A 57,671-nucleotide genomic window follows, 5' to 3' on the forward strand; every position below is an offset into this window, starting at 1 on the left:
AAAACTTCCCATGACAGAAGCTACCTTTATTGAAAATGCCATCATGTTGGTTATGGCATTTTGGATGCTGTTGGCTTAAATTAAGTAAAGGCCTCCTTTCGGCATAGCAAAACTATCTGATCAAGAGGCCTTTTTTCAACCTATTTGAGTTTAATGACAAATGCTTTGGTGTCTAAAAGTTTTGGTTTCAGACTTTTAGGAATCGAAATCACCAAGCTATTTTCCACTTTTTTGGTTTTTAATGAAGTGTTTGTTTCAAGCAATTTTGCCCTTAGTCTTTTTTGAACCTTACCTAGAGGAAAACTGATTTCGGAAATTAAATCCGTTTGTCCTTCCTCAACCAAATAAATCAAATATATGGTGCCATCTGGCTTAGAGGTTACACAGACTTGACCAAATTTGTATGGATCTAGGGCACGAGTTCCATAAATGGCTTCGCTATTCACATCCATCCAAGCTCCCATTTCTTTAAGCATGGTATAGGCACCTTCATCCCAAGTGCCTGATGGGCTTGGGGCAATGTTCAACAGTAGATTGCCACCTTTGGCCACAATATCTACTAAGAGGTGTACAGCTTCCCTGCCAGACATATATTTGGCGTTGAAGCTATAGGACCAACTTCCACCGGCAATGATACAGGATTCCCAAGGATAGGGTAGCGGTTTGTGTGGAACTCTGTTTTCAGGGGTCAAATAATTCTGATTTTTTCCATGTACGGCTCGGTCAACCACAATCAACCCGGGTTGTTTTTCCCTGGCTTTGACCACTAATTCGTCCATTTTTATGTCTTGGTTCACAATGCGGTGTTTCAGATAACCATTGTCGTTATTGGTCAGCTGTTGGTCATACCAAGTTGTGATGGCCGATTTGGGGGTTTTGGCTACCCAACCGCCATCCAGCCAAAGGATATCTACCTTGCCATAATCGGTTAATAGCTCCATAATCTGATTGTGTGTGAAATCAACATATTCCTGCCATTTTTCGGGGTTGGCTTCAGGTTCATAGTTCACGTTCCGATCTCTTGGTGGATAATAGGGGTCCCAATAGGACGGAACATTCCAGTCCGGCTTTGAAAAATAAGCCCCTGTCCACAATCCTTGTTCCCTAAATGAATCAAAGATTTCTTTGGTAATATTCGCTTTGGGGTTTTTGGAAAATGGCACATCGGGTGCCGTTATCTTATAATCGGTGTATTTGGAATCGAACATGGAAAAGCCGTCGTGGTGTTTGGTAGTGAAAACCACGTATTTCATTCCTGCTTGCTTGGCTGCTCTAGCCCATTTATTGGGGTCAAAGTCCACCGGATTGAAGGTCTTTCGTAAGTCTTCATATTCTTTTTTATAGGTGAAATAATCTTGTGGGTTTGATCCTTTTGTTCGTTCGCACCAACCATATTCTTCAGGACAAAGTGACCAAGATTCCACAATCCCCCATTGGCTATAGGTGCCCCAGTGCATGAGCAAACCAAATTTTAAATCTTGCCAAGCTTCCAATTTATCCAGGACCAAGGGGTCTGTTTCGGGAACGTACCGTTCATCTTCATAAACAGCTTGGGCTTGTAGCTGGGTTCCAATGGAAACGTATGCCATCAGCAGCAATACTGGGATGGCAAAGGTTTTTCTTGTCATGATATGGTTTTAGTCAATTATAATCTCATCTGCAAATACCCAAGAGGGTAATCCAGCAGCATGGTGCCAGTACGGAGTTGGGGTATTTGGGGCAATTACTTTAATGTATCTCAGGTTTGAGGGGTCAAAATCAAGATCAAAGTATTGAATGTCGTTGACCTTACTTTTCTTGTTTAACGGCTTTGGGTTTGTGAGAGTTCCAAGAGGGATGAAGTTTTCGTTATCCATAGATCCCAAATAACGAACTTCAGATGGAAAAAACACCACGTGATTGGTCACTTGCAGAAAAGCCATTGAAATGCTGCTAACGGATTGAATTTTTCCCAAGTCCACTACCACTTCCATGTTATTCCCCTCGTAGCCCAGCCAATTGGCATAAAAACTACTACCGCCCAAGGCACCATCTGTGAGCACCATGGGATCTTCTCCTGCATATTTCTTGGGTTGGGTAAGCGTCGCCACCTTTTTTCCTTTGGCCTTGTTGGGTTTCTTGGCCATTTCCAAGGCTGATAAGTAGTTGGCACCATACTCATTTACCGTAAAACCCATTTCGTTCATCAGAGTGATGTCGTTTGCCTTGGCAGTTTTACTAAAGTTGTCCAACAGTAGTGCAACAGTTGGATTTATGGATTCCACTCCATTGGCATCTGCAACGGTGAGGCTCAGATCCGTGGTCAGGTTTTTTCTGCTCGCTTCCAACACCGCATAGTCAATCCCCATACGTGCCAGCTTAACCCGATTTACAACTTCTGGTTTTTGGGATACTGCCTCTTCAGCCGCATCGAAAAGGGCCACGTATTCTTTTAAGAGTTCAGGATTTAGATAAGAGCCAAATGCTTCAGAGGGATCTCCGTAAAGAAAGAGGAAAAAATCCGGAACCTCTTGCAATTGGTCATGAATCTTATTGACATATTCTCGTACGAATGGCGCTGCTTCTTCATAATATCCATCGGTAAACTCCTCGAGCAAGGCCTGGAAATCAAGATTTGGATTCCAGAGTAATTTTGCGGTCATATATGAGCGAAGCTCGAACAACTCACTGGGGTTATTGCTGTGTTGCTCAAATACCCACTGGGCATTGTTGTCCCGAAACAATTGAATGTTGGGTTGTAAGGTTCTGATGTTCGGGAAGGGTGCCAAAAAGTTGGTGAATTGAGTGGTATAATCCCAAATACGGATGTTGTCGGTCAATTTCCCCCAACCGATAAGGTCATTTGCAAAATCCTGACATTTGTCCGCAATGGGGCCACTGCGATCGCACTCAATGGAGCACAAGGTGATCAACACATTTCCTTCTGGTTTTGATTTTGGGGGTTTACGGGTATGTTGATAGGCCAGGGTGGATATGGTCTTTTCTGGAAAGGCCTTGGCCACCTCGTTTACAAACCGAATCATGGTACCGGCAGGGCTCCCCTCAGCTTCATCCACTTTACTGCAAACTGGACATTGGCAATACTGCTGATTGTCATCCTGACTCACAGATAAAACAGCAGCATTGGGATGTCTTTCAAAAAGAGCCGACACTGAATCTTTGACAATCTCCAAAACGGTCTCATTGGTCAGACAGAGTTGGGTAGGCAATCTTTTATCCCCCCTTAGGGCATAATATTCTGGGTGCTCCTCGTAAAAAACCTCCTCGGGCATAAACTTATGAAACGTATGTACCCGTGCAGAAGGTACATAGGTTGGAAAGGCCTCATAGGTCACCTTTTGCTGGTCAGCGAATTCATGGTTTTGGTAAAACAACCTTGAATGGACGGTTCGAGTGGTAATTTCCGGAGTATAGGAATAATCAATGGGATCTAATGAAATAGTCTTCATTTCCGGAATTTTTGCCACTCCAGGCGCATACCATTTGCAGTCCAGGTATCTTTCCAAAAATTCATAAACTGCATATTGCGTGGCAGCATCGGAACCGCCACTGATAAAAAGATTCCCGTTTTCGGATTGTATTTTGATTTGATGCGGATTCAGTGATTCTTCTTTGATATTGCCCACATAGATTTTTTTCTTTGTGGATTGGGAACTTTCTCCAACAACACTAAAGCTTGCACCACTTATCGTTTCGAGATACTCACCTAGTTTTTCGCTAGCTAGATAAACTTGTTTGGAGGCATTGTCCATAAAGACAATTTCATAGTCTGTTTGGCCTCCCTTGGATAAAGTAGTTTTATTATTGGAACAGGCCGATAACAGAACAACCAGGCTAAGAATGATGAAAGGTAATTTTTTTGGCATTGGATTAATTGTGAGGTTACTTTATGGATGCTTCGTACATGGCTTTCAGTAGGCTGTTGGAATCTTTGGTATCGTTGCCCAATTGCCAAAACATAATGCCTCCCAATTGCTTTTGTAGTGCATATTCCGTCTTTAAGCGAACGGAAACGGTATCGTCATAGCTAATAAATATGCTATCCGTGGCATTGTAGAGGTAAGGTGCCTTGGCTATGGGATCCCAATATCTTTTGTACTGGGTATCTGGTTCAAATTCACTTCTGATCTGCCTATAGGCACTCCATCCAATATGGGCTCCTGTGTTGGACTGGTACAAACCATTGTTTGTTGGCGGAACACCTTTCCAAGCCCGGCCATAGAATGCAGAGCCGATGACCATTTGTTCTACTTTAACGCCTTGCTGTAAACAATAGTCAACAATACGCTCCGCAGACCTGGGGTCAAGACTGGTGATGCCTCTTTCCTTTAATTGCTCTCTTCGCTCATTCATATACTCCCATGCAAAGGTTTCTTTAACATCCGCTTCAGTAATGAGACCCAAGGGGGTATGATGTCCGGTAAAGGGGGAACTTCCTCCGACTTGATCATAGGTCATGATATTCATATAGTCCACATGCTTCATTACTTCCAGTAACTCCACATTGTTGTAGTATCGTTGCCAACCCGCAGAGGCAAACGTTAAGGTTTGTTTGCGCTCAAGGGTATTCAATCCCTCCCTTAGTTCTTTCATCAGCAGGGTGAAATTTTGCTTGTCTTCAGGCCGTGCTCCTGTACCAGCAGCAGGAATGGCGGGATATTCCCAATCCATATCCAGTCCGTCCAGTTCGTAAGTCTTATTAAAAGCAACCGCACTTTCCACAAACTTTTTCCGATTTTCAGGAGTATGCGCCATATCCGAAAAACCATCGGCTCCCCATCCGCCACAGGCGATCATTACTTTTATGTGGGGGTGTTTTTCACGTTGGGCTACCAAGGCTTTGAGTTTTTCGCCGGATTCAGCATTTCTAAACTTCATTTCACCATCGATCACATTGGTAAAGGAGAATATGATGTGGGTGAGTTGATCCAATGGAAGTTGGTCAGGTTGGTAGTCCGCTTCTGGGACATAGTAGCCCATGACCACAATGGAATTGGTTTCTTCCGGAGGTTCGGAACAACCCACTAAACCAACCGCTAATACGACGGCCAGCACAGAGTTTAATAACTGGGAGAATTTCATTTTTAAGTATAGGTTTAGAAACTAAAAATTAGTCATTTATCGGTACCAAACAGAAAGTATTAGACCGAGAGCGTTGGTACATATATCAACAACAATTTTGGGGCTATTGTGATACTTGAATTAATGGGGAATTTAAGGGTTACGGATACCTTAGACTGATGTCAGATTCTAAAATTTAACATACTGAATTGTAAGGATTTGCATTTTTATTACACTTCTCAAAAGGTGCTATGAAAATTTTTGGTTCCCTTCTTTTGTTCATGGTGATGTGTGCCGTGAACATGTGCTATGCCCAGACCTGTTGTTCGGGAGGTGTTCCGCTGTCCAATAATCTGGGTTTGCCCAATGAAGGCAAAGGGGCGTTTACCTTGGGTGTTAGCTATGACTACAATAATCTTAACACCTTAAATGCTGGTTCAGATAGGCTGGATGATGATTCCCGGCTACGTATTACCAATTCTGTCTTGGTCAGTGCAGGATATGCTTTTACGGATAGATTATCAGTAGAATCGCTTTTGACATGGGTCAATCAGTTGCGGACGATATCCCAATTTGGAAACGAAACGGACACCGAAACCAGGGGTATAGGCGATGGGGTTTTTTTGGTAAAATATGCATTTCCTGATTTGGTGGGGGAGAAGTCAAACATAAGCATTGGGGGCGGGATTAAGATTCCGTTTGGACGATCTGATTTTACTACCCCAGAAGGGATTCAACTTACAGCGGACTTACAGCCGGGAAGTGGCGCATGGGACTTTGTGGGTCTGGTATCTTTTTCAAAGAATCCAGCTTTTCGGGAATCGGCTACCCTATCTGCCAATTTTACCATGAGATTTACTGGGGTAAACAAGGATTATTTGAATGGCACTTCCACCTACGAATTTGGCAATGAGATTCAGGGCAATATGGGTTATTCAGACCAATTTTTATGGCTCAACACCATTTTTGAACCTTCATTGGTTATCAAATACCGGAAGGCCTTTGTGGATAAAATCAATGCTTCCGACTTACCCAATACGGGAGGGGAATGGATTTTTATCCGACCTGAAATTTCCGCTGCCCTATCACCGTCAATGGCCTTGGTGTCCAAAGTTGAAATACCGGTCCACAGTTTTGTGGAGGGCACACAACTGACGCCTACCCTGAGAGTTACTGCGGGGATTTTTGTCACATTAAAACGAAAGAAAAACACAATACTCAACAACTAAAAAATACTTGCTATGAAACGAATATTGATTTTTTTAGGGTTGTTTGCCATGTATGGTTGCAGCTCGGCGGAGCAGACAAACTCGGGTGGTACGGATGACACTCCTACAAATAATTCCTCTCCATGGAGTATTCCTGTACAGGAAGTTTTGGATGGAGGTCCGGGAAAGGACGGAATTCCAGCCCTGGAGAATCCTAATCTGATCACAGCGGATCAAACCGAGATACTCCAAAACAATGATTTGGTTTTGGCCTTTAAAAATGGAGATGAGGTAAGGGCGTATCCGCATATAGTATTGGATTGGCACGAGATTATCAACGATAATATCGGAGATGTGTCCATGGCGGTTACCTTTTGCCCTTTAACCGGCACAGGAATAGGTTGGGGAAGAATGTTGGAAGGCACCGAAACTACTTTTGGGGTATCAGGGTTGCTGTACAACACCAACCTTATTCCCTACGATCGTTTGTCCGACAGCAATTGGTCCCAAATATTGAACGAATCCGTAAATGGAACCTTAATTGGCAGTAAACCGAAATTGTATCAACTTTTGGAAACCGATTGGGGAACTTTAAAACAACTGTTTCCTGAAGTGAGGGTGGTGAGCACAAACACTGGTTTTTCCAGAACTTATGGGGTATCACCCTATGGGAACTACAACACGGATCACGATTTTTTCCTGTTTCCCGTTGACAAAGACCCACGATTACCTTCCAAGGAAAAGGTCTTGGCAATTTTAAATGGAAATCGGGCCAAGGCGTATCAGTTTTCTGATTTCCAGTCCGAAAATGTTTTAAGGGACTTGTATGGTGGCAATGAACTGTTATTGGTTGGCAATCAAAATTTTATAACCGTGTTTGCTTTGGATGAGGATACGGTCAACCTGGAATTTGAGTATGCGTTTGCTGCTGGAAATGGCGCTATTGTACTTACGGACAATGAGGGGAATGAATGGAATGTTTTCGGCGAAGCCGTTTCAGGACCAAGGCAGGGTGAGCGTTTAGGACAGGTTGATGCCTTGATGGCACAGTGGTTTTCCATCCCTGCATTTTATCAGACCCAATTATATAGCGAATAAAAAAAGCCCCAAAATTTGGGGCTTTTCTTTTTATGGTTTCGGAATTTTTACATCATTCCTGGCATTCCGCCGCCACCTCCCATTGGAGGCATAGCTGGGACATCTTCCTTGATGTCGGTCAATGAACATTCCGTGGTCAAGATCATTCCTGAAACAGATGCCGCATTTTCCAATGCAATACGGGTTACTTTTTTAGGATCGATGATACCTGCTTTCATCATCTCCACATATTGGTCAGACTTGGCATCGTAACCAAAGTCACCCTTACCATCCATTACTTTGGCAACAACAACTGAACCTTCGCCACCTGCGTTTTCAACTATGGTACGCAAAGGGGATTCAATGGCACGTGCTACAATTTGCAATCCAGTTTCCTCGTCGGCATTTACCGAATCAACTTTGGCAAGTACAGACTTGGCTCTAACCAAGGCAACACCTCCACCGGCAACGATTCCTTCTTCAACGGCAGCTCTTGTGGCGTGCAAAGCATCATCCACACGATCTTTTTTCTCCTTCATTTCAACCTCAGAAGCAGCACCTACATAAAGTACAGCAACCCCACCGGCCAATTTGGCCAATCGCTCTTGAAGTTTTTCCTTGTCGTAATCGGAAGTGGTAGTTTCTATTTGTGATTTAATCTGATTCACACGGGTTTTGATATTGTCCGTGTCTCCAGAACCGTTCACAATAGTAGTGTTGTCTTTGTCAATGGTGATTCGCTCACAAGAACCTAGCATCTCCAAAGAGGCATTTTCCAAGGAGAATCCTCTTTCCTCAGAAATAACGGTACCATTGGTTAGGATGGCGATGTCTTCCAACATGGCCTTTCTTCGGTCACCAAATCCAGGTGCTTTTACAGCAGCGATTTTCAAGGAACCTCTCAATTTGTTCACAACCAAAGTAGCCAATGCTTCTCCGTCAACGTCCTCAGCTATAATCAATAGGGGCTTTCCAGATTGGGCAACAGGCTCCAATACAGGAAGTAGATCCTTCATGGAAGAGATTTTCTTGTCGAACAACAAGATGTATGGGTTCTCCAAATCGGCAATCATCTTTTCAGAGTCGGTAACGAAGTAAGGAGAAAGGTATCCGCGATCAAATTGCATTCCTTCCACAACATCAACGTAGGTGTCTGTACCCTTGGCTTCCTCCACGGTGATAACACCTTCTTTGCCCACTTTTTCAAACGCTTGGGCGATAAGGTCACCGATGGCTCCATCATTGTTGGCAGAGATGGCGGCAACTTGCTTAATTTTTTCTGAAGAGTCCCCTACTTTCTTGGACTGCTTGGCAAGGTCTGCAACAATGGCTTCCACAGCCTTGTCAATTCCTCTTTTCAAATCCATTGGATTGGCACCGGCAGCAACATTCTTAAGGCCTTCCTTTACGATGGCTTGTGCCAGAACCGTTGCGGTGGTTGTTCCGTCACCGGCAAGATCGTTGGTTTTGGAAGCGACTTCCTTTACCATCTGGGCACCCATGTTCTCCAGGGCGTTTTCCAATTCAATTTCCTTAGCTACGGTTACCCCATCTTTAGTGACTTGGGGAGCGCCGAAGGATTTGTTGATGATTACATTTCTACCTTTGGGTCCCAAGGTAACTTTTACAGCATTGGCCAAGGCATCCACACCTTTTTTTAGGCCGTCGCGTGCATCTATATCGAACTTAATATCTTTTGCCATTTTATAATTTTATGTTGAAAAATTAAAGTTCCAAAATCCAAATCCCAAATGATGAATTCAGGAAGGTCGCATTTTGGAGTTTGTTATTTTGATTTTGGAATTTTTAGCTGTTATACGATTGCTAAAATGTCACTTTCGCGCATGATCAGGTAGTCAGAACCGTCAAATTTCAGTTCGGTGCCTGCATATTTTCCGTAAAGAACAGTATCGCCAACCTTAACGGTCATGGATTCGTCCTTGGTTCCAGGACCAACGGCAACTACGTTTCCTTTTTGAGGTTTTTCTTTGGCGGTATCGGGGATGATGATTCCCGAAGCTGTTTTGGTCTCAGCCTCTACAGGTTCTATTAGTACCCTGTCCGCTAATGGTTGGATGTTAACTTTAGCCATATTATTAATCTTTAGGTATTTGTTTTAAAAATTCTCGAATGTTTGGACAGAAATTATGCCATTATGATGAAAACTGACATTATAGAAAACAAAAATGCCAGCTTGTCATTTCAAGCTGGCATTATGTATTTGTTCTGTCACCTAATTTTAGTTGATGGTGTCCGCTGGATTAGTGTTATCTGTAGCTGGAACTTGCTCAGGAACTGTTTCTGGAACCGTCTCTGGTATTGTGTTTTCAATATCGTCCCCTTGTAACAATTTAGAGTCGGCCTGACTGAAATTTCCCTTTAAGGAAACATTGGAAATTAGAATCAAAACGATCAACAATCCTGCTAAGGTCCAAGTACTTTTATCCAAAAAGTCCCCTGTTTTTTTGACTCCCCCAACTATTTGGCTGCCACCACCTCCAAAAGAGGAAGACAATCCGCCTCCTTTAGGGTTCTGTACCATGATCACCAATACCAACAAAAGGCATACAACAATGATCAAAATCAAAAATATAGTAAACGTACTCATGGTTTTATCTTAATCTTTTTCTTTCTGCAGCTTCTTCACCGCCCGAATTTGGTCTGCAAAGAAACCACTTTTTTCTGGATATTTCAAACTCAATATTTTGTAGGCCTGAATGGCTTTTTTGTACTTTTTTTGCTCCAAATACACTTTGGCCAACGTTTGGGTCATCAGCTCATTTTTGTCCATCTTTGTGGACTCTTTTATGTTGACTTTGGCACCGGAATCTTCATTGGGGACAATCTTAGGTTTATTCTCAATAAACTTGTCCAATAAATCAAACTTTTGTCTCTTGTCCAGTCTTTTTGAATCGGATTCCTGATTAGCCTCATCCGTGGGATTGGAGGTAAGTTGCAACCATTCGGTAAAGGAGTGGCGCTCCTTTTTGGTAAAGGGCAGGGGTTTTCCCAATTCCAATTCAGCCTTTTCTTCAGAAGTTTCTTCGGTACTTGGTTCCGATTCCGTGCTTTCCGGTTTTGATTTAAATAGGGCTGGATTCAAAATTTGTTCCGCGTCCTGAATATTTTGAGGGAGCGCTTCCTTGGATTCGCCCAATAGATTTTCTGCTTCGGGATTCGGTTCAATCTCCTCGGATACTGCTTTTTTATCTTCCAATTTGGGAGCTCTACCGGCAATGGTATCTGCTATATTATTTTGAACAAACTCCTGGGATGTGATAAAATCAAAAAGAACATCGCGATCCGCTGTATGGGCAGCAGTGACCTTTAGGGCATTGTTGTATTTATAGCTGTCCAGATTTTTCAATCCTTTTAGATGTAAGGCCCTGGCAGCTTGAAAGTACGGATATTCTTCAATGATCCCTTCCAGTTCCCGTGTTTGTTTGGGAGACAGGATGGTGTCCGATTTTTGAAGAACTTCTATAAAATCCGATACGTTCATTTGTTTACCAATTACCTAATGAGGCATTAAAAATATCCTGGGTGATTCGTTCAAAAATTTCCTCGTGGGCGGCAGACTGTACTGATGGCAAGGAAGCCGCAGCATCAAAATCAAAAAAGAAGGAGAAGCGACGTTCAAAATCCGCGTCGTCCTTGGTCTTGTTAAAAAACCGCACATTAACACTCATGGTCAATCGGTTCTGGGCGGTCAATTGATCAGCAGTTGCGGTCATTGGGGTTACCCTATACTCCACAATTTCCCCTTCGTAGAGCAAATCCCCATTACTGCCGGTCAATGAAAGACTCGTAAGATTGTTGATCATTTCCTGAAGGGCATTGGTAAACTCCCTATCCAATCCGGGTTCAATGGTTGAGCCAGGATTTTGGTCGGCATAATTCTGAAAAAAGTTTACCTGGAAACTCTCCGCGGTTCCTATATCAGCTCCTGAAAAATTATAAATTCCACAGCCTTGTAGACTGAAAAACAGGACAAGAAGTCCCAACTTAATTCCTTTTTTTACCATTGATTTATTTGTCCAATAATCCAACACTTCAATAATCGATTTGATCAAAAATTACAGATCGTATTGCTTGATTTTCCTATACAAGGTCCGTTCTGAAATTCCTAGCTCCGAAGCGGCTGCCTTTCTCTTACCACGGTTTCGTTCCAAGGATTTTTTGATCAGCTCAATTTCCTTTTCCTGTAAAGATAGGGTTTCTTCCTCTTCAATTTCCTCGGCAAAATGATAGCGATCCTCCTGCGGTTGCGATACGGTGCTTGTAGTTTCAACAACGGGTTCAGGTAGATGCAAAACTTCCGTTACATTGGTTTCTTCCTGTGGAATTTCCTCTTCCTTGTTTCCATAAATTTTTCGGATCAAGGTTTCGTTTTCCTCCTGTACTTTTTCAGAGTCGTTGTTTTTCAACAATTCCAAAGTGAGTTTTTTGAGGTCGTTGAGGTCGCCCTTCATATCAAATAGCACTTTGTACAAGATCTCCCTTTCATTACTGAAATCACTTTCCTTCTTTTGCTGTTCAATTACGGCAGGAAGGTTGGTATTACTGGAGTTGGGCAAGTACGTATGTAGGGTGGCAGCTGAAATGGTTCGATTTTCCTCCAACACGGAAACTTGCTCTGCAATATTTCTCAATTGCCTAATGTTTCCTGGCCAGCGATATTTCAACAATAATTGTATGGCAGGTTCCTCCAATCTGATAGTGGGCATTTTATATTTCTGGCCAAAGTCGGAAGCAAATTTTCGGAACAACAAATGAATGTCTTCACGGCGCTCGCGAAGTGGAGGGATATTTATTTCCACGGTGCTCAAACGATAATAGAGATCTTCACGGAACTTTTCCTTTTTAATGGCCTCAAACATATTGATGTTGGTTGCGGCCACAATACGCACATCCGTTTTCTGGACTTGGGAGGACCCCACTTTTAGGAATTCCCCATTTTCCAAAACCCGAAGCAATCTAACCTGGGTGGTCAAAGGTAGTTCCCCAACCTCGTCAAGGAAAATGGTTCCTCCATTGGCCACTTCAAAATACCCGCTACGGGTTTGGGTGGCTCCTGTAAAGGCGCCTTTTTCATGACCAAAAAGTTCACTATCAATGGTTCCTTCGGGGATGGCCCCACAGTTTACCGCAATATACTTGGCATGCTTGCGATGTGATAGGGAATGAATGATTTTTGGAATGGCCTCCTTACCCACACCGCTTTCCCCGGTCACTAAGACCGAGATGTCGGTAGGGGCAACTTGGATGGCTTTTTCCAAGGCCCTATTCAGCTTTACATCATTACCAATGAGTTCAAAGCGTTGTTTTATGGATTGAATTGATTCCATGTTTTTTAGAGTCTGGATTCAAGAAGCTAGAAACAAGACGTGTCTCGGTTCATGGCTCTTAAATCTTGAAATCTTAATTATTTTTACTTAAACCTTGTGCTTCCCCGATCAAGGTCGCTGAGGTGCATTCGTTGATTTTGACATTGACGAAATCGCCTACTTGGTAATTTTCCTTCGGAAAAACCACCACGGTATTTTGGGAATTTCTCCCCATCCAATGCGCATCCGATTTTTTTGAATACCCTTCTATCAGAACCTCCTCTACCTTGCCCACATGTTGTTGGGTTCTGTAAAGCCCGTGTTTTTGTTGAAGATCAATAATCTCCCGAAGCCTCCTTTTTTTGGTGTCTTCTGGAATATCGTCCTCCAATTTACGGGCAGCCAAGGTGCCAGGTCGCTCGGAATAGGCAAACATAAAACCGAAGTCGTACTTCACATATTCCATCAGACTCAAAGTGTCTTGATGGTCTTCCTCGGTTTCCGTGGGGAAACCAGCTATCATATCCTGGCTAATGGCGCAATCAGGAATGATTTTTCTGATATTGTCGATTAATTCAAAGTACTCTTCTCGCGTATGCAAACGGTTCATGGCCTTCAAAACCCTATTGCTCCCACTTTGCACAGGAAGGTGGATGTACTTGCAAATATTCTCATGTTTGGACATAGCCTCAATAACATCCAATGTCATATCCTGCGGATTTGAGGTAGAGAAACGAATCCGCATTTTAGGCTGTGCAATAGCGACCATCTCCAACAACTTTGCAAAGTTCACCGAAGTGGCCTTTTGCATTTCCGAGGCCTTGTCAAAGTCCTTTTTTAAACCACCGCCATACCATAGGTAACTGTCCACATTTTGGCCCAACAAGGTAATTTCCTTAAAGCCTCTTTCCCACAAATCGTTAACCTCTTCCAAAATGGATTGTGGATCTCTACTGCGCTCGCGTCCTCGGGTAAATGGAACCACACAAAAGGTGCACATGTTATCACATCCACGGGTTATGGACACAAAGGCCGTTACGCCATTGGAGTTCAGTCGAACAGGAGCAACATCACCATAGGTCTCATCTTTGGAAAGAATAACATTCACCGCATTTCTTCCCTCGTCAATTTCTTGGATTAGGTTGGGGAGGTCTTTGTACGCATCGGGGCCTACCACCATGTCCACAATCTTTTCCTCCTCCAGGAATTTGCTTTTCAAACGTTCTGCCATGCAGCCCAAAACCCCAACCTTCATTCCCGGATTGGTTTTTTTGACCGCATTGAATTTTTCCAATCGTTTGCGGACGGTCTGCTCGGCTTTTTCCCTGATGGAACAGGTGTTGACCAAGACCAAATCGGCCTCCTTCAAATCCTGGGTGGTATTAAATCCTTCCTTGGCCAAAATGGATGCTACGATCTCACTGTCCGAGAAATTCATTTGGCAACCGTAGCTTTCAATGTAAAGCTTGCGGTCGTTCTTTTCATCACGTTCCAAAGCAAGCGGACTTCCTTGTTGACTTTCGTCTATAACCTTCTCTAATTCTTCGTTCCTGATCATTTCGCTATAATGGGATGCAAAGATAATGCATAATCCAAATTAGTGACAATTTGGCAGTCGAATTATGAAGGGATTAACCAAATTTTAAAGAAAATCGTCCGAAGCCTTATAAGCATCTATGACTGCCTGCTCCCCTTTGGAGCCTTCAATGGAGTTGCCGTGCTCCATGCCCAAAATGTCCTTATAGCCTTTGTCGTAAATAAATTTGAAAACGTTTTTATAGTTGATTTCCCCTGTAGTGGGTTCCTTTCGGCCTGGGTTGTCCCCAATTTGAAAGTATCCAATTTCATCCCAGCAAGCTTCAATGTTAGGGATTAAATTGCCCTCCTGAATCTGTTGGTGGTAAATATCGAACAAGATTTTGCACGAAGGAGAATCAACCGCCTTGCAAATTTCATAGGCTTGAGGACTTTCAGACAAAAAGAGACCGGGATGGTTTCTGAAGTTCAAGGGCTCCAAAACCATAACAAGTCCATGCGGCTCCAAAATATCAGATGCCCTTTTTAAGGATTCCACCACATGGGCGGTTTGGTATCCCATATTTTGTCTGAGGTCTACATGGCCAGGAACAACGGTCATCCATTTAGCATTAACACGTTTGGCCACTTCAACGGATTCTTTGATATGGGATAGAAATTCTTCCCGAAGGTCTTTGTCACCACTGGCCAAATTGGGTTCTTTCCAGTAAATCTCATGGGCCACAAAAACCCCCATGTCCATGCCTCTATTGGCCATAGTACTGGCCATTTTCTCCTGGAGGGCAACCGTTCTCTTTTTCATGCCATTGTCCTCGTAGGCTTTAAAGCCTTGGTCTGCCATGAAGTTGAGTTGGTCAATGGGGTCATCACCAGCTTTGTTTTTAAACATGCCCAAATGCGGGGCATATTTTAAATTGAACGTATGTGCCATGGGCTTGGCTTCTCCTCCAAATAAATTTGGGGAAACCCCTAAGGCAGCACCAGCCATTGCCGTGCTGTTTATAAAAGTTCTTCTTTTCATAATTGATGCTGTTAGGGATTAAACAAATTTGGTTACCCCAGGCATGGGAATTGGATATCTTCCTTCAGCATCTGGTACCGAAGGCGGATTGGAATCCCAAGTTGGATTTTCAGGAACCAAACTCAAATCCGAATTCAAGGCCTGTTCCCAAGTAATGGTCTGACCGGAGTAGGTGGCCATTCTGCCCATAATGGCGGTCAATGTGGATTTGGCCCCGTTCTCCGCATCCGCAATTACTTCTTTGTTGCGGATAGAGGCAAAGAGCTTATCGTGTTCTACCTGATATGGGTTGGGATCCCCTTCCTTTTTGGTATTGAGAATGGTATTTCCTCCCAAGTCCGAAATCACTCCGCTGCCAGTCACGATTCCTCCTTTGGAACCCTGGAATACCTCGTCTACTCTTGAAAAACACCCTTTTTGATGTCTGCACTGACTAGAGATTACAGCTCCGCTCGGATAGGTGAATTCCACGAAGTGGTGATCATAAATTTCGCCATGGTCCTTGCCATTTCTGGTTTGCCTACCGCCCATACCTTGGGCTGAGGCTGGATATTCCCCAATAAACCAGTTGGCCACATCAATGTTATGGATATGCTGCTCCAATATATGGTCACCACACAACCAATTGAAGTAATACCAATTGCGCATCTGGTATTCCATCTCTGTTTGTTCTGGCGTTCTTGGTCTGACCCAAACCCCACGACTGTTCCAGTACACTTGGCCCGATACAATTTGTCCAATGGCGCCATTTTGAACTTGCTCATAAAGCCTGTGGTATTTTTTCTCGTAATGGCGTTGCAGCCCAACAACCACGTTCAGTTTTTTCTCCTTGGCAATTTTGGCGCTTTTCAATACGCGTCTAACCCCGGCTGGATCTGTGGCCACGGGTTTTTCCATAAATACATGTTTGTCTTGCGCAATGGCGTATTCAAAATGCAAGGGACGAAATCCTGGAGGGGTGGTTAAAATGACCACATCTGCCATATCTATGGCCTTGGAATAGGCATCAAAGCCCACAAAACGATTCTTCTCTTTTATATTGATCTTGCGCTCCCCATCAAAATGTTCCGTGATGGCGGTCAGGCTGTTTTCAAGACGGTCTTGAAAAGCATCGGCCATTGCTACCAATTCTACATCTGGGTCGGCCGTTAGGGCCTGAACCGCGGCACCGGTACCACGTCCCCCACACCCAACCAGGGCGAGTTTCAATTTTTGGTTTCCTGCTACATAACCCATAGCATTCATGGGTAGGGAGCTGGTCATTAACGCACCGGTTGCGAGTCCGGTGGTTTTGACGAACGATCTTCTGTTCAATTTTTCTGCTACGTTGTTTTTGCGATTTTGCGACATGGTTTTAGTTTGTATGTTTTTCCTTCCAATATACTTTTTGTTCTTCGGCACTAGGGGTTTTATAGGGCCTAACAATTCTAAATCCGATAAAGGGGGCATCGGTATGCCACCATTTACTTTTTGGGATTTGAGGGTCTCTTATTTTCCATTTCTTTTGGGAAACTTTTCGGGATGCGCTTCTTAATCGGTCTGCAGCATCTGCCCAGGAGCCTCCCTTCAATGTTCTCGGGTAGGTTTTGTCCGGTTTTACAAACGGATTCACGTTGGTCTTTTTTTTCCGCTTGGAATAGGTTTCCGCATCATATTTGTCCAAGGTCCATTCTGCCACGTTTCCGTGCATATCGTAAAGTCCCCAAGCATTGGGGTTTTTTTGACCTACTTGGTGTGTTTTTCCATTGCTGTTTTCTTTGAACCAGGCATAGTCGTCCAGATTGGAAGCACTATTTCCGAAAGCGTAGGCATCTTGTGAGCCTGCCCTGCAGGCATATTCCCATTCGGCTTCGGTGGGGAGTCTGTAAAAGTTACCGGTCATGGCGGTAAGCCATTCACAAAATCTGGAGGCGGCCAGCTGGGTCATGCTCACCGCTGGATGCCCTTCGACGCCCATACCAAAATCCATAACAATATAGGGAACCGTGGCTCCAGAAACCGCATCAACTTCAATAGAAGCTTCATTGGCCAGTTTTTTGGAATCCCTTTGGTTGTCAATGGACCTATGCACATAAAGATTGTACAAATCCCAAGTGATTTCAAATTCCGCCATCCAGAAGGGTGCAACTTCAACCAAATGGGTTGGTCCTTCATCACTGGATCTACCCTTTTCGTTGGACGGACTACCCATGGTAAATGTGCCGCCCTGGATAGGAATCATTTTAACTTGGACGTCGGTTCCTGAAATGTTTTGATTGTAGGCCTTAAACGGTTTTTGCGCCGTGCTGCTTATTCCAATAAGGAACAAGGTGGATAAAAAAAGTGTTCTCAACAGGTTAATAAAAAAAGTGTTCTTAGTTTGCAGTATTCTCAATAAATGTATGGTTTTATACGGGATATATTTAAACTTTTTTGTGAAAATCCACGCAACGTTATTCCAGACTTCTTATCTAACAAATGCTATACAATCCAATAAACTTATACAAAAAATGAAAAAGAAAATTCTACTGGTTTTGTCCTTGGTTGCCATAAGCTTTGTGTCCTGCGAATCCAATGATGATAGCGATTATGCAGAATACTTGGTTGCCAGGCCCCTTGTGATCAGCAAGGCAGAACTAACCACTATTGACATTATTGCTCCAACCCCTATCAATGAATCGGGGAAAGTGTATACCTATCAAGATTACATCTTTATCAATGACAAATACCAAGGGGTGCACGTGATTGACAATTCCAATGCGCTCCAGCCTAGAAAAATTGCCTTTATCAAAATTCCTGGGAATGTGGATATTTCCGTTAAGGACGATTTCCTATATGCCGACAGTTTGACCGATCTTGTGGTTTTGGATATCTCTGACATCAATAATATATCGCAGGTTAACCGATTGGAGAATGTGTTATATAATAATGTCTTCTGGCCCTTTGAAGCCGATATTGTGGAGAATGAGGATTTTGATTGGGAAACCGAAGTATTGATCGGATGGGAAACTACCACAGAAAGAAGACTGATTGCCGAAGTGGAGGAACAAAGAAATACAGATGTGATATTTTTTGGCGATATAGCCTTGGCAGAAGTTTCTGATGCAGGAGGCGCTGGACAAGGAGGGTCGCTGGCGAGGTTTAAAATCGTGGAAGATTATCTCTATGCTGTGGACAGTCATAATATTAATGTATTCAACATTTCCGATTTGGATAACCCGGTAGACTTGGAAGATGTATATGCCGGATTCGATATTGAAACCATTTTCAATAGGGGCAACCATTTGTTTTTGGGAAGTATGAGAGGGATGTACATTTATGATATTACCTCCCCTGCAACCCCAACTTTTGTGTCCGAGTTTCAACATGGCACTGCCTGTGATCCTGTTGTGGTGGATGGGGACTATGCCTACGTGACCTTGAGAGGTGGAAACAACTGTGGGGCTTTGGAAAGTGGACTCTTTATTGTGGATATATCAGATATTGAAAATCCCGAGTTGACCGTGGATTATCCCATGGATGAACCCTATGGTTTGGGGATACGGGATGAAAAGTTATTTGTGTGCGATGGAAGTTCGGGGCTCAAGGTCTACGACAAGACCGATGTGATGGAGTTGGAACAGTTAAATCATTTTAAAGATATTGTTACGTTTGATGTAATTCCTTTGGAAAGCCATTTGATCATGGTTGGCGATGAGGTGCTGTATCAATATGAATATTTGGATGACGACATCAGGCTGATGAGCCAAATTGACTTGAAGTAATCAAATACAATAAGCTTCTGTAATATCCCGTTTTAAGCGGGATATTTTTTTGCGCTTTATTTTGTCAAAAAGTCAAAATCGAAAAATTCATATACTTTTGTTACCTCTAAACCCCGTTGCATGCCTAAGAATTTAGTTATAGTTGAGTCACCTGCGAAGGCTAAGACCATTGAGCGTTTTCTAGGAAAGGACTTTCAGGTAGAATCCAGTTTTGGTCATATTGTAGACCTACCTTCCAAGGAACTTGGTGTTGATGTAGACAATGGATTTAAACCCAAATACACGGTTGACAAGGAAAAGAAAACCTTGGTGAAAAAACTGAAGGATTTGGCTCAAAAAGCAGATACCATTTGGTTGGCCAGTGATGAGGACCGGGAAGGGGAGGCCATTTCATGGCATTTGGCAGAAGCTCTAAAATTGGATAAAAGCCGAACCAAACGAATTGTTTTCAACTCCATTACCAAATCGGCCATCCAGAAGGCCATAGAAAATCCAAGGGAAATCAACTATAATTTAGTGAACGCCCAACAAGCCCGAAGGGTCTTGGACAGACTGGTGGGATACGAACTCTCTCCAGTGCTTTGGAAAAAAATAAAACCGGGATTGTCCGCAGGTCGGGTGCAGTCTGTTGCTGTACGACTGATTGTGGAACGGGAGCGGGAGATTGAAGATTTCACTCCAGAGGCTTCGTATAGAATCCGTGCCGAATTCAAAACTTCCAACGGAAATAATTTTGCCGCCAAATTGGGTAAAACCTTTCCAACCAAGGAAGCCGCAGAAAGCTTTTTGCAACAAAATATGGGTGCGGAATTTTCCGTGGCCAGTCTGGACAAAAAGCCGGCCAAAAAATCCCCGGCACCTCCGTTTACAACTTCAACCTTGCAACAGGAAGCCTCTCGTAAACTTTACTTTTCAGTAAGCCGTACCATGCAAGTGGCGCAGCGCTTATATGAAGCAGGTTTGATTACCTACATGAGAACGGACAGTGTTAACCTTTCCAGTGAAGCGCTGAATGCTGCCAAGGACGCCATTGTTCAAAATTATGGGGAGTCCTATAGCAAGGTGAGGAACTATACGGGCAAATCCAAAGGAGCACAAGAAGCTCACGAAGCCATTCGACCTACGGATATGTCCAACCAAAACCCATCCTTGGAAAGAGATCAAGCCAAATTATACGAATTGATTTGGAAACGGACCTTGGCTTCCCAGATGAGCGATGCCCAATTGGAACGCACCAATGTAAAGATCAAGGCCAATACCCATGGCGAGGAATTCGCTGCCAATGGGGAGGTGGTCAAGTTTGATGGATTCCTTAAGGTATATCTGGAAGGCATTGATGAAGAGGATAGTGTTGAAGAACAGGAAGGAATGTTACCTGCTATGAGTGTGGGTGAAGCACTTGAAAATAATTATATCACGGCCACCCAACGTTTCACACGACCACCTTATAGATATACCGAAGCTTCTTTGGTAAAAAAGTTGGAGGAGCTTGGCATAGGAAGACCATCCACTTATGCCCCAACTATTTCCACCATTCAAAACAGAGGGTATGTAGAGAAGGGAACTGTGGAAGGAACGGAAAGAAAATATACCCAGTTGCTGTTGGAAGCGGGAAACATAGCTGAGAAATCACTTTCCGAGATGATAGGTTCCGATAAGGGTAAATTGGTGCCCACAGATATTGGAATGATCGTGAACGATTTCTTGGTGAGTCATTTTACCACCATACTGGATTACAATTTTACAGCAAAGGTTGAGGAGAACTTTGATGAAATTGCCGATGGGGAAGAAGATTGGCAAAAAATGATGCAGGAGTTCTATAAGGACTTTCACCCCAAAGTGCTTCATGTTGAGGAAAACGCAGAACGCGCCAGCGGGGAACGGGTTTTGGGGACCGATCCAAAATCGGGGAGACAAGTCGCCGCAAGATTGGGACGTTTTGGTCCCATGGTTCAAATAGGCACCGTGGAAGAGGAAGAAAAACCATTGTTTGCCAGTTTGTTACCGGAACAGTCCATTTCCACTATTACTTTTGAAGAGGCCATGGAGCTTTTTCAACTCCCAAGAAAATTGGGTCAGTATGAAGGGGAGGAAGTGGAAGCCAATGTGGGTAGATTTGGCCCTTATGTCCGTTTTGGTAAAAAGTTCATTTCCCTGGATAAGGGAGAAAGTGCTTTTGATGTGGATATGGATCGTGCCATTGAGTTGATCAAGGCCAAGCAAAAGGCAGATGCCCCCATCGCCCATTATGAAAATTTGGAAGTTACCAAAGGGGTTGGACGTTTTGGTCCTTTCATCAAATGGAACGGAATGTTCATCAACGTCAACAAAAAATACGATTTTGATAATTTGACCCAAGCGGATATAGGAGAGCTTATTGAGGCCAAAAAAGTTAAGGAGGCCGAGAAATTGGTCCGGGAATGGCCTGCCGAGAAAATCCGTATTGAAAAGGCCCGATGGGGACGACATAATATTATTAAGGGTAGAATCAAGGTGGAGTTGTCCAAGGATGTGGATGCAACCAAGATTTCCTTGGAAGAGGTACAAGCCCTTTTGGAAAAGAAAACACCTAAAAAGAAAACAAAGGCGAAAGCAAAAAAGTAAATGGCATTCGATTTTTTGGTTCCGGTCAGTGATAAGGTACTGGCCTATTCAGAATTACTTCCGCCCCAGGCCCTGGGAAAAAACATCCATAAGCACACAGAGAAGAAAGGGCTACCTGTATTTGCCAATGCAACGGTGGCCATCTTTGCGGTAAATGAATCCCGAAATGCCTTCGAGAAAAAACCCGAACGCTTGGATGTGGATGAAATCCGAATCCAGTTGTATCGTCTTATGACAGGTAACTGGAATTCCACCATTTTGGACATCGGCGATATAGAGGAAGGAGATACCGTAGAGGATACCTACTTTGTGGTAAAAGAGGTAGTGGCCGGTCTTTTGGAGGAAAATATTATACCTATTATAATAGGGGCCACCCAGGATATCACATTTCCAACCTATAGGGCATTTGATAAAATCAGGGACATGGTCAACCTGGTGTCCATTGACAGCCGGTTTGATTTTGGAGAGGAAGAAGAGTTGATATCTTCCCACTCCTACATGACCCGAATCATAACAGACAAACCCAACAATCTTTTCAATTTTTCCAACATTGGCTACCAAAGTTATTTCAATGCCCAGGAAGAAATTGATTTGATGGAACGACTTTTCTTTGATGCCTATCGTTTGGGAGATATTGCGGCCAATATTTCATTGGCGGAACCCATTTTGAGAAGTTCCCATATTGTTAGTTTGGATTTAAGGGCCATTCGCGCCAGCGAAATGGGCTTGTACAAAAACTTTTCCCCCAACGGATTTACAGGAAGGGAGATTTGTGCCATAGCACGTTATGCAGGCATAAGCGATAAGGTCTCCCTGTTTGGAATTTATGAGGGCGAGAACTCGCTTCAGGCTTTCCAAATGATTGCGCAAATTATCTGGTACTTTATTGAAGGCATCAGTTTTAGGATAACGGAGTTTCCAAGTTCCAAGAGTGAGGACTTCACCAAGTTTACTGTACCAACGGATACCGAAGAACTGATCTTCTATAAAAGCCATATTACTGAACGTTGGTGGGTTGAGGTCCCATCAATTTTACCCGAACATACTAAAACAAATTCGGCGGCGTTATTACCATGCACCGAGGAGGACTATTTGGATGCTTGCAACCAGAAGATTCCCGAAAGGTGGTTCAAAGCTTACAGAAAGGGCTTTAACTGAACAAATTAAATTTTGAGCATTAACTGTTTTTACACAATAATTTATTCAAAAATCAGTTTTGAGAATAAGAAATTTGTGTAGCACAGTTTAAAAAACTAAATCGAAAATTTAACCTAAAGTATGAGAAAGCTATTCTTTTCATCTATAGCACTTGCTTTTTTACTCGCTAGTTGCGGTTCAAATTCAAAGTCAAAAGGTGAACTCGTTGGAGCCCAAGGAAAAAAATGGTATCCAGAGAAACCCTATGGGATGGAACTAATTCCCCGTGGCTCCTACGTAATGGGTAAGGCTGAGGAAGATCAGGCTAAAGTGTTGAATGCTCCTACTAGAACGGTGACCGTTCGTTCCTTTTATATGGATGATACGGAAATTACCAATAGTGAGTATCGACAGTTTGTGGAGTGGGTGAAGGATTCCATTACCAGAACCAAATTGGCCATCTTGGCCGATGAGTTGGGCATTGGCCCAGAAGATGAAGGGATTGGGGAATATGCCTTCAAGGACACTGACACTTCCAGAATTTCAGTTTACGACAAATATATGCTCGACAACTATGCTGGTCTTGGAGAGACCGGTTATGAAGGTAGGGCCTTGAACAAGGATGTGGACTTGGTTTGGGATACTTCAGAATATCCTGATGAGTACTACGCCGAAGTGATGGATTCCATTTACTTACCTGAAGAGGAAAGTTATAATGGATTGCGTTCCATTGATGTTACCCAATTGAAGTACAAATACAGTTGGATGGACATTGAAGCGGCCGCCAGAGCTAAAAAAGGTAGAAGAAAAGACTTTATTAAGCACGAGGAACTTGAAATCTATCCGGATACTACGGTATGGATCAAGGATTTTGAGTATTCCTATAACGAACCCATGCACAATGATTACTTTTGGCACGATGCATACAGCGATTATCCTGTTGTGGGGGTAAACTGGATGCAGGCCAAGGCGTTCTGTAACTGGAGAACCAAGTTCAAGAACGATGATCAAAAATCAAGGGGCAAACAATTTGTAAACCAGTTTAGGTTGCCTACAGAAGCTGAATGGGAGTACGCTGCCCGTGGTGGAATTGAAGGAGGAACCTATCCTTGGGGTGGTCCATATGTGATCAGCGACACAGGTTGTTTTATGGCCAACTTTAAACCACAACGCGGGGATTACGCAGCCGATGCTGCCCTGTACACTGTGGAGGCAAAGTCTTATGAGCCAAACGATTACAATCTTTACAACATGGCCGGTAATGTAGCGGAGTGGACAAGCTCCAGCTTTGACCAAGGAGCCTATGAATACCTGTCCACCATGAATCCAAATATTGGATCGGGACAGAACCAAAGAAAAGTGATCCGTGGAGGGTCTTGGAAAGACGTTGCTTATTTCTTGCAAGTAAGTACGCGTGATTACGAATACCAGGATTCCGCACGTAGCTATATCGGATTCAGAACCGTTCAGGATTATATGGGCGAGGAAGATTCCACCAACGGTAGAAGAAACGGGTTACCTTCTGCTAGATAAATTAAGAAAGAGAGCATTATATAAACCAGTAACCAAATACTTATTTATATAACTTAATTAAAACTAGAATTATGGCACAGTCAAAATCAACAAAAAAGCTGTTTAACATGGCCTACGGCCTTGGGGCATCGGTAGTAATTATTGGTGCACTATTTAAAATCCTTCACTGGGAATTTGGACCACTGAACGGGGGGTTACTTCTTGCTATCGGACTTATTACTGAGGCATTGATCTTTGCAATCTCTGCGTTTGAACCAGTAGATGACGAGTACGATTGGTCTTTGGTGTATCCAGAATTGGCCAATGGTCAGTCCAAAGGAAACAAGAATGACGCGAAGCAAGCTAAAGAAGCTGAGGGTCTTCTTTCCAGAAAATTGGATGATCTATTGAAAGAAGCCAATATCGATTCTGAGTTGTTCAACAGCTTGGGTGAGAGCATCAAGAATTTTGAGGGAGCTGCCAAAAACATCGCTCCTACAACAGATGCTATCCAGCACACTAAGAAGTACTCTGAAGAGTTGTCTCACGCCGCCGCTCAAATGGAGTCTTTGAACAGCTTGTACAAAGTACAATTGGAAAGCGCTAGCCGTCAAGCTTCCATCAATGAGGAAGTAGTACAGAATGCCGGGGCTCTTAAAGAGCAAATGGAATCTTTGGCTACCAACCTTTCTTCCTTGAACGGAGTTTATGGAGGTATGCTTTCTGCCATGAGCAAAAACTAATTAGGGTTTAATTGATATACCAAACCCCAGATCAAATTAATTAATAATTCTAATTAGATAAAAAACATGGCATCAGGAAAACAGACACCACGTCAGAAGATGATCAACCTTATGTACTTGATCTTCATCGCGATGTTGGCATTAAATATGAGCAAGGAGGTTCTCGCTGCATTCGGTTTGATGAATGCAAAATTGGAGACTTCCAACGAAAAAGCCGAAGCAAACAATTTGGCCTATTTTGAAGGTCTTGGGACCAAGGCATCTGAAGATGCGATTAAGTACGGTCCGTTGTATGAAAAGGCTCAGACTGTTCAACAACTTTCCAATGAGTACTACGAGTACTTGGAGGAGTTGAAAAAGGGTATGTTGGCCGATCAGGAAGATCCCAACAACTATGTTGTAATGGATAAGTCTGACTATTTGGACAATCTATTCTTTAAAGGCGATGACTTAAAGCCGGATGGTCAAGAGTTCTTGTCAAAATTGAATAATTATAGAACCAAGATTTCTGCTGCACTTCCAGAAAACATGGGAGAGATAAAAGGAGCTGTTCAAACCCGTTTTGAAACTGGTGATCAGAATGGCAAGGTTGAGAGACAAAGAGATGGAGTCAAAGTAGATTGGATGAACTACCACTTTGAGGGTTATCCTTTGGTAGCTTCGTTGACCAAGATCACACAGTTGCAGGCAGATATCATGTCTACAGAGCAAGAAGTATTGAAAGGACTTTTGGAAGGTAACTTGACAGAAGCCGTTTCCTTAAAGAATTTCGCTACATCCTTGTCCGCTTCCAAAACTGCTTTTTACACAGGTGAGAAGTACGATGGTAAAATTATCATCAGTAAGACTGACAACTCTTCCAAGCCAGTTAGGGCCGAGTTGAAGTTGGATGGTAGAAACCTTACTGCTGATAAGGATTATATCTTGGAAGAAGGTGGTATCAAGCTGTTGATCAGTGCCGGTGCTGCCGGTGACCATACTGTTTCTGGAACTATGTTCTTTATGCAGGATGGTGAAGAGATTCCTGTTGAGGTGAACAACACCTTCGCCACTATCACTAAGCCTAATGCTGCAGTTATCTCTGCCGATAAAATGAATGTTGTTTACCGTGGTGTGGCCAACCCTATGACCATCTCCATTCCTGGTATTCCAGATAACAAAGTTAATGCTAGAGCAACTGGTTTGACCAGAAGAAGCGGTAGCAACTATATTATGAATCCAGGTACAGGTAGAACGGTTACTATTACTGCATCAGGTACATTGCCAGATGGTCAACCAATCTCCACCAAGTCGGAGTTTAGGATCAAGGATATCCCAAGACCAGGTGGTACCGTACGTGGTGAGGCCGGTAGCGTTAAAATGCCAAGAAGAAACCTTGAGATTTCTACCGTAGGCGCTATGTTGGAAGATTTTGATTTTGACTTGAACCTTGCTGTAGGTGGATTTAAGTTCAAAGTGCCAGGTCAACCTACAATAGTAGTTAATGGCAATAAGTTGAACGCACAAGCCAAATCTGCCCTTAAGAGAGCGAAAAGAGGTGACGCCGTTCAGATATTTGATATCAACGCATACATTACCAACAATAGAAGCTACAAGTTGAAGAAAGTATCTCCTGTAGTTGTTGAGCTTACAAATTAATTAAGTATAGAAGTATAATCATGAATTGGAAAAATGCATTAATTATTGGAGCGTTGGCTTTTGCTCCCGTATCCATGCTGGGTCAGGCAAACATCTTGAATGCCAAGTTGCCACAGGATATAGGTGTAAAGACCGAGGCCCAAAAAGAACAGGACAATGACGCCCCCCTAGCCTACGGATATGTAGACGATAGGGACATCCTTTGGTCCAAGACCGTATGGGAGACCATTGACCTGGACGAGCGTGTTAACTTTCCATTGTACTACCCAACCGATACCATAGGTATTGGAGCGGACAGAAGGTCTTTGTACCATGTTTTGATGAAGAACATCAGAAATGGAAAACTGACCGAGGTGTACACCGATTCGTATTTCACTGAAAAACGAACTTTAGGAGACTTAAGCGCTACGTTAAGAAAGGTAGATACCACCGACCTTGGATACGAGCAATTGAACGCTGGTGAGCAGATTTCTGCGGAGTTTATCAACCAAAGGGATTTGAGCGCAGCCGATATTGAAGAGTATCGCATAAAGGGAATGTGGTATTTTGACAAGCGTCAAGGTGAGTTGAAGTACAGACTATTGGGAATTGCCCCTGTAGCTCCGGATGTAAACTTTATTGATGACGAGTCTGTAGATCCAGGCGAAAACAAAGTAGAACTTTTCTGGATATGGTATCCTGCCGCCCGTCAAGTCCTGCATGATGCCAAGGTCTATAACCAGCGTAACTCCGCGCGACCCATTTCCTTTGATATGCTCTTGAACGCACGCCGATTCAACGGGGTTATCTATAAGGAGGACAATGTCCATGGGGATCGTGAAATAGACGATTACGTATTTGACAATGCACTGTTCCAGTTGTTGGAGGCCAAACGAATCAAGGAGGTCATCCGCGATAGGGAACAGGATATGTGGGCGTATTAATGAGACTCAACTTTGAGAGCCGAAAGGCGTATCAAAGTTGCAAGACGAATTAATTCCGACGAAAGTCGGAATCCCAAAGCCCAAAATAAATTTCCAATTCTATACAGCAAAACGCCGCACGAAAGTGCGGCGTTTTTTTGTTTACCAGTCTACTGTAATAAGGATTACGATCTTCCAACAATCCAACAATCCAACAATCCAAGATTAAACCTTAAACCCATAATCTCGTCCAGTATTTATAAATTCGCCCCATGTTGGATTACCTAGTAGTTGGCCTCGGCTTGGCCGGAATCTCTTTTTGTGAAACTCTTGAAAAAGCAGGGAAGACATACCATGTTGTTTCAGATAACTCCCAACAATCCTCCTTGGTGGCAGGGGGTATGTACAACCCGGTTATTCTAAAGCGTTTTACCCTGGCTTGGAAGGCCAACGAACAATTGGATTTGGCCATGCCATTTTATACGGATTTGGAACAAAAATTGGGAGTAGAGCTGGATTATAAATTGCGGGTACTTCGCAAGTTTGCATCCATTGAAGAACAGAATCTTTGGTTTGAGGCAGCTGATAAACCTGGACTGGAAAATTTTATGTCCACCAGGATCCAAGAAAACCAAAACCCTTCGTTGGATGCTCCTTACGGTTTTGGCGAAGTGCTGCACACAGGTCGTATTGATACTGCTGTGCTGCTGGCGTCCTACACCCAATATTTACAAGATAAAGGCAATTTAACCCTTCACTCCTTCAACTTTAACCATTTTAAGACGTTTCCTGATTATATTTCCTATAAAACCATCAAGGCCAAGCAAATTGTCTTTTGCGAAGGCTATGGGCTTAAAAACAACCCATTTTTCCAGTATTTGCCGCTAAATGGGACCAAAGGAGAGCTTTTGACCATCAACGCACCGGACTATAAAGAGGAAAATGTGATCAAATCGGGAGTGTTTACCATTCCAATGGGGAATGATCTTTATCGGGTTGGAGCTACCTACAAATGGAAAGACAAGACCAATGCTCCTACCAAAGAGGCCAAATCCGAACTCTTGGAAAAATTAAAAACGTTCCTTAAGTGCGATTTTGAAATTGTAGATCATGTAGCTGGGATCAGACCCACGGTTGTGGATAGGCGACCTTTAGTTGGGCAGCATCCGGAACATAAAGGCCTTTATGTATTAAATGGTTTTGGTTCCCGTGGGGTAATGATAGCCCCTTATGCTTCCGGGCAACTCTTCAACCATATTGAAAAAGGAGCCAATCTGGATTCAGAAATCAATATTGAGAGATTCACCAAGAAGTATTTTCCAAAAAAGACATTAGAGTAAAAACATGCAATTATTGCTTCTTGCCCACAAGTTGTCAGAGATAGGGATCCATCACATTCGTGACAATTTGTGAAACCTGCCTGCCGGCAAGGCAGGTTCGTGTCAACCTATTGGAAGAACACAAAATGGCCAATTAATAAGGGTAAGGTAGAATCAACCTGTTACTGACCAACGTGACCCTTGACCTCAGGTTCGTACTTAAAAAAGAAATTGATCCAGATATTTCGGGACAATCTTATGATCACAGGTAAAAACACGATTAGGGTCAAAACTATTGCAATAAAAGTGTTGACCAGGGAGGCTCCCAAAATCAAAAAAGCAATGACAAACGCAGCGGTGCCAAAGGCAATACCTACCGCATAACTCACATACATGGAGCCATAGAAAAATGAAGGCTCAATTTTATATTTGGTGCCACAGTGCGAACAACGTTCATGCATCTTGAACAGTTGGGAAATGGCATAGGGATTCGTGCTTTCATACATACTCTCTTCATGGCATTTAGGGCAACTTCCTGTTAAAATGCTGTAGAGTTTGTTTCCTTTTTTTAACATTTGCAGCGATTTTGATGCAAAAGTACGGATTAACCCTCTTTTGTTATGTAATTCAGGTCACATAAAATGCTTAATATTCACAATCTTTCGGTCGCCTTTGGGGGCGAATATCTTTTTGAGGAAATCGCCTTTCGGTTGAACGGGGGGGACCGTGTTGGACTTATCGGGAAAAATGGGGCTGGCAAGTCCACTTTGCTCAAGTTGCTTTCCAAGGAAATGGCTCCAGATACGGGAACAATTGCCACTGAAAAGGACATTAAGATTGGTTTTTTAAAGCAGGACATTGATTTTGAACAGGGACGAACCGTTTTGGAAGAATCCTATCAAGCTTTTACCGAAATCAAAGCCTTGGAACTCCATTTGGAAAAGATCAACCAAGAGTTGGCCGAACGTACCGATTACGAAAGCGAAGGCTACAACCAATTGATGGTAGATTTGACCGATGTGACCCATCGTTATGAAATCCTGGGCGGCTACAACTATCAGGGAGATACCGAAAAGGTACTGATTGGATTGGGTTTTAAACGGGAGGATTTCGACAAGATCACCGATACCTTTTCCGGTGGATGGCGCATGCGGATTGAGTTGGCCAAACTCCTGCTTCAAAACAATGATGTGCTGCTTTTGGACGAGCCTACCAACCATTTGGATATCGAATCCATTATCTGGTTGGAGCAGTTTTTAAAAAATTATGGCGGTGCTGTGGTCATCGTTTCCCACGACAAGATGTTCTTGGATAATGTGACCAATAGAACCATTGAGATTTCACTGGGACGGATTTATGATTACAACAAACCGTACACCAAGTTTCTGGAGCTTAGAATGGAGATGAAAGAGCAGCAATTGAATGCCCAGAAAAATCAGGAAAAGCAAATCCAACAGACCGAAAAACTCATTGAAAAGTTTCGTGCGAAGGCTACCAAGGCCTCTATGGCGCAATCCCTGATCAAAAAATTGGACAAGCTGGAACGCATTGAAGTGGATGAGGAGGACAATAGCGTTATGAATGTAAGATTTCCAGTTTCCGTTACCCCAGGAAAAGTGGTGGCAGAATTGGAAAATCTTTCCAAAAGTTATGGTGACAATCATGTATTGACTGGAATTGATCTTTTGGTGGAACGCGGCAGTAAAACCGCTTTCGTAGGTCAGAATGGGCAAGGAAAGACCACCTTGGCGAAGATCATGGTGGGCGAACTGGATCACGGAGGAAGCATTAAGATAGGGCATAACGTCCAAATCGGATATTTTGCCCAAAACCAAGCGGAATATCTGGATGGTAACAAGACCATTTTGGATACCATGATTGATGAAGCCAATGAGAGCAACCGAAGTAAAGTAAGGGACATTTTGGGCTCCTTTCTCTTTAGAGGGGATGAGGTGGAGAAGTATGTAAAAGTACTTTCCGGAGGGGAAAGAAACCGTTTGGCACTGGCCAAAATGCTGCTTCAGCCATTCAACGTGTTGGTCATGGACGAACCCACCAACCACTTGGATATTAAATCCAAGAATGTACTGAAACAGGCCTTACAAAACTTTGAGGGCACCTTGGTACTGGTTTCCCACGACAGGGATTTTCTTCAGGGATTGACCGATAGGGTATATGAATTCAAGGAAGGCCGAATCAAGGAATATTTGGGGGATATTGACTTTTATTTGGAGCAACGAAAGGCTGAGGATTTTCGAAAAATTGAAAAAGGAGAGCGAAAGACCCAAGTCAAAATTGAAAAACCCAAGGAAAATGATTATCAGGCCCAAAAGAAGCTAAAATCACTTAAAAACAAATTGAGTGGGGTGGAAAAGAAGATTTCGCAATTGGAAAAGGAAATTGCCGAAATTGATCACGACCTACTCATGGATTACGATGCAACCATTGCCAAGCCCGACTTTTTTGATGGCTATCAAGGCAAAAAGAAAGAATTGGAGACCCTAATGCAAGATTGGGAAAGTCTTTCCCATGAGCTGGAATCCTTGGATTAATATTATGATAGTCACTTCGAGCGCAGTCGAGAAGTCTTTAAAAAAAGGGTTGTTAAGTTGGTCTCGACTGCGCTCGACCTGACAGTATGGGTGTATTCAGACACTCCTAGCCGGTTCATGCTAAATTTACGGGAATAGCGTGTTCTACACCACATTTTTCACCCTGTTTACAACATTTTTCCCTGCTTACACCTATTTAATTTGTAGAGTTGCTGTCTCAATGCGTAATTTGTAGGTAAATTCTTATAAACTGAATTGTAACTCATGATAAGACTAACCGTTTTTTGCTTTTTGGTAATGGCTTCCACAATTGGATGGGCCAATGGAGAGATCTCTACCAAAGAAAAAGCTGTTTTGTTGGATCTTTACCACAGCACCAAGGGATCGGACTGGAAGGTTACCTGGAATCTGGACGAACCGGTTGCCCAATGGAAAGGGGTTAAGGTAAAGGACAATCATGTAGTGGGAATTAATCTTTTCATGAACAATTTGGATGGAATTCTTCCAGAGAGTATAGGAAAGCTTAAGCATCTTACGCACCTCAATTTGGCATTCAACAGCATTACCGGGGTTTTACCCAAGGACATTGTAAAGTTGAAAAGTTTGAAGGTATTGCGACTGGAAATGAACAGGATCAAAGGTGCATTGCCCATTGGAATTGGTCAACTTCAGGAGTTGGAGGTATTTTCCATGTTCAACAATTTTTTGAGCGGTTCCATACCACCAACCTTTGGGGAACTCAAAAATCTACGGGAGCTGAACCTGTCCAGTAACAATTTGAAGGGCATTATCCCAAGCACTATCGGAAATCTTACGAAACTGGAAGCCTTGGGCCTCTTCGAAAACAGTTTGGAGGGAACCATTCCGGAAGAAATGGGAAATCTAGGAGAATTAAAGGAATTGGTACTGGCCAACAATCAATTGGGAGGAGAGATACCTTCAGAATTTGGACAGTTGGCGAGCTTAAAAATATTACAGTTGCAGAACAATAGGTTTAATTCCTACAAAGGGCTGCAAGAGATGGATACAAGACAGTTTTTGGTATTTGATACCGATGAAAAAAGCTTGAATCCCAAGTTCAACGAAATACAGCTACAGCGCACACGAATGGCTGATACAAAATTTGAAGATGTTGACGATAATGAGTAGTTAGTTATACTTTAGTTTGTTTGGTTTGGGGATACAGGCGTGTATCCCCTTTTTTTGTGTCCTTTTTACAAAGAACAGTTCACATTTATGAAATATTTAACCAAGCAAGTATGCATTAGCCAATAGTTTTGCAAAGACTAATCGGTACCAACACATGCGCAAGCTCATTTTCTCGGTCATTGCAGGTGGCCTTATTATTTTTCTGTCCATTTTCTTCGCTAGAATGATTGCAGGAAGCAAGAAGGATAAACGCCCACAACCCCAAAGGGTGGTTAAAACGGTCTTTGTGGACACGGTCAAAAATGCCACAGTTCCCATAGTGGTTCCAGCCAATGGAAACTTAAGGGCCAAAAGACGTGTAGAACTTTTTTCGGAAGTTCAGGGGGTTTTTAGGTCAGGGAGCAAATTATTCCGCACTGGGCAGGAGTACGGTGCAGGACAGACTTTAATCCGCATAGATGCCAACGAATACTACGCATCAGTCCAGTCGGCCAAAAGCAACTTATACAATTTACTTACCTCCATTATGCCGGATTTAAGGTTGGATTACCCTACCATATATCCCAAATGGCAGGACTATCTCAATGGCTTTGATTTGGACAAAACCACACCTAAATTACCGGAAATGACCAATGAAAAGGAAAAATTTTTCATCTCTGGCCGCGGAGTAATATCCAACTATTATAATGTAAAGAACTTGGAACAACGCTTGTCCAAGTATACCATATCAGCCCCATTTAAGGGTGTGTTAACGGACGCTTTGGTCACCGAAGGAACTTTGATCAGGGTAGGGCAAAAATTGGGTGAATTTATCAATACAGGAGTGTATGAGCTAGAAGTTTCCGTAAGCAAAACCTACGGCGATTATTTGACCGTGGGCAAGGAAGTTGAACTTTTCAATCTGGAAAAAACTGAAAAATTTACGGGGGAAGTGACTCGGGTGAACGGCCGGGTGGATCAAAACTCCCAAACCATTACCGTCTATATTGAGGTCAGTGGGGATAAGCTCAAGGAAGGGCAATATTTGGAGGCCAGCCTCGAGGCCAAGGAGGAACCCAACGCCATTGAAGTGGATCGTTCCTTGCTGTTGGAAAACAACCAGATTTTTGTGGTTCGTGATTCCATCTTGGATGTCATTAATGTAAATCCCGTTTACTTCACGGATAAAAAGGTGGTGCTCAAAGATGTTCCCAATGATGAAGTTATTGTTTCCAAGGCAGTTTCCGGAGCTTATACCGGAATGGTAGTGAAAGTATTCGATGCTGCTAAATCCAAAAGGGCTAAATCGTGAAAAAGGTCATATCCTATTTTATCAAGTACCACGTAGCGGTCAATGTGATTATCATTGCCTTTTTCATTTTTGGAATTGTAGGGGCGTTTTCCCTTAAATCTTCATTTTTTCCCCTGGTGGAATCCCAGAATGTATTGATCAATATCACCTATCCTGGGGCTTCCCCCTTGGAAGTGGAAGAAGGAATTGTATTAAAGATTGAGGACAACCTTAAGGGACTTCAAGGGGTGGAACGGGTAACCTCCACCTCAAGGGAAAATAGCGGAAGCATCAACGTGGAGATTGAAAAGGGCAGGGATATAGATTTTATGCTTCTTGAAGTAAAAAATGCTGTGGATAGGGTGCCCACTTTCCCTACAGGAATGGAACCTTTGGTGGTTTCCAAGCTTGAGGCGGTGCGGCCTACCATTAGTTTCGCGGTCAGTGGAAATGACATTCCTCTGGCTACCTTAAAACAAATTGGTAGACAGATAGAAAATGACCTTCGGGCCATTGATGGGATTTCCCAGATTCAAATTTCAGGATATCCCCAGGAAGAAATTGAAATTGCGGTCAATGAAAATAGCCTACTGGCCTACAACCTATCCTTTAGTGAAGTTGCACAGGCAGTTTCAAGTGCCAATATTCTGGTTACCGGTGGGAATATTAAAACTGATGCGGAGGAATATCTGATCAGGGCCAACAACCGCTCTTATTATGGTGATGAACTTTCCAATGTGGTGGTTAGGGCAGATGCGTCCGGAAGGGCCATTCGCTTAAAGGATGTGGCCATCATTAGAGATCGCTTCTCAGAGACTCCAAATGCGTCCTTCCTGAATGATGAACTGTCGGTTAACGTTACCGTCACCAGCACCAATACCGAGGATTTGATCGGCTCTGCCGAGAATGTGAAGGAGTATATAGCTGATTTCAACAAAAAATACACCAATGCCCAGTTGGAAGTAATCAGTGATCAATCCAAAACCTTGACCCAGCGGACCGACCTTCTTACGGAAAATGCCATTATTGGGATGATTTTGGTGCTCCTCTTTTTGTCGCTATTCCTAAATACAAGATTGGCCTTTTGGGTGGCCTTTGGCCTTCCCATAGCCTTCTTGGGGATGTTTGTTTTTGCACCCATGCTCAATGTGACCATCAACGTACTTTCCCTGTTTGGGATGATTATTGTAATCGGGATTCTGGTGGATGACGGTATCGTGATTGCTGAAAACATTTATCAGCACTACGAAAAAGGAAAAAGCCCCATAAAGGCGGCGATTGATGGAACCATGGAGGTGATTCCTCCCATTTTATCGGCCATCATAACCACTATCCTGGCGTTTTCCATTTTCCTGTTTTTGGATGGAAGAATAGGGGATTTCTTTAGTGAGGTATCCGTAATCGTGATTCTTACCTTGGTAGTGTCTCTGGTGGAAGCCTTGATTATTCTACCAGCACACTTGGCCCATTCCAAAGCATTACGGCCCAAAAGTCAAGACCCAAAGTCCAGCATAGGTCGAATTTTTGCCAAGCTGCGGGTCATTAATAAATTGGGTGATCAGGGTATGGCTTGGATGCGCGACAAATGGTATAGCCCCACCCTTCGCTTTGCCCTACGGTATAAGTTTTTGACCTTTTCCTTTTTCTTTATGGCATTGGCCCTGACTTTTGGTTCTATAGGGGGTGGAATTATTCGGACTTCTTTCTTCCCGCAAATTGCCAGTGATAGGGTTGCCGTGGAGCTGCAAATGCCCAACGGAACCAACGAAAAGGTAACGGATTCCATCATTAGCATGATTCAGGAAAAGGCGGAGGTTGTCAACCAACAATTAACGGAGGAATATTTACAGGGAACGGATAAGGTGCTATTTGAGAACATGCTGAAGACTCTTGGGCCAGGTTCTTCCACGGCTACTTTGATTATCAATCTTTTGCCCGGCGAAGAACGCCCGGATGAGATTGTTTCTCCAATGGTAGCAGGAAGGTTAAGGGAATTGGTAGGCCCAGTTATTGGGGTTGAAAGTTTGATTTATGGCTCTGGCGGAAATTTTGGCGGAGATCCTGTTTCCGTTTCACTTTTGGGTAACAATATTGCTGAACTCAAGGCGGCCAAACAAGAGTTAAAGACCGCCATGGTAAACAATGCCCTGTTAAAGGATGTGGCGGATAATGATCCGGCAGGGATCAAGGAAATTCGAATTGAGCTTAAGGAAAATGCCTATTTATTGGGATTAGACCTAAGGAGTGTCATGAACCAGGTAAGAGCCGGATTTTTTGGTTCCCAAGCGCAGCGTTTTCAGCGTGGGCAAGATGAGATTCGGGTTTGGGTTCGTTACGATCGCAGCAACCGTTCCTCCATCACGGATTTGGATGACATGCGCATTGTGGCACCATCAGGAGATCGCATTCCGCTTAAGGAAATAGCATCCTACTCCATTGAGCGGGGCGATGTGGCCATCAACCACTTGGACGGACAAAGGGAAATCCAAATTTCTTCGGATTTGACCAATGATAAAGTCTATACCGGAACGGATGCCATGGCTTGGATTCGAAATGAAATTATGCCAGATATCCTATCCAGATATCCCTCTATCACACCTTCCTATGAGGGTCAGAATAGGGAAGCCAACAAGTTTAGCAACTCTCTGCGCTTTGTTGGTCTCACGGTACTTTTTCTCATTTTTGTGACCATAGCCTTTACCTTTAGGAGTTTTAGTCAACCCTTATTGTTGATATTGATGGTTCCATTTAGCTTAACAGCGGTGGGGTGGGGCCATTGGTTGCATAACTTCCCTATTAACATCTTGTCACTTTTGGGAATTATTGCGCTGATTGGGATTATGGTCAATGATGGATTGGTACTTATTGGAAAGTTCAACAATAATTTACGGGACGGTTTAAAGTTTGATGAAGCCATCTATGAAGCTGGTCGATCTAGGTTCCGGGCTATCTTCTTGACCTCCATTACTACCATAGCAGGTTTGGCACCCCTTCTTTTGGAAAAAAGCCGTCAGGCCCAATTCTTAAAACCCATGGCACTTTCCATTGCCTATGGTATTGGATTTGCCACGGTTCTTACCCTTTTGATGCTACCTATTTTTCTTTCCTTTGGCAACTATGTCAAGGTATTTGTGAAACAGATGTGGACGGGTGAAAAGGCAACCAGGGAAGAAGTGGAACGATCCATTAGGGAACGGAACGAGGAAGAACATATGATGCACGAGGGACTATACAGTCAGAATGGAAGTTCTATCCACACAGAGAAGGAAGAAGCTCCAAAAGTTTTAGAAGGCACTACAGAATGAAACGCATATTTTATACTCTACCCTTATTTATTTTCGCATTCGCAAATTGGGCCCAGGCACAAGAAAACTTGTTATCCAAAGAAGAAGCAATTGACTTGACCCTGCAAAATAATTTGGGAATCCAAGTGGCAAGAAATACCCAAAGAATTGATGATAACAATGCCAACCTTCTAAATTCTGGATATTTGCCCACGGTGACCGCCAATGGGGGAGGTACCATTGATAGACAAAACACAGAGGGTACCCTGGCCAATGGGGAAACACGAACAGCCGATGGTGTGGAAACCAGGAGATATAATGCCTCGGTAAACGTAAATTACACCCTTTTTGATGGCTTGGGTCGTCATTACAACTATAAGAGTTTCAAGGAGCGCTCCCAACAATCCGAACTTGAGGTACAGCAGACCATAGAGACTACCATTTTGCAGTTGTTCACGGTCTATTACGAAGTAGCTCGGTTGACCGAGAACACGCAAAACCTTGAAAGTGCCTTGGGAATTTCCAAGGATAGGCTCACCCGCGCCCAATATCAATTTGAATATGGTCAGAATACAGGCCTGGACGTATTAAATGCCGAAGTGGATATCAATACAGATAGCATCAACTTGCTGAATTCCAGACAGCAGCTGCGTAACACCATGCGCGACCTGAATCTGATTCTAAATAGGGAACTGGCCACCACATTTGCGGCGGACACTACGGTGAATTTTGTTTCTGGTCTGGAAATGGAAAACATGCACAACGAGGCTAAAGACAATAACATTCGGTTACAGATTGCAGAAAAGCAGTTGAACATCAACAATTACAACTTTAAATCTGCCAAAAGTGCATATTTGCCCACCATAGGCCTTACAGGGACTTACGGGTGGAACGAATCCAACAACAACAGTCCTTTGGCCTTTGTTGTGCAAAACACGGCTACAGGGGTTACCGGAGGTATCAACCTTACTTGGAATTTGTTTGACGGGGGGAGAAGTATCACCAACGTTAAGAATACCAAAATTAGCTACGAGACTCAAGAGCTGTTGCAAAAGCAAATTGCTTTAGAGGTGGAACGCGATATTCGTAATGCTTGGGACAGCTACACCAACGCGCTTTATGTTTTGGAGGTCCAGGAGAAGAACCTACAGACCAATCAAGACAATTTTAATCGAACAGACGAACGCTACAAGTTAGGTCAGGTAACCTCCATTGAATTCAGACAAGCGCAATTGAACCTTTTAAATGCAGAATTGGCCCAAAGTCAGGCCAAATACAGTGCTAAATTGGCAGAACTACAGATGTTACAGATCAGTGGGCAATTGCTCAATGTCGATTTCTGATCAAACCCCAAGCGCATCTTCGATTGGCAGAGCTCCTCAAGGCTTATAGGTTTAACCATTGCTTAAATTCTGCCGCTTTGTTCTTGCTAATTAGAATGCCTGCCTCAGATTTGGGAACCACCAAAATCTTTAATTGATTTTTCCCATATTTTACAATTTTATCAATGCTGGAAATGGCAATGATAAATTGTCTGTTGGCCCTAAAAAAATGAGCGCTGTCCAGTTGCGAAAACAATTCATCCAGACTGGAATTGGTAGTGGATCGTTTCCCATCAAAACAAACCACATAGGTAATGGAGTTTTCGGTATAGATATGGGCAATCTCCTCAGTTGCCACGGGTAACAGTTCATTACGAATGTAGGTAAGGATTCTTCTTTTAATGGTAGTATCTTCCTTCTCTCCCTTACTTTTTACGGATACACGTTGTTGATAATCCCCAACAGCCCTATTTAATTTGGAAAGGTTGATTACTTCATCTTCCAACTGCTTGTTTTTGGCCTCCAACTGTTTTTCATAGTTGCTCCCAATAAGGCGAACCACCACCACATAGGAAAGAACCACAAAGAGTCCCATGAGTAGAAAGATGGTATAAAACCGATTTCTCATTTCCTGCAATCTTTGGGAGATATTATCAATGCCAATGTGCGCGGCGACGATCCAGTCAGAGCCACTTACGGGATATAAATGGATCACCTCGGATTCTTTGACCAAGGTTGGGTTTGCAGAATCGCGGTTCTCTTTTAAGCGTTGGTTGAGTTGACCATAAAAACTTTCCACGGTCAATTCATCGGCGACAGAAGAAACAAAGGATTTAGATCCACCGGCCTGTTGCCCAACTATTTTGATGTCCGGATGGCAAATGATTTTTCCGGACCAATCCAGAATGCTCAAATACCCAATATCTGTATCGGTTTCCTCAAGACTTTGCTGCACGCTCTGGACAATAGAGTCCTTGGCAATCCCCATTTGTGTCTTTTGACCTACCAAAGTGGCAAAGGATTTGGCCTCATTTTTACTGAATTCCAGATAAGTTTCCAGCAGGGTAAGGGTTCCGGATTTGGTCAAATAGTGCAGGGCAATGCTCGCAATTATGGCATAGATGACCGTGATGGAAATAAATGTTAAAAAGTATAACCTATCCTTTCTCATAGGGTTTCCAACAAATTTTTTATCCAATATAATGATTTTATACCCCCTTTGTAAAAGCATTCAGGCTTTACTTTTTCGGCAACGCAATCAGGAATTCCTTTTAAAGCCAAAAATTCCCTGTCAAGGCCCAGTTTTCCCTTTCACAAAGGTTTACCCTTCATAATTGTCTGAGGTACTGTTGTTTTGGTAGTGTAAATCAAATGACATTATTAAACTCAAAAACAATCACAATCATGAAAAAGAAACTAATGTATCTATGCTCACTGGCAGTTTTGGTCGTCTTCGCAAGCTGCTCAAGTGACAGTGAAGAAGATCTAACCCCGCCCAATGAAGATTTGGTCACTTATGATGGAAACATAAGCGCCTTGATTGGCGGAAGCTGTTTGGGATGCCATTCCTCACCTACTCAAAATGGAGCACCCTTTTCCTTGACCAACTTTACTGAAGTCCAGAGCAGGGCAGGAGGTATTTTAACTGCAATAAGCAGGCAAACCTCTGAGGCTAGATCAATGCCACCTGCAGGAAGACTACCTCAATCGACGATAGATTTGTTTGAGCAGTGGATTGAGGACGGAACCCCGGAAAACTAATAGAAAATGGTCCAGCGCATGGCTAAGATCTCATTTCTCCTTCTACTATGCCTTTGGAACTTTAAGGGTATTGCACAGGACAAATTTATCGATAGAAATGGAGTCGTAATTTTTGAAGCTTCCGAGGAGCTTTTTGAGGAAGTTAAAGCGATCAATAGTACGGCCACTGCGGTTTTTGATGCCGAAACCAACGAATTGGCATCTCTGGCATTGGTTAGGGCATTTGAGTTTAAAAATTCCCTAATGCAGGAACATTTCAATGAAAGCTATGCCGAATCGGACCAATTTCCAAAGGCCATTTTTAGGGGAGCCTTGAAAAATTTTGATTTGGGCGACCTGCCATCCTCAGGGGGGGAGGTGCAGCTAGAGGGTACCCTTGACTTTCATGGAAAAGTGAAGGAAATCCGAACTGTGGTCAATGCACAATTGGTCAATGATGTTCTATCGCTATTGGGCAACTTCACCGTTTCTCCTGCTGATTTTGATATTGAAATTCCACGGATTGTCAGAAACCAAATTGCCAAGGAGGTCCAGGTCAAATTCGATTTTAAATTGAAAAGGAAGTAATGGCTAGGAAATACCTTTTGATATTTATCGCCATAGCGATAGTGGCCCTGGCAATTGTTGGGTACAAGACCCTTTATCCAGAGTCCAGGAACATTTTGAAGGAGGAAGCCGCCCATCAAATAACGGCACTGAGCTTATTTGAACATTTTTCGGAAGAAAAGGGAGCCCAATTCATTGATCAGGCCATTATAACCACGGGAAGGGTGACGGAAATTGACCAACAATCCATATTTCTGGACCACAAGGTGCAGATCAATTTGTTGGACACCCCACATTCCGCAATCCAAATAGAAGATTATTTAACCATTAAGGGAAGGTGTATTGGTTATGATGATCTTTTGGAAATAGTGAAAATAGACCAAGCAACAATTACCAATTAGAGATACTAAATCATGAAAAAACTATTAGTGTTTTTGGCCCTTGTGCCCTCAATTATTTTTAGCCAACAGGATCTGTTGGAGGATGTTGAAATTGATGATTCGGCAGCCTATGAATCGGCTGCTTTTAAGGGCTTGAAAATTGTAAATTTTGAATCTACAAAAATGGTCTCCCAAAAAGAGCTCTATTTCGTGGTTTCGCACCGTTTTGGAACCATAAAAACAGGAATCGATGATTTTTTTGGATTGGATCAGGCTGTTACTCGATTGAACCTTATTTATGGGATTACGGATGGGATCAACCTGGGCATCTCAAGAAGTTCCTTCCAAAAAACCTACGAAGGCTCTCTTAAGTTGCGATTGTTGCGTCAAAAGGAAGGGGCATCTCCCGTAACAGTGGTTTTGTTCAATTCAGCTTTGATAAACACCGCTTTGGAGGAGGCTAGTTTACCAGGTCTTGAGTTCAAACATAGAGTGGGCTATGCAGTGTCTGCCTTGATTTCAAGAAAGTTGAACAATGATGTTTCCTTGCAATTGACACCCACATTTTTCCATGACAACCTGGTCAGCTTGGAGGCGCAGGACAACGCGCAATTTGCCTTGGGTATTGGGGGAAGATATAAGCTGACCAAAAGATGGAGCCTAAATATGGATTACGGTTGGCATTTGAACCGAGCGGACAATTCCCCATTCAAGAATGCGTTGTCCATAGGTTTTGACCTAGAAACGGGAGGACATGTTTTTCAGTTGCATTTTACCAATGCCCAGCCTATGAACACCAATTATTTTTTGGGTCAGGCTACAGGGGATTGGGGTGATGGAGACATCTTCTTTGGGTTCAATTTATCAAGGGTATTTTAAGACAAACAGCATGAAAAAAAGTTTGGCAAAAATTCCGGTGGCACATGCTTTTTGCGATGAATGTGCAGGTGTTATTAAGGAACAGCTAATAGGAATAGAGGGGATACACAATGTGTACGCCAATCCAATGGATTCCTTGATTTGGTTTCACTTTGGAAGCGCCAATGAACTGGCTTTGGCGCTCAACAAATTAATGGAAATAGGACACCCGCCTTTAGGTGACAAAATAAAGAAAGAAAATTATGTGCCGCCTTTGTGCCAGTGTACCAAGGTTGGTTCCAGTGCGGCATAACTACTTTGAAAAGGGAAATTAGTTTTAGTAGTTTTGGACCCAGGGTTTTAGATAAGACCCTGGGTTTCTATTGAAGGTAAGATGCGAAGTTTAACTAGAAAAAACCGGTTGACCCTGTGGATGGCAGGTGGTCTTTTGTTTTTGGGCATATGCATGGTTTGGTACATAGTGTCAGCAAAATCGATGGATATGGCAAATGCGGAACCTGAGCTGTACATCAGTGCCAACGATCTGGTGGATTTGCTGGAAAAAAAGGACGCGGCTGGCCTATTGTCTGCTGAGAAGGTTATTGAAATAACAGGTGCAATCAAGGAAATCAACCAAAAAAATAACCGACTTACTGTTATCTTGCATGTTGAGGGGAAGGAGCATCCATCCATTATTTGTGATATGATGGAAGGTCAGGAACATCTTATCAGCAAATTTGAACCAACCGACACTTTGGTCATAAAAGGTGTTTTCAAAGGCATTTTAAAAGATGCCATATTTTTGAATTGTGTAGTAAGTCATGAATAGTATGGGTAAACTTCTACCTCTTTTTGCATTGATCGCCTTTAATGGGTTTGGACAAGGAGCTACCAAATCCATGGCAAGGCAGGGTCATGTATCATTTTTCTCCTACACTTCTGTGGAGCACATAAAAGCGGAGAATAATCAAGTGCTGAGTATTGTTGACTTAACCACCGGGGAAATAGCCGTGAGCATGCTTATGAATGCCTTTGTTTTTGAAAAGGCCTTGATGCGGGAACATTTCAACGAAAGTTATGTGGAATCCGATATTTATCCCAAGGCCACTTTTGTGGGTACTATTATGGAATTTGACCCCACTCTTGAAGGTGAGCAAACAAGAATGGTGGAAGGTAGGTTCAATATGCACGGGGTTACCAAGGAACTTCAGATAAAGACCAAAATAATACGCAACAACGAGACCTTTATCCTTTCAGGGACTTTTGAAACCCTGGTCAGGGATTATGAAATAAAGATTCCGCCACTTTTGGCAGGGAATATTGCAAAGACCATTTCAGTGGATTTTAATTTTGAATGTTTGCCCTATGAAAACTAGAGTTTTTTGGACGCTATTGGTTTTTGGCCTCTTTGTGAATCAAATTATGGCACAAAATGAGCTGCTGGATATTTTGGAAAAGGAGCATACGGATACGGTGCCCCAATATGTCACGGCTACATTTAAATCCACCCGGATTACTTACGGACATTCTGTTGAAACCCGTAAAAAAGGAATTTTGGAGGTTTTTGCTGCTACCCGATTTTGGAATACTCCTACGCTACGATCCCAGAGTTTTGGGGCGGACAAATTGAATGCACGCATCGCCTTGGAATATGGGATGAGTGATAGACTTACCACCGGCGTGGGAGGGTCAACATGGGATGGTCTTTTTGATGCGTTCGTGAAATATAGATTGGTAAGACAGCAGCCAAGGGGCCAGGGATCACCTATTGGGCTCACTGTTTTTCAAAATGCAAGCTATAACAGCCATGCCATAAGCAATCCCAATGTGGAGGATGATTTTTCCAATAGATTGTCGTTTACCACCCAGCTACTCATTGCAAAAAAGATCAATTCCGATTTCTCCTTGCAAATTACGCCAACCTTTATCCACAGAAGTGCTGTTTATACGCAAGATGAAAGGCAAAATCATTTGGCCCTAGGCTTTGGGGGTAGGTATAAATTGGGGCCGCATGTTTCGTTGGTAAGTGAATACTATAGAGTTTTCAATCCAGTGGAAAGTATAGATACCTATGGCCCATTTGGTATCGGTGTAAATTGGGAATTGGGCGATGTGATGCTTCAGTTTATGCTGACCAATGCCCCCAGTATGGTAGAAAGCTCCTTTATTGCCGAAACCCGAAACAATTTCAATTTTAAGAACCCCAACCTTAATTTTGGGTTTAATTTCACCTACATCATCCATTTTAAACGGCAGCTCAAAGGGCTGAAACAGGAGAATAAAACCCCATAGCGTACTGAATATGTTATGACATTCTGCAAAGACTAAAAAACAACAAGACCATGTTGGAACATTTCTTTCAATGCCCTTATTGTTGGGAAGAAATTTCCTTTCTTTTGGATACTTCGATCCGCCAGCAAACCTATGTGGAAGATTGCGAGGTATGCTGTAATCCTATAGAAAGCCAAGTAGGGTTTGAAAATGGGGAGTTGACGCAATTTCAGGTCAGATTGTTGGGACAGTAAGAACTATTGTATTTCAATTAGTTGCAAATAATCATTGTTTTTGGCCACCAAAAGCCCCTTTTTATTGTTGGCAAGTCTTAATATGGATGCACGGCTCACATCGCCAGGGACGTACAATCCGTTGCTGTATGGCATTTGGGGTTCAAAACTTCCACTCCCATTTCCTTCCATCAATAGGCCGTATCCGGCGTCCTGTCTGGGAGTTTCCACTTCAAATCCGTACAAATTTCCAAAAAGAAGCAAGTCTTCCAGCCCGTCCCCCGTGAGGTCGTCAGCAATGATTTCCCGTACGGCCGTTTGTTGGGCCAAATTGGGTAAAGATTTTGGTGAAAAACTACCATCTCCCTGGTTTTCAAAATAGGTGGAAGCAAAGGTTTTGGATTGGAATTGCACTGCGGTGGCCAGATTTTCTTTACCATAGACATCTTCCAGACTGGCAGATGCAAAATCGTGATAGGTTGGGAATTTTTTCTTGATGAAAGGCATTTGGTTGGAACTGCACTCACGCCCTCGCAGCGGAAACTGCTTTCCTTCTTGATGATACCCCAAAACAATGTCCATGGATCCTGTTTCATCAAAATCCTTGGCGTAAATTTCGAATGGTTCCTCGGACGAAGCTTGATATTTACAGTTCAATCCCAGATTGCCTGCTACAAAATCCATGTCCCCGTCGGCATCAAAATCCCCGACTTCCAAACTAAACCACCAACCGGTAAGATCTTCCAAGCCTATACGGTCGGATATGTCCGAAAATGAGCCTTTATAATTTTTGAAGATTTTAATGGACATCCATTCCCCAACAACAATCAAATCCGAATAGCCATCCCCATCCACATCAGCCCAGGCTGCATCGGTGACCATTCCCAAATCACTTGGGAGTTCTTCGTGCATTGAAGTGAATTTGATACGCCCATTTTCAGTATCATTTCTGTATAAAGTACTAGTTCCGGATAAGGGATATTTTCCAGGTTCTTGCCTACCTCCGACGAACAAGTCTAAATCCCCATCCTTATCATAATCATAGGGCCTAACGACCGAACTACTTGAGGAAAGGGGCTGGTCAAAAGGGTTTAAAATCTTACCAAAAAATCCTCTCTCATTGACATAAATTCTGTCCAAATAATAGTTGGAACCTGCTTTTTCTTCGTTACCTCCGCTGGCCACATAAAGATCAAGATCACCATCCATGTCCACATCAAAAAAGACGGCATCCACATCTTCATGGATTTTATCTTCAGAAAAAACAGCTTGATTTTGGACTTGGAATTTACCATTCTCTTTCTGAACGTAAAGTGCTCCAGGGTTGTTTTTGGAACCTCCAACATAGAAGTCGTCCAGTCCATCATTGTTGATGTCTCCCACGGCTAGGGCGGGCCCTTCCTGTGACATTTTGTGTGGTAATAGGCTTTCCAGAACAAAATCGTCATATGGGTTTTCCGTATGTCCATGTGCTATTTCGGCTATCTGGGTAATATCTTGAAAAAGTAAATCAGTGATGTGGTTTTTTTCTTGTTGCCCATCAGTGGCCTTACCATAATCCAGGAGCATCCGTTGATTTGACCCTAAATTTTTGAAGGTTTGGGTTTTGCCATCCGGCCAGATAACAACTGCTTTTTTTACTTGAGTTGTCTGTGACAGACCAAAGTGCACCAAGGGCTGTACTGCCGATTGATATCCACGGGTAGGATAATTGGCAGCAAGTTGTTTTCCGTCTGCTGTTTCTATGTTAACGACTGCCCCAACACCTAAAGGGTTATTTGGAGGACCTTTAAATTCAAACTGAATATAGTTCTGACTGTTATTGTTTTGCAATACGGTGGCCGCTTCGTCTATATTGTTGATGACCAAGTCCAAATCCCCATCATTATCCAAATCCCCATAAGCTGCGCCATTGGAAAAAGTTGGAGTTTGTATGCCCCAGTCCGTTGTTTTGTTGGTGAAGGTCAAATCCCCGTTACTTTTAAAAAGATAGTTGGTTGTTTTGCGCTGAGGTGTTTTTTGAATCAACTCCTCAATGACCTTCGGCATATTTTCATTGTTGTTTTGGGCTTGCTCCAGGCGCTTCAACTTATATTTTTTAAAATCGTTGTTCCTGAAATCGCGTTTGAGTCCGTTGGTAACGAACAGATCCTTTAGCCCATCATTGTCAAAATCGGCAAGCAGTGGAGCCCAGCTCCAATCGGTATTGGAAACTTTGGCCATTTGTGCAATCTCACTAAAGTGCCCGTCCCCATTGTTCAAGTGCAGGGCATTGTACATGTATTGGTAGTGAAACCCCTTTTCTACCGCATAGTTGAAGGCTTTGGGGTCCATCCCACTCATACTGGTCTTAATTCCGTAGTTATCCTCTGCCACCATGTCCAGGGAAATAACCTCTGGTAACCCGTCATTGTTGATATCGGCAATATCTGTTCCCATGGAAAAGTTGGAGGTATGCCCCATGGAGGTTTTGATACCTTCGGTAAAAGTGCCATCCCCATTGTTATAATAGAGGTAATCCTGTTCTATATAGTCGTTGCCCACATATATGTCCGGCCAGCCGTCGTTGTTCAGATCTCCAATGGAAACTCCAAGACCAAACCCTAATGAATTACCAATAATTCCTGCTTGCTTGGAAACATTGATGAACTTTCCGTTGTCATTTCTATATAAGCGATCGCCGACCATGTCATTATCCTCATTTTTGAAAACTTCTGGTGTATTGGTATTGATGGGCGTTACGTTATGATTTAGTAAAAATAAATCCAGGTCTCCATCCCTATCATAATCAAAGAATGAAGCTTGGGTGCTATAACCTGGGAAATCCAGGCCATAGGAAGCGGCCATTTCCGTGAATGTGCCATTTTTATTGTTAATGTAGAGCAGATTTGCCCTGTTTTCGGCTTTTCCTTTTCCTGATTTGCAGACATAGATGTCCAACCAACGATCCGCATTGATATCGACCATGGTAACTCCAGTTGTCCAGCCAAAACTTCCCTCTACCTTGGCCTTTGCCGTAATGTCTTCGAACTTAAAATTGCCCTTGTTTTTATATAATTTGTTGTCCTTGAGATTGGAACTAAAATAAATATCAGGTAGCCCATCGTTATCCACATCTCCGATGGCAACGCCCCCTCCATTATAGAAGTATTCGTAGACCATACTGTTCATGGCGCTGTTTTCTGGAATTTCATTGACGAAACCTATCCCAGATTGGGATGAAGGTATCTCCGTAAACAGGATTTGAGCCTCTTCGTTGGGCTTTTCATTGGATTTAGAGCAGGAAGATAAACCTATTAGGGTTAATAGGATTATTGCGTAGGATGTAATGCATTTACTGTAGATCAAAATACTCCTGCTTTGTTGGTGAGCGACTATAAATTCTGTTTTCACTCGGTTTTACTTGATGGTTTTTTATAAAAAACCACCTAAGGACCGCTCACTGTCCCTAGGTGGCAAGTTACGCTACTCAAACACGAAACTAACTCAAACTAAACTCAATCGGTTTACCATCCAGGGTTTTGATCAAGGTTTTCATTAATGTTGATCTCCTGAAGTGGAATGGGATACAGTATATGTTTGTCTTGAAAATTCTCGGCAAATGGTTTTCCATGATTTTCAAGGGTCGTTCTAATGGACTCGGTAGCAGTGCTACCTCGCTGCCAACGATACAAATCGAACCAGCGAATACCAAATTCCATGGACAATTCTACAGGTCTTTCATGGTGACGAATCTGCGTTCGTAATTCACTCTGTGATAGTCCCGCAAGTGGAATTGCACCACCTCTTTCCCGTACTTTGTTGACTTCAACAATGGCTTCAGCCGTTTTTCCATTTTCGTTAAGGGCTTCAGCATACATCAACAATACATCGGCAAAACGAATAATGGTAATGTTGGTGCCATTGTAAAAATTGGTGTCTTCGTTGAAGGAATACTTCTTGAAGTATTTTGGGTGATTCAATTCCCCAGCTACATCGCCATAAGCCACTTCTGCGTCGGAATCGCGGCTGTACATTTGGGAACCGGGATCGTCAAAGAAGATACTGGCGTAAACACGATCACTGGGATCTCCAATAGCGTCAACATCCGTTCTCATTTCATCCACCAACCATTGTGATGGATAAAAAAGTTCCCATCCTCCAAAGGCGTATGGGGAAACCTCAAAATTGAACACTTGACGCTCATCGTTACCATTGGCCCTATCACCGGTGAACTGAATCTCGAAAACACTTTCACTGCCATTTTCGGCACTTCCGTTAAAATTATCGGCATAATTTTCCAACAAGGCATAGTCCATAGCTACTACCTCGGCAAGTTTGGCTTCGGCCTGTGACCATTTTTCTTGGAACAGGTAAGCTTTACCCAAAAGGGCCTTTGCGGCTCCTTGGGTTGCTCTTCCCAACCATTCCCCAGAGTGTTCCACTAACATGGCGGACTCGGCTTCGCCTAGATCCGTTTCTATTTGAGCCCATACCTCGGCTGGTGTTGCTTGTCCGGGGAAAAGGTTGTCCGGATCCACTTCATAGGTGGTTACCAAGGGGACATTTTCAAAACCGGTCACCAACCAAAAATAGTAGTACGCCCTTAAGAATTTGGCTTCTCCCATGATAACATCCTTGCTCTCTTGGGAAAGGGCTTCCATGTTGGGAACCTGCTGTAAAATTTGGTTGGCCCGTCCAATTCCAGCGTAAGCACTTCGCCAAATATTGAAAGGTCCGCTTTCTTCCGTAGTATTGGTGAAACTGGCCAAAGACCTACTGTAGGTCTCAGCGGTATTGTTCACCATGTCATCCGCTTTATAGGCCATGGCCGTGTATATTTCCTCAAAAAAGGCCCATTTACTACCGCTGGAGCTATGCAAAGCAGCATAGGTGGCGGTTAGGGCTTGAAGGGCATGGTCTTCTGTTTGCCAAAAACTGGATTCGGTAAGAACCTCCCTGTTTTCAACTTCTATAAAATCATCGCTGCAGGAATACATCCCCAGCAGGGTCAATACTGCAACTAGAATTAACTTGCTCTCTTTCATGATCTTGATCATTATGTTTTCAATTTTTTTGTTAAAGTGTAAGATTCAAACCTAGGATAAGTGACTTGGACAAAGGGTAGAAACCTCTATCAACACCTCTATTAAAGGTTCCTCCATTACCTAGGGCAGGATCAAAACCGGAATAATCTGTGATCGTAAACAAATTGGTCGCGGTAACATACAATCGAAGATTGTCAATAGGAAGGTTGCCCATGGCCTTTTCCGGGAAGGTATATCCTACTTGCAGATTTCTTAACCTGAAGTACGATCCATCCTCCAAGAAATAGCTCGATGGTCTAATGTTGTTGTTGGGATCCCCAAAGATGTTTCTTGGAATATTACTTCCTGTATTGGAGGGAGACCAGGCATTCAACAAGTCAGCAGACATATTTTGTCTGTCTGTTCTGTACAACCACATTCTAACCCCATTGTAAATGTTGTTCCCATGGGTGCCTTGGAAGAATAGACTGATGTCGAAATTCTTGTAATTAGCACTAAAATTGATACCGTACTCGAAATCTGGAAGGCCACTGCCCATGAATTGCTTGTCATCATCGTCAAGTACCCCATCTCCGTTGCTATCCACAAAGCGAAGATCACCAGGAGCAGCATTGGGCTGTACCCCGTGGGCATCAACTTCTGCTTGGGTCTGAAAAATTCCATCAGCTTCAAACAGGTAGAACCTTCCAATTTCTCCGCCTACCTCGGTACGGGTGGTTGGGAAATTGTTGAACTCGATAAATCCATCCGTAAAGGCTTCATCCGCAATACCCAATTTGGTTACTTCATTGGAAGAACCACTGATATTGGCACTTATATTATAGCTGAAATCGCTATCCGATCCGTTGTTATAGGAAGCCGAAAATTCCCAACCCTTGTTTTCCAAGTTACCCCCATTGGTCAGTGGGAAAGAGGTAATTCCTGAAGTTGCGGGAATAGGAACGTTCACCAACATGTCTGTGGTTTCAGAGGTAAAGTAATCAAATGAGAATTTAATTCGATTTTGCAATAGTCCAAGATCTACACCAATGTTGGTGGTAGCGGTCTCTTCCCATTGGATATCAGGCGTAGGAAACGAAGTTGCAATAGCTCCCACAACTACGGGCTGGCTTTGCCCAGCTCCGAAAGGATAATTCAGTTGTTGTCCTCCTGAACCAATTCGTGCTAGGAACAAATGATCTCCAATAAGCTGGTTTCCTAGGGTTCCGTAGCTAAATCGTGGTTTTAGTTGGCTGATCAACTCAGAATCAAAGAATTCCTCATTATGAACCGCCCATCCCAAGGAAACGGAATAGAAAGTACCATACTTGTTGGTGGAAGCAAAGCGCGAAGAACCATCCCTTCTAACACTTCCTTGGACATAATATTTGTCGTCAAAATCATAGCTTAACCGCCCAAAATAAGATTGCAAGGTACTGGTGGAGTTAAAACCAAAAGAAGATTCATCACCGATCCCGGCACTTAGTCCCCTTAACTGATCGGAAGCCAATTCGTTGTTGGATCCCCCAGCTGATCTAAATTCACTTTTTTCCCTTGAGATACCAAGTAACACTTCAACATCGTGCTTATCAAATGATTTGCGATAGTTTAGGGTGTTGTTCAACGTCCATTCATTGGTTCTTGTACGGTTTTCGGACAGGGAAGGATTATCGTTTACCGCTTGTGGCCCAAAATTGTAGGTGGGCAAAAAGTTGGCAAAGTGGGTATTTTCAATGTTGGCACCGTACTGGAAGCGGTATTCCAGTCCGTCAAATAGTTTGAGAGTCGCAGCAACATTGAACTGTAGATAGTCATCTTCATCATTTCTATCATTCAATTCTGTTTCCCCAACCGGGTTTCCTGACCCCAACTCAGATGGAGGTGTAGCAAAACCGTTCAATGAATTCGCATCAAAAATGGACTTGTGTGGCAAAGTTTGATATATCTGCAAGAAAGGCGAGAAACTGGCATTTCCTTCAGAGGTTGGCTCAAAAATTCCACCCGTATTCTCCCGGGTATAACTTACCCCGGGTGCAATTTTAAGTCTACCTTCCAACAAAGTGAAATCCAAATTCAATCGGGTACTCAAACGGTTAAAATCCGTATTGACAACGGTTCCGGTGTTCTCAAAATATCCTGCCGAAAAGCTGTACTTCATATTTTCCGTTCCCCCTGTAATACCGATATCGTGTTTTTGTTCAAAAGCATTGTCGATATAGGCTCCAACCCAATCCGAGTCAGCATACTGTGCACCACTGGTCAAGTAGGGCGCAGGTGTTTCTCCGGCGTTATTGAAGGCTTCAAGCTTTATTTGATCGTGTTGTGCCCTATTGGCCACATCCACCCCATTGCTAAACCATTGGGTGCTTGCATACGATCCAATAGTAACTTTTGGGTCACCTGTTCTACCTCTTTTGGTGGTTACAATGACAACACCATTGGAGGCCCTGGAACCATAGATGGTTGCAGCTGAGGCATCCCTAAGTATACTGATGTCCTCAATATCTGATGGGTTGATATACGAAAGGTCTCCTGGAATACCGTCGATTACCACCAATGGATTGTTGTTACCAATGGTTCCCAATCCCCTAATTCGGATGATGGGCTCACTTCCGGGAGCACCGGTAGCAATAGCCACGTTCAGACCAGCCACCTGACCTTGTAGGGAGGTAGCGACATCAGCGGTTGGGATTTTTTGGATTTCTTCAATGTCCACTGAAGAAATGGCTGCGGTTACTTCAGCTTTTCTTTGCGTACCGAAACCTACCAAAATAACTTCTTCCAGGCCTTGTGCATCCTCTTCCAAAGTAACATTTATGGTGGTCTGATTACCCACGACCACCTCCTTGGTCACGAAGCCCAAGTATCTAAATACCAAAGTGGACTCAAACCCTGGCACCATGATCGAGTAATTTCCATCAAAATCAGTCTGGGTGCCAACAGTGGTATTTTCCTTAATAAGCACAGAGGCTCCAGGTAAGGGAGTTCCATTTTTATCCGTTACCGTACCGGTTATTTCCTGCTGGTACTTTTTCTTTTTCCGAGTCGCAGGTTTTTCTGATTTAATAAGAAGAATAGATCCTTCGGGAGACAGTTCATACTCAAAATCAGCAAAGGACAAGGTTTTTTTAAGGAGGTCGTTAATCCGGGTTTCCCCTTTTTTGACCATAACCTTGGGTGCATTTGCAAATAAATCCGATCGATAAATAAAAGAGTAGTCTGTTTGCTGTCTAATGAGATCAAAAACCTGCTCTACAGTGAGCTCTTGGCTTGTGTTGACAACTATCTTTTTATTTTGCGAGAAGCCTATTTTGGTTGTAAAACCAAAGGTTGCCATACAAAATAGAAAAATAAAGGTCCTCATAATTACGAGTAAAAGGGTCTTCCTATACAAAATAGGTAGACCAACAAATTTTGTTTTCATAAATTTGAATTCGTTAGTTAGTTAATATTTAATTAATTGATCGACACACAGGGATGGACGTTTAAATTGTCCAGGTCTAAGCTCCATCCCTTTTTTTATTCTACCATAATAGTTTTTCCTTTAGTTGTAAATTTTGCTTCGTTCGTATTTTCTATAATTGAAAGAATGTTTTCCAAATCTTGATTTCGGTTAAAAACACCATTAAAAGTGATGTCTTCAACTCCTTGGTTAATTATGTCCACATCTACATCATACCATCTTGACAAGACTGTCATGATATCTTTTAAGGCCATATTTTTAAAACTGAAAAGTCCATTTTTCCATGAAATGGTATTGTAAACATCTGCCTGGGATATGCTGATTTGATTGGTGCCTTTCTCCAGTCTAGATTGATACCCTGGTCTTAGGTTACTGATATTTTCGCCATTCCTTACGGCCACTTTCCCATGGACCAGGGTGGTTTCTATAAAAGAATCTTCCTTGAAAGCCTTAATATTAAATTCTGTACCCAAAACGTCCACTTCTTGTTCCTGACTGGCTACCAAAAAGTGGGTTCCATTGTGGTGTGTGCTTGGAGAAACCTCAAAATAGGCCTCGCCATAAACCAACTCAACCTTTCTTGGCTGATCTGGGGAAAAACTGACTGGATACCGCAACTCAGAATCGGAATTGAGCCAAACTTTAGTGTTGTCCGACAACGTAATGAAGAACTGTCCGCCTCTTGGAATAGTCAAAGTGTTATAAACTATAACTTTGGATGAAGTCTCAGCTTTATTGGAGTAAACGAGCTCCTGACCGTTACTGGTAAGGGCTTGGGTACTGAATGCCTTGCCTTTTTCGAGGGGTACTTTGGTGCCATCTTCCAAGGTAAGCGTTGCCTTGTCGGTACCGATTTCAATTACCTCATTGACGATGCTGGTCGTAGGTTCTGGTATGGAATCTTGATTTGTGAGCAAAAAAGGGAGGCTCAGTAATACTAACAGCGCTGCTGCTGCTGCATATTTCCAAACCATGGAGAAACCTTTACGGGGACGAATTTTGGAATTAATCTTTTCCCATCCTTTCTGTATATCAACAATATTGGGTGATTTTGAGTAGCTTTCACGAACTTTCTCAAAGTAAGATTTATGGGTGTCGGATTCAGAAATCCAATCTTTAAAAACCTGTTCTTCCTCTTGGGTAAGCGTGTTATTTAGTTTCTTTAGAATTAACTTAAATTCCATTTTTAATTTGACTTTCTATTTCATAGACAATCAAATTGTCAAAATGGGTGACAAAAAAATAACAAAAATTTAAAAATAGCGGTTCATTTTATTTAAAACCGCAATTTCGATGGTCTCAATGGATGGTCAATAGTGCAAGAACAAGTGCCATTTGCTGGGTAATTTTCAACTTGGCTCTTTTAAGTTGGGTTTTTACGGTATTTACGGAAATCCCCAATTCTTCGGCAATATCCACATACTTATAATTTTCAATAAAACGCATCTTCACAATTTGCTGCATTTTGGTTGGAAGACCTTCAACAATCTTCAGCAATTGGTGGTGGATAACTTTGAGGTCCTCATCGGAAAATACGTCCAGATTATATTCGGCACTAAGCATGGATTGCATATCCAAAACATTGGCGTCATCGGTGATTTTTATGGTTTTCAAAAAGTTGAGGCAACGATTCCTTACCATGGCATACAGATACCCTTTTAAAGAACTTTTGATTTCGAGGGAATTGGATTTTTCCCATAAATGGATAAAAACCTCTTGTACAATATCTTCACTCCAACCTTGATCAAAAAGATAACTATTGGCATAGTGGACCAATTCCGCATAGGTGTCTTCAAAGAACTTTTTGTAGACAAATTGGTTTTGGTTCCGTATTTCCTGTATAATTGAATTAGAGTCCAAGTTGGTTGTGCTAAAAGACCTAATAAAACTAGTTTCTGTACCGGTTTGGTATAAGTTGTCCAGCTATTCCAAATCGCTCTGGGGTATTATCTTACAATGAATGCCCAAGATGAAACAAGCCGGTATTAAAATTATGAATTAACGAAAATTTTACCTCCCAACAGATGTTAAAATGGTTTTTTTTGTACATTGCATCCGTCCAAAATAGCAACATTCTTTTCCTTTTGTTGTGATTTTCAATGTCGTTCGTATAGCTTGAAAGAGGTATAAATCCTTTAATCAAAGACCATGGGAAAATACACTTATGGCACTGAGCGTATGGACAAATTTATCTTTTCATCTTTAGTATTGATTACCCTTCTTTTTGGCTGTAAGCAAGGGGAGCCCTTCAATAGTTCTACAAACCGGACACCTCTTATTTCCAACTATGCAAACACCTTGGATTATACCGGGGCACCCAAACACCCTCGGGATAGGGACATGCTGGTTTTCTCTGATCAAGGGGCTTGGTTTGGATTTGGTATGCCCAAGGATGGGAAGGGCGGAAGTTTTAGTGGGCCTTTCTTAATGACCCAGGAAAATGGGGTTTGGTTAAGCCCCAATCTCGTTCAACTAAAACTTATTTGGGATGATAATGACCAGGTTGCAATGGATTGGAAATCGTCCCTGACTTCCCAACGCAGCTTTCCCAGCCATTTGGAGCAAATTTTTGAAAATTCAAGCTTGGGAGTGAAACAGGAACTTTTTTTTATGTCCGGGCATACCGCCTTGCAACGCACCTCCATTACCAATAGGACTACTAAGGCCGTTACCCTTAATTTAGAATATTCAGGGGTGGTCTTTAATTTGGACATGCAATTGTCCAGTAGAAACAATACAATTCAGTTTAATTCAAAAAAGAGTGATGCGGTGGGATATCTTCAATTTTTGGATGGGGTGGACGGCATTCTTTTGGAAGATAGTCTATCGTACAAGGCCAGAAAATCTACCGTAACCATTCCTCCCAATTCATCAAGAAAATTTTTGGTGTCACAATCCTTTATTTTTCCAGAGTATGCTTGGGATACTGAAAAAAAGGCGATTCATGAAGTAAACTTTGATTCCCTGCTACATGCCCGCCAAATGGAAAAAGATCAGGAGTTGGCCGCCGTTCAATCAAAAGCTGCCATCAAATTTAAGGATAGTTCATATGTCGAGCTGCTTGTAAAAGCCCAATTGACCTTACAGAACAATTGGAGAATTGCGGCAGGTGAATTAAAGCACCAAGGATTGTTTCCAAGTTATCACTATGAATGGTTTCACGGGTTTTGGTCTTGGGATTCGTGGAAGCATGCGGCAGGATTATCCTTGTATTCCCCGGAGTTGGCAAAAGACCAGATGAGGGCCATGTTCGATTTTCAATTGGAGAATGGCTTCATTGTGGATTGTGTATACCGTGACACCTCCATAGAACCTCATAACTTTCGGGATACCAAGCCTCCCTTGGCGACATGGGCCGTGGCCAAGATCACACAAATGCATTCGGACACCAGTTTTGTGAAGGAAATGTATCCGAAACTAAAAAAATACCACGAGTGGTGGTACGTGGATCGGGATCATGACCAAGATGGCCTATGCGAGTATGGTTCCACTGATGGGACGCTCATTGCGGCCAAATGGGAAAGTGGGATGGACAACGCCATTCGCTTTGATAATTCCAAGATTTTAAAAAATTCAGAAGGGGCATATTCCTTAGATCAAGAAAGTGTTGACCTCAATGCCTACTTATACGCTGAAAAATTATATTTGGGAAGCTTGGCACAGGTATTAAATTTGAAGGATGAAGCCCAGCAATGGAAGATGGAAGCGGAGAATTTGAAACAACGTATTCAAAAGCAATTTTATGATGAGGATGATGGGTGGTTCTACGACACCAATTTAAGAGGGGATCAATTTGTAAAAGGAGCTGGAAGCGAAGGATGGATTCCCCTTTGGGCAAAAGTAGCCACTAACCAGCAGGCAGAAGCTGTGAAGAACCAAATGTTGGATCCAAATAAGTTTTATGTGAAAGTTCCATTTCAGACCATGGCCGCAGACCATCCCCTGTTCAATCCCCTAAATGGATATTGGAGGGGGCCAAATTGGTTAGATCAAGCTTACTTTGGAATTAAAGGGTTAAGGAACTACGGGTTTACCGAGGAGGCCAATGAGGTCACCGAAAAACTTTTACAGGGGGCTGAGGGACTTATGGAAAAGGGTGCGCCCATTTACGAGAATTACCATCCCTTAACGGGAAAGGGACTTTACGCCAAAAATTTTAGTTGGAGTGCAGCCCATATAATTTTGCTACTGACAAACCACGAATAATACATGGAATACGAGAAGTTGAAGATATCAACCGAAGAAGCAGGGAAGTTGGCCCAAAATCTGTTTAATGTTCAAGGAGAGATTTTTCCATTACCTGGGGAAATTGATTTCAACTTTAGGGTCAAGGTGCCGGATGGTGACGGTTATATCCTTAAGGTTTCAAGAGTTGGCGAGGACATTGGGTACTTGGGGTATCAGCAAAAATTACTGCAATACGTTGCAGCGCAAAAAGGTAATCTTGTTTCGCCCTTGGTCGTCAAAGATGTGCATGGAAATGAAATTTCTGAGTACAAGGATTCTTCAGGTAATCTTAGAAAAGTGAGACTGCTTACATGGATTCCTGGTCGTTTGTGGAGTGGTGTAAATCCGCAACTTGATAGCCTACGGTTTAGCTTGGGAGAGCAATGCGGCAGGTTGACCGATTCTTTGCAGGGCTTTGACCATCCTATGGCACATAGGGAATTTGAATGGGACGTGGCCCAAGCACTTTGGACAAAGACCCATTTGAACCTGTTTGAAGATGACGAAAAAGAGATTCTTTC

General features: G+C 42.9%; 47 protein-coding genes (2 of these 47 running past the window's edge). 27 read left to right on the plus strand and 20 right to left on the minus strand.

From position 1 onward, the window contains the following. Positions 1 to 79 carry the end of a heavy-metal-associated domain-containing protein gene (locus ACRHOZ_RS10935; protein ID WP_431125557.1) on the plus strand. Its footprint begins 632 nt before the window's first position, so only the last 79 of its 711 coding nucleotides appear in the window; its start codon lies off the left edge, out of view; its stop codon occupies positions 77 to 79. 61 nt (positions 80 to 140) lie between these two features. On the opposite strand, the gene ACRHOZ_RS10940 is transcribed toward ACRHOZ_RS10935, so the two are convergent. Genes ACRHOZ_RS10940 through ACRHOZ_RS10950 form a run of 3 tightly spaced genes read right to left on the minus strand, consistent with a single transcriptional unit; the run spans position 141 to position 5,082 of the window. After that, the gene (locus tag ACRHOZ_RS10940; RefSeq protein ID WP_431125558.1) at positions 141 to 1,628 is read right to left on the minus strand and encodes an alpha-L-fucosidase; all 1,488 of its coding nucleotides are present in this window, start codon (positions 1,626 to 1,628) and stop codon (positions 141 to 143) included. Between the two features lie 9 nt (positions 1,629 to 1,637). Next, complete coding sequence (locus ACRHOZ_RS10945; protein ID WP_431125560.1) at positions 1,638 to 3,866, minus strand: DUF4838 domain-containing protein; 2,229 nt, start codon at positions 3,864 to 3,866, stop codon at positions 1,638 to 1,640. A gap of 16 nt (positions 3,867 to 3,882) precedes the next feature. Continuing rightward, complete coding sequence (locus tag ACRHOZ_RS10950; RefSeq protein ID WP_431125562.1) at positions 3,883 to 5,082, minus strand: glycoside hydrolase family 18 protein; 1,200 nt, start codon at positions 5,080 to 5,082, stop codon at positions 3,883 to 3,885. 230 nt (positions 5,083 to 5,312) lie between these two features. Here ACRHOZ_RS10950 and ACRHOZ_RS10955 point away from each other — a divergent pair, with 230 nt between their 5' ends. Then, positions 5,313 to 6,290: a transporter gene (locus tag ACRHOZ_RS10955; protein ID WP_431125564.1), complete on the plus strand. Its 978-nt coding sequence runs from the start codon at positions 5,313 to 5,315 to the stop codon at positions 6,288 to 6,290. 12 nt (positions 6,291 to 6,302) lie between these two features. Continuing rightward, positions 6,303 to 7,367 carry a DUF3179 domain-containing protein gene (locus ACRHOZ_RS10960; RefSeq protein ID WP_431125566.1) on the plus strand — a complete coding sequence of 355 codons (1,065 nt, stop codon included), beginning with the start codon at positions 6,303 to 6,305 and terminating at the stop codon, positions 7,365 to 7,367. Positions 7,368 to 7,414: 47 nt separating this feature from the next. On the opposite strand, the gene groL is transcribed toward ACRHOZ_RS10960, so the two are convergent. The 10 genes from groL to ACRHOZ_RS11010 all read right to left on the minus strand — a co-directional run bounded on the left by groL (position 7,415) and on the right by ACRHOZ_RS11010 (position 17,562). Next, positions 7,415 to 9,049 (minus strand): chaperonin GroEL, encoded by a 1,635-nt coding sequence (gene groL, locus ACRHOZ_RS10965; protein WP_431125568.1) that lies wholly within the window; start codon positions 9,047 to 9,049, stop codon positions 7,415 to 7,417. A 110-nt stretch (positions 9,050 to 9,159) separates the two neighbouring features. Further along, positions 9,160 to 9,438: a co-chaperone GroES gene (locus ACRHOZ_RS10970; protein ID WP_431125571.1), complete on the minus strand. Its 279-nt coding sequence runs from the start codon at positions 9,436 to 9,438 to the stop codon at positions 9,160 to 9,162. Between the two features lie 147 nt (positions 9,439 to 9,585). After that, complete coding sequence (gene secG, locus ACRHOZ_RS10975; protein ID WP_431125573.1) at positions 9,586 to 9,954, minus strand: preprotein translocase subunit SecG; 369 nt, start codon at positions 9,952 to 9,954, stop codon at positions 9,586 to 9,588. A gap of 9 nt (positions 9,955 to 9,963) precedes the next feature. Continuing rightward, a complete protein-coding gene (locus ACRHOZ_RS10980; RefSeq protein WP_431125575.1) occupies positions 9,964 to 10,848 on the minus strand; it encodes a hypothetical protein in 885 nt (294 codons plus the stop codon). Positions 10,849 to 10,852: 4 nt separating this feature from the next. After that, a complete protein-coding gene (locus ACRHOZ_RS10985) occupies positions 10,853 to 11,371 on the minus strand; it encodes an LptE family protein (protein WP_422349103.1) in 519 nt (172 codons plus the stop codon). 51 nt (positions 11,372 to 11,422) lie between these two features. Then, positions 11,423 to 12,694: a sigma-54 interaction domain-containing protein gene (locus tag ACRHOZ_RS10990; protein WP_431125577.1), complete on the minus strand. Its 1,272-nt coding sequence runs from the start codon at positions 12,692 to 12,694 to the stop codon at positions 11,423 to 11,425. A 73-nt stretch (positions 12,695 to 12,767) separates the two neighbouring features. Beyond that, positions 12,768 to 14,231 (minus strand): tRNA (N6-isopentenyl adenosine(37)-C2)-methylthiotransferase MiaB, encoded by a 1,464-nt coding sequence (miaB, locus tag ACRHOZ_RS10995; RefSeq protein WP_431125579.1) that lies wholly within the window; start codon positions 14,229 to 14,231, stop codon positions 12,768 to 12,770. An 84-nt stretch (positions 14,232 to 14,315) separates the two neighbouring features. After that, positions 14,316 to 15,230, minus strand: a complete 915-nt coding sequence (locus ACRHOZ_RS11000; protein ID WP_420400890.1) for a hydroxypyruvate isomerase family protein — start codon at positions 15,228 to 15,230, stop codon at positions 14,316 to 14,318. A gap of 18 nt (positions 15,231 to 15,248) precedes the next feature. Beyond that, positions 15,249 to 16,580 carry a Gfo/Idh/MocA family protein gene (locus tag ACRHOZ_RS11005; protein WP_431125581.1) on the minus strand — a complete coding sequence of 444 codons (1,332 nt, stop codon included), beginning with the start codon at positions 16,578 to 16,580 and terminating at the stop codon, positions 15,249 to 15,251. Between the two features lie 4 nt (positions 16,581 to 16,584). Further along, positions 16,585 to 17,562 (minus strand): formylglycine-generating enzyme family protein, encoded by a 978-nt coding sequence (locus ACRHOZ_RS11010; protein WP_431125583.1) that lies wholly within the window; start codon positions 17,560 to 17,562, stop codon positions 16,585 to 16,587. A gap of 157 nt (positions 17,563 to 17,719) precedes the next feature. Here ACRHOZ_RS11010 and ACRHOZ_RS11015 point away from each other — a divergent pair, with 157 nt between their 5' ends. The 8 genes from ACRHOZ_RS11015 (at position 17,720) to ACRHOZ_RS11050 (ending at position 28,849) form a co-directional block, all read left to right on the plus strand. Further along, on the plus strand, positions 17,720 to 18,973 hold the full coding sequence (locus ACRHOZ_RS11015; protein WP_431125585.1) for an LVIVD repeat-containing protein: 1,254 nt from the start codon (positions 17,720 to 17,722) through the stop codon (positions 18,971 to 18,973). Positions 18,974 to 19,093: 120 nt separating this feature from the next. Continuing rightward, positions 19,094 to 21,577, plus strand: a complete 2,484-nt coding sequence (gene topA, locus ACRHOZ_RS11020; protein WP_431125587.1) for a type I DNA topoisomerase — start codon at positions 19,094 to 19,096, stop codon at positions 21,575 to 21,577. After that, the gene (locus ACRHOZ_RS11025; RefSeq protein ID WP_420400885.1) at positions 21,578 to 22,735 is read left to right on the plus strand and encodes a formimidoylglutamase; all 1,158 of its coding nucleotides are present in this window, start codon (positions 21,578 to 21,580) and stop codon (positions 22,733 to 22,735) included. A gap of 120 nt (positions 22,736 to 22,855) precedes the next feature. Next, the gene (gene gldK, locus ACRHOZ_RS11030; protein ID WP_431125590.1) at positions 22,856 to 24,247 is read left to right on the plus strand and encodes a gliding motility lipoprotein GldK; all 1,392 of its coding nucleotides are present in this window, start codon (positions 22,856 to 22,858) and stop codon (positions 24,245 to 24,247) included. 71 nt (positions 24,248 to 24,318) lie between these two features. After that, positions 24,319 to 24,969 (plus strand): gliding motility protein GldL, encoded by a 651-nt coding sequence (gene gldL / locus ACRHOZ_RS11035; RefSeq protein WP_431125592.1) that lies wholly within the window; start codon positions 24,319 to 24,321, stop codon positions 24,967 to 24,969. A 66-nt stretch (positions 24,970 to 25,035) separates the two neighbouring features. Continuing rightward, complete coding sequence (gldM, locus tag ACRHOZ_RS11040) at positions 25,036 to 26,607, plus strand: gliding motility protein GldM (protein WP_431125594.1); 1,572 nt, start codon at positions 25,036 to 25,038, stop codon at positions 26,605 to 26,607. Between the two features lie 20 nt (positions 26,608 to 26,627). Then, positions 26,628 to 27,530 (plus strand): gliding motility protein GldN, encoded by a 903-nt coding sequence (gene gldN / locus ACRHOZ_RS11045; RefSeq protein ID WP_422349094.1) that lies wholly within the window; start codon positions 26,628 to 26,630, stop codon positions 27,528 to 27,530. Between the two features lie 251 nt (positions 27,531 to 27,781). Beyond that, positions 27,782 to 28,849 (plus strand): NAD(P)/FAD-dependent oxidoreductase, encoded by a 1,068-nt coding sequence (locus tag ACRHOZ_RS11050; RefSeq protein ID WP_431125596.1) that lies wholly within the window; start codon positions 27,782 to 27,784, stop codon positions 28,847 to 28,849. A 161-nt stretch (positions 28,850 to 29,010) separates the two neighbouring features. Here the strand turns inward: ACRHOZ_RS11050 and ACRHOZ_RS11055 are convergent, their stop codons facing one another. Continuing rightward, positions 29,011 to 29,403, minus strand: a complete 393-nt coding sequence (locus tag ACRHOZ_RS11055; protein WP_431125598.1) for a DUF983 domain-containing protein — start codon at positions 29,401 to 29,403, stop codon at positions 29,011 to 29,013. Positions 29,404 to 29,469: 66 nt separating this feature from the next. On the opposite strand from ACRHOZ_RS11055, the gene ACRHOZ_RS11060 reads away from it, so the two are divergent. From ACRHOZ_RS11060 to ACRHOZ_RS11080, 5 genes are all read left to right on the plus strand, one after another. Further along, on the plus strand, positions 29,470 to 31,380 hold the full coding sequence (locus tag ACRHOZ_RS11060; protein WP_431125600.1) for an ABC-F family ATP-binding cassette domain-containing protein: 1,911 nt from the start codon (positions 29,470 to 29,472) through the stop codon (positions 31,378 to 31,380). A gap of 264 nt (positions 31,381 to 31,644) precedes the next feature. After that, positions 31,645 to 32,529, plus strand: coding sequence for a leucine-rich repeat domain-containing protein (locus ACRHOZ_RS11065; protein WP_431125602.1), 885 nt, complete (start codon positions 31,645 to 31,647; stop codon positions 32,527 to 32,529). A 154-nt stretch (positions 32,530 to 32,683) separates the two neighbouring features. After that, positions 32,684 to 33,820, plus strand: coding sequence for an efflux RND transporter periplasmic adaptor subunit (locus ACRHOZ_RS11070; RefSeq protein WP_431125604.1), 1,137 nt, complete (start codon positions 32,684 to 32,686; stop codon positions 33,818 to 33,820). Then, on the plus strand, positions 33,817 to 37,104 hold the full coding sequence (locus ACRHOZ_RS11075) for an efflux RND transporter permease subunit (protein ID WP_431125606.1): 3,288 nt from the start codon (positions 33,817 to 33,819) through the stop codon (positions 37,102 to 37,104). Before ACRHOZ_RS11070 ends, ACRHOZ_RS11075 begins: the two co-directional genes overlap by 4 nt. Next, on the plus strand, positions 37,101 to 38,426 hold the full coding sequence (locus ACRHOZ_RS11080; RefSeq protein WP_431125608.1) for a TolC family protein: 1,326 nt from the start codon (positions 37,101 to 37,103) through the stop codon (positions 38,424 to 38,426). The genes ACRHOZ_RS11075 and ACRHOZ_RS11080 overlap by 4 nt, the downstream gene beginning before the upstream one ends. Positions 38,427 to 38,469: 43 nt before the next feature. Here the strand turns inward: ACRHOZ_RS11080 and ACRHOZ_RS11085 are convergent, their stop codons facing one another. Next, positions 38,470 to 39,576 carry a LytR/AlgR family response regulator transcription factor gene (locus tag ACRHOZ_RS11085; RefSeq protein ID WP_431125610.1) on the minus strand — a complete coding sequence of 369 codons (1,107 nt, stop codon included), beginning with the start codon at positions 39,574 to 39,576 and terminating at the stop codon, positions 38,470 to 38,472. Between the two features lie 233 nt (positions 39,577 to 39,809). Between ACRHOZ_RS11085 and ACRHOZ_RS11090 the strand changes: the two genes are divergently transcribed. The 9 genes from ACRHOZ_RS11090 to ACRHOZ_RS11130 all read left to right on the plus strand — a co-directional run bounded on the left by ACRHOZ_RS11090 (position 39,810) and on the right by ACRHOZ_RS11130 (position 44,475). Continuing rightward, positions 39,810 to 40,166: a hypothetical protein gene (locus ACRHOZ_RS11090; protein WP_431125612.1), complete on the plus strand. Its 357-nt coding sequence runs from the start codon at positions 39,810 to 39,812 to the stop codon at positions 40,164 to 40,166. Positions 40,167 to 40,184: 18 nt separating this feature from the next. After that, on the plus strand, positions 40,185 to 40,733 hold the full coding sequence (locus ACRHOZ_RS11095) for a YceI family protein (RefSeq protein ID WP_431125614.1): 549 nt from the start codon (positions 40,185 to 40,187) through the stop codon (positions 40,731 to 40,733). After that, positions 40,733 to 41,113, plus strand: a complete 381-nt coding sequence (locus ACRHOZ_RS11100) for a hypothetical protein (protein ID WP_431125616.1) — start codon at positions 40,733 to 40,735, stop codon at positions 41,111 to 41,113. The genes ACRHOZ_RS11095 and ACRHOZ_RS11100 overlap by 1 nt, the downstream gene beginning before the upstream one ends. Before the next feature lie 12 nt (positions 41,114 to 41,125). Continuing rightward, positions 41,126 to 41,971, plus strand: coding sequence for a DUF5777 family beta-barrel protein (locus tag ACRHOZ_RS11105; RefSeq protein ID WP_431125618.1), 846 nt, complete (start codon positions 41,126 to 41,128; stop codon positions 41,969 to 41,971). A 10-nt stretch (positions 41,972 to 41,981) separates the two neighbouring features. After that, positions 41,982 to 42,263 (plus strand): hypothetical protein, encoded by a 282-nt coding sequence (locus tag ACRHOZ_RS11110; protein ID WP_431125620.1) that lies wholly within the window; start codon positions 41,982 to 41,984, stop codon positions 42,261 to 42,263. Positions 42,264 to 42,344: 81 nt separating this feature from the next. Next, the gene (locus tag ACRHOZ_RS11115; RefSeq protein ID WP_431125622.1) at positions 42,345 to 42,779 is read left to right on the plus strand and encodes an OB-fold protein; all 435 of its coding nucleotides are present in this window, start codon (positions 42,345 to 42,347) and stop codon (positions 42,777 to 42,779) included. Between the two features lies 1 nt (position 42,780). Beyond that, positions 42,781 to 43,326 carry a YceI family protein gene (locus tag ACRHOZ_RS11120; RefSeq protein ID WP_431125624.1) on the plus strand — a complete coding sequence of 182 codons (546 nt, stop codon included), beginning with the start codon at positions 42,781 to 42,783 and terminating at the stop codon, positions 43,324 to 43,326. Continuing rightward, on the plus strand, positions 43,316 to 44,242 hold the full coding sequence (locus tag ACRHOZ_RS11125) for a DUF5777 family beta-barrel protein (RefSeq protein WP_431125626.1): 927 nt from the start codon (positions 43,316 to 43,318) through the stop codon (positions 44,240 to 44,242). Before ACRHOZ_RS11120 ends, ACRHOZ_RS11125 begins: the two co-directional genes overlap by 11 nt. A 50-nt stretch (positions 44,243 to 44,292) precedes the next feature. Next, complete coding sequence (locus ACRHOZ_RS11130; protein WP_431125628.1) at positions 44,293 to 44,475, plus strand: CPXCG motif-containing cysteine-rich protein; 183 nt, start codon at positions 44,293 to 44,295, stop codon at positions 44,473 to 44,475. 3 nt (positions 44,476 to 44,478) lie between these two features. Here ACRHOZ_RS11130 and ACRHOZ_RS11135 read toward each other — a convergent pair whose 3' ends face one another. The 5 genes from ACRHOZ_RS11135 to ACRHOZ_RS11155 form a co-directional block, all read right to left on the minus strand. After that, entirely contained in the window at positions 44,479 to 47,847 is a 3,369-nt protein-coding gene (locus tag ACRHOZ_RS11135; protein ID WP_431125630.1) for a VCBS repeat-containing protein, read from the minus strand. A gap of 113 nt (positions 47,848 to 47,960) precedes the next feature. After that, positions 47,961 to 49,493, minus strand: coding sequence for a RagB/SusD family nutrient uptake outer membrane protein (locus tag ACRHOZ_RS11140; RefSeq protein WP_431125632.1), 1,533 nt, complete (start codon positions 49,491 to 49,493; stop codon positions 47,961 to 47,963). Between the two features lie 19 nt (positions 49,494 to 49,512). Further along, on the minus strand, positions 49,513 to 52,824 hold the full coding sequence (locus tag ACRHOZ_RS11145) for a SusC/RagA family TonB-linked outer membrane protein (protein ID WP_431125634.1): 3,312 nt from the start codon (positions 52,822 to 52,824) through the stop codon (positions 49,513 to 49,515). A gap of 155 nt (positions 52,825 to 52,979) precedes the next feature. After that, on the minus strand, positions 52,980 to 54,107 hold the full coding sequence (locus ACRHOZ_RS11150) for a FecR family protein (protein WP_431125636.1): 1,128 nt from the start codon (positions 54,105 to 54,107) through the stop codon (positions 52,980 to 52,982). A gap of 115 nt (positions 54,108 to 54,222) precedes the next feature. Next, positions 54,223 to 54,783: an RNA polymerase sigma-70 factor gene (locus ACRHOZ_RS11155; RefSeq protein ID WP_431125638.1), complete on the minus strand. Its 561-nt coding sequence runs from the start codon at positions 54,781 to 54,783 to the stop codon at positions 54,223 to 54,225. 288 nt (positions 54,784 to 55,071) lie between these two features. On the opposite strand from ACRHOZ_RS11155, the gene ACRHOZ_RS11160 reads away from it, so the two are divergent. Both ACRHOZ_RS11160 and ACRHOZ_RS11165 read left to right on the plus strand, forming a co-directional pair. Beyond that, positions 55,072 to 57,129, plus strand: coding sequence for an MGH1-like glycoside hydrolase domain-containing protein (locus ACRHOZ_RS11160; protein ID WP_431125640.1), 2,058 nt, complete (start codon positions 55,072 to 55,074; stop codon positions 57,127 to 57,129). Positions 57,130 to 57,132: 3 nt separating this feature from the next. Beyond that, positions 57,133 to 57,671, plus strand: the 5' portion of a protein-coding gene (locus ACRHOZ_RS11165; protein WP_431125642.1) for an aminotransferase class III-fold pyridoxal phosphate-dependent enzyme. 2,491 nt of this gene lie beyond the right edge of the window; 539 of the gene's 3,030 nt are visible here — the first part of the coding sequence; it begins with the start codon at positions 57,133 to 57,135; its stop codon lies off the right edge, out of view.

Source organism: Flagellimonas flava (genome assembly GCF_050617915.1).
Taxonomy (GTDB): domain Bacteria; phylum Bacteroidota; class Bacteroidia; order Flavobacteriales; family Flavobacteriaceae; genus Flagellimonas; species Flagellimonas flava_A.

Bases quoted from the DNA above. Each gene is read 5' to 3' on its own strand.
- ACRHOZ_RS11055 (WP_431125598.1), bottom strand. From the start codon at position 29,403: ATGTTAAAAAAAGGAAACAAACTCTACAGCATTTTAACAGGAAGTTGC.
- ACRHOZ_RS11060 (WP_431125600.1), top strand. From the start codon at position 29,470: ATGCTTAATATTCACAATCTTTCGGTCGCCTTTGGGGGCGAATATCTT.
- miaB (WP_431125579.1), bottom strand. From the start codon at position 14,231: ATGATCAGGAACGAAGAATTAGAGAAGGTTATAGACGAAAGTCAACAA.
- ACRHOZ_RS11105 (WP_431125618.1), top strand. From the start codon at position 41,126: ATGAAAAAACTATTAGTGTTTTTGGCCCTTGTGCCCTCAATTATTTTT.
- ACRHOZ_RS11090 (WP_431125612.1), top strand. From the start codon at position 39,810: ATGAAAAAGAAACTAATGTATCTATGCTCACTGGCAGTTTTGGTCGTC.
- ACRHOZ_RS11065 (WP_431125602.1), top strand. From the start codon at position 31,645: ATGATAAGACTAACCGTTTTTTGCTTTTTGGTAATGGCTTCCACAATT.
- ACRHOZ_RS11130 (WP_431125628.1), top strand. From the start codon at position 44,293: ATGTTGGAACATTTCTTTCAATGCCCTTATTGTTGGGAAGAAATTTCC.
- ACRHOZ_RS11100 (WP_431125616.1), top strand. From the start codon at position 40,733: ATGGCTAGGAAATACCTTTTGATATTTATCGCCATAGCGATAGTGGCC.
- ACRHOZ_RS10960 (WP_431125566.1), top strand. From the start codon at position 6,303: ATGAAACGAATATTGATTTTTTTAGGGTTGTTTGCCATGTATGGTTGC.
- ACRHOZ_RS10940 (WP_431125558.1), bottom strand. From the start codon at position 1,628: ATGACAAGAAAAACCTTTGCCATCCCAGTATTGCTGCTGATGGCATAC.
- ACRHOZ_RS11145 (WP_431125634.1), bottom strand. From the start codon at position 52,824: ATGAGGACCTTTATTTTTCTATTTTGTATGGCAACCTTTGGTTTTACA.
- ACRHOZ_RS11005 (WP_431125581.1), bottom strand. From the start codon at position 16,580: ATGTCGCAAAATCGCAAAAACAACGTAGCAGAAAAATTGAACAGAAGA.
- ACRHOZ_RS11120 (WP_431125624.1), top strand. From the start codon at position 42,781: ATGGGTAAACTTCTACCTCTTTTTGCATTGATCGCCTTTAATGGGTTT.
- ACRHOZ_RS11050 (WP_431125596.1), top strand. From the start codon at position 27,782: ATGTTGGATTACCTAGTAGTTGGCCTCGGCTTGGCCGGAATCTCTTTT.
- ACRHOZ_RS10945 (WP_431125560.1), bottom strand. From the start codon at position 3,866: ATGCCAAAAAAATTACCTTTCATCATTCTTAGCCTGGTTGTTCTGTTA.
- topA (WP_431125587.1), top strand. From the start codon at position 19,094: ATGCCTAAGAATTTAGTTATAGTTGAGTCACCTGCGAAGGCTAAGACC.
- gldK (WP_431125590.1), top strand. From the start codon at position 22,856: ATGAGAAAGCTATTCTTTTCATCTATAGCACTTGCTTTTTTACTCGCT.
- gldL (WP_431125592.1), top strand. From the start codon at position 24,319: ATGGCACAGTCAAAATCAACAAAAAAGCTGTTTAACATGGCCTACGGC.
- ACRHOZ_RS11085 (WP_431125610.1), bottom strand. From the start codon at position 39,576: ATGAGAAAGGATAGGTTATACTTTTTAACATTTATTTCCATCACGGTC.
- gldM (WP_431125594.1), top strand. From the start codon at position 25,036: ATGGCATCAGGAAAACAGACACCACGTCAGAAGATGATCAACCTTATG.
- ACRHOZ_RS10990 (WP_431125577.1), bottom strand. From the start codon at position 12,694: ATGGAATCAATTCAATCCATAAAACAACGCTTTGAACTCATTGGTAAT.
- ACRHOZ_RS10950 (WP_431125562.1), bottom strand. From the start codon at position 5,082: ATGAAATTCTCCCAGTTATTAAACTCTGTGCTGGCCGTCGTATTAGCG.
- ACRHOZ_RS11000 (WP_420400890.1), bottom strand. From the start codon at position 15,230: ATGAAAAGAAGAACTTTTATAAACAGCACGGCAATGGCTGGTGCTGCC.
- ACRHOZ_RS11140 (WP_431125632.1), bottom strand. From the start codon at position 49,493: ATGATCAAGATCATGAAAGAGAGCAAGTTAATTCTAGTTGCAGTATTG.
- ACRHOZ_RS10970 (WP_431125571.1), bottom strand. From the start codon at position 9,438: ATGGCTAAAGTTAACATCCAACCATTAGCGGACAGGGTACTAATAGAA.
- ACRHOZ_RS11015 (WP_431125585.1), top strand. From the start codon at position 17,720: ATGAAAAAGAAAATTCTACTGGTTTTGTCCTTGGTTGCCATAAGCTTT.
- ACRHOZ_RS11125 (WP_431125626.1), top strand. From the start codon at position 43,316: ATGAAAACTAGAGTTTTTTGGACGCTATTGGTTTTTGGCCTCTTTGTG.
- ACRHOZ_RS11150 (WP_431125636.1), bottom strand. From the start codon at position 54,107: ATGGAATTTAAGTTAATTCTAAAGAAACTAAATAACACGCTTACCCAA.
- ACRHOZ_RS11025 (WP_420400885.1), top strand. From the start codon at position 21,578: ATGGCATTCGATTTTTTGGTTCCGGTCAGTGATAAGGTACTGGCCTAT.
- ACRHOZ_RS11080 (WP_431125608.1), top strand. From the start codon at position 37,101: ATGAAACGCATATTTTATACTCTACCCTTATTTATTTTCGCATTCGCA.
- groL (WP_431125568.1), bottom strand. From the start codon at position 9,049: ATGGCAAAAGATATTAAGTTCGATATAGATGCACGCGACGGCCTAAAA.
- ACRHOZ_RS11115 (WP_431125622.1), top strand. From the start codon at position 42,345: ATGCGAAGTTTAACTAGAAAAAACCGGTTGACCCTGTGGATGGCAGGT.
- ACRHOZ_RS11160 (WP_431125640.1), top strand. From the start codon at position 55,072: ATGGGAAAATACACTTATGGCACTGAGCGTATGGACAAATTTATCTTT.
- ACRHOZ_RS11070 (WP_431125604.1), top strand. From the start codon at position 32,684: ATGCGCAAGCTCATTTTCTCGGTCATTGCAGGTGGCCTTATTATTTTT.
- ACRHOZ_RS11095 (WP_431125614.1), top strand. From the start codon at position 40,185: ATGGCTAAGATCTCATTTCTCCTTCTACTATGCCTTTGGAACTTTAAG.
- ACRHOZ_RS10955 (WP_431125564.1), top strand. From the start codon at position 5,313: ATGAAAATTTTTGGTTCCCTTCTTTTGTTCATGGTGATGTGTGCCGTG.
- gldN (WP_422349094.1), top strand. From the start codon at position 26,628: ATGAATTGGAAAAATGCATTAATTATTGGAGCGTTGGCTTTTGCTCCC.
- ACRHOZ_RS10980 (WP_431125575.1), bottom strand. From the start codon at position 10,848: ATGAACGTATCGGATTTTATAGAAGTTCTTCAAAAATCGGACACCATC.
- ACRHOZ_RS11110 (WP_431125620.1), top strand. From the start codon at position 41,982: ATGAAAAAAAGTTTGGCAAAAATTCCGGTGGCACATGCTTTTTGCGAT.
- secG (WP_431125573.1), bottom strand. From the start codon at position 9,954: ATGAGTACGTTTACTATATTTTTGATTTTGATCATTGTTGTATGCCTT.
- ACRHOZ_RS10985 (WP_422349103.1), bottom strand. From the start codon at position 11,371: ATGGTAAAAAAAGGAATTAAGTTGGGACTTCTTGTCCTGTTTTTCAGT.